Genomic DNA, 57,671 nt, shown 5'->3' with positions numbered 1-57,671 from the left:
AGTTTTGGCAAGAAGGAATGCATAAAGCGCATCAATAAAGATCTCAAGTAAGTAGTCAAATAAAAAAATTGCTCCAATAGCAGCACCAACTAATAGAACATACCCACAAACAACCAAAAATGTTTTTAACCTCGGATTCATAAACCACTTCTTAATAACCTATTAATATACTTCTCATTATATGCTTAAATTAAAAAAATGCAAATTTTTATACAAAAAAGATCAATTGAAATTTTCGAGCTTCAGCTATATTGTTAATATATTCAGATAAAAATTAAACATTGTCGTGTCAAATAAAATAGGCTTTTTGGCTATTTTCGCCTTGGTGATCAGTAGCCAAATCGGCTCTGGAATTTTTATGCTCCCAATTAGCCTTGCGCCATACGGCGCTTATAGCCTCATAAGCTGGATTATATCAGGATTTGGTGCTATATCTCTTGCTTTAGTTTTTGCTTCACTCTGCGCAAAATTTCCAGAAACGGGCGGTCCTCATATTTATGTGAAACATGCTTTTGGTTCTACAGCAGCTTTTTTTGTTGGTTGGACATATTGGGTAAGTTCGTGGGTTAGCTCAACTGCTGTAACGATTGCAAGTATCGGTTATTTAGCCCCGCTTTTTCATAATGATATACAAGATATACGTTTGCTTTTAGAAATAACATTAATTTTAGCTATTATGCTAATAAACTTAAGGGGAGTAACTACTGCTGGGCATGTTGAGCTTTTGCTGACCATTGTTAAAATTATTGCACTTCTCGCAATACCTATCGCAGGGTTGTTTTTCTTTGATAAAAATAATTTTATTGTAAGCGAGGAAGTATCAAACTTTACAATATCACAAACTCTTGCTCGTTCTACACTCCTTACTCTATGGTGTTTTATTGGACTTGAATCAGCAACGGCACCTGCAGGATATGTCAATAATCCAGCTAAGACAATACCAAGAGCTATAGTGCTTGGAACAGTCTGTGTTGCTGTGATATATTTCATCAATAGTCTTTCAATTATGGGATTGATAAGTGGTAATGAACTAGCTAGTTCAAAAGCACCATATGTTGATGCGATAAAAATTATGTTTCCAGGTAATTGGCATTTAATTATTTCTGTTGTTGCCTTTATCGTTTCTGTAAGTAATTTAAATGCTTGGTTTTTAGCTGATGGACAGGTCACCTTAGGCCTTGCAAAAGACAAGTTAATGCCGCAATTTTTTGGCAAAAAAAATAAGCATGATGCTCCATTATGGGGAATAATACTCAGTACTTTGGGGGTGTTAGGTTTACTTATCCTAACGTCAAACAAAAGTTTTGCTGAGCAAGTAACTTCAATAATTGATATCTCTGTGGTGTCATTTTTGTTTATCTACTTAGCATGTAGCCTTGCTTTTCTCAAAGTTAATATACAAGACAAAAGCTACTGCAAATTTTTAATTGGAGGTGTGGCTGTATCTTTTTGCTGTTGGGTAATATACGAGACTTCTATAAAAACATTGTTAATATCAAGTCTATTCCCTTTAAGCGGAACACTTATTTATCTACTTTGGTATCATAAACTAAAAACTTAACTTAAATTTTTTATTTGCTAAAATTCTTAAGCTATACTACTGGCTTACATTAATAGAATTAAGAGGTATTGTGTCAAATAAAATAGGTTTTTGGGCTGTTTTTGCTTTAGTCATTAGTAGTCAGATCGGCTCTGGGGTTTTTATGCTTCCAATTAGCCTTGCTCCATATGGCGCTTATAGCCTTATAAGTTGGATGATATCAGGAGCTGGTGCTGTGTCTCTTGCGCTAGTTTTTGCTACGCTATGTGCAAAGTTTCCAGAAACAGGAGGTCCTCACGTTTATGTGAAACATACTTTTGGTCCTGCTGCAGCGTTCTTTGTTGGTTGGACATATTGGGTAATCTCATGGGTTAGTACAACAGCTTTAATAGTTGTGGGTGTTGGCTATCTTACACCATTTTTCCATGAAGATATCAAAAGTATGCGTTTATTTTTAGAGCTGTTGTTATTTACAATCATTACATTAATAAATTTAAGGGGAATAGCTACTGCAGGGCACGTTGAGTTTCTGCTCACGGTTGTGAAGGTTGCTGTATTGCTTGCAATACCTGTAGCAGCGTTGTTTTTTTTCGATAGAAATAATTTTATCATAAGTGAAGAAATATTAAGTCTTACAACATCGCAAATTCTTGCCCGCTCTACACTCCTTACTTTATGGTGTTTTATTGGACTTGAATTGGCAACAGCACCTGCAGGGTCAGTTGATAATCCAGCTAAAACTATACCAAAAGCTGTGGTGCTTGGCACAGTTTGTGTTGCTGTTATATATTTTATCAACAATTTTGCAATTATGGGATTGATCAATGGCAACAATTTAGCAAGTTCAAGAGCACCATATGTTGATGCGATAAAAATTATGTTTTCTGGTAATTGGCATTTAATTGTTTCTATAGTTGCATTCATTTTTTGTGTTGGCAGTCTAAACGCTTGGGTTTTATCTAGTGGACAAGTTGCTTTTGGTCTTGCAGAAGATAGACTAATGCCAAAATTCTTTGCTAAAAGGAACAAGCATGGCTCTCCTTTTTGGGGAATAACAGTTAGTTCAATTGGAACTGCAATTTTACTAATTCTCACTTCAAACAACAATTTTGCCCAGCAGATTACGTCGATTATTGACTTTTCTGTAATTTCATTTTTGTTCGTTTATCTTGCGTGCTGTTTTGCCTTTCTAAAGGTTATTATACAGGAGAGGAGTTGTTATAAGCTTTTAATTGGTAGCATAGCAACAACCTTTTGTTGTTGGGTGATATTAGAAACCCCTGTAGGTACTCTGCTGATTTCGAGCCTGTTCACTGCAAGTGGCATACCCATTTATTTATTTTGGTACTGCAAAACTTCTGTGCAACAAATTCAGTAGTGAGAGATACACTTTAAATGGTTAATATTTATGGGCCAAGATTTTTTTTCTCTTTATCTACTTGTTCAATATTACCATTCTCAAGTTTGCTACCTACTTCTTCTGTGCGTTTATTATCTATGTAGATCTCATTTTTTGCTTTATTAGAAAGACCTATTTGCGATTGCAGTTTTTTATACTCTTCTTTTTCAGGCGTGAAAATTTTCACTAAAAATCTTCCTATTATTGGTATTGAACTTAAAAAATCTCTTAATCCAAAAGATTCTTGCTTCTTGTTTGAAAGATGCTGGTCTATCTTAGAAATTTTCACACCATACTTTTTATCATCAAAATTTATCGCTGGCTTGCTTTTTTTCGAGAGAACATTTTGAATCTCTAATCTATTGACTTTTTCAGGCTTTTGAAATTCAGATACTGCAGGTTTGACCTTAGTGTCATCATGTTTTTTACTCATTTCATTCTACCATGCAATATTACTAGTGTCTTATAATTATAACTAAATTATGGTTAATTGCAAGGTAAAAATATTAAAGTAATTGTAAATTTTATCAGTAAAAATATAATATAGCTTTAAAATCAGAGGTTTATTTATATGGGATGTAAGATTGCAGTTATTGGAGCAACAGGAAGAGTAGGGCGTGAGGTATTAAGCGCGCTTGCCGAGTTTCAAGACGAAGGAAAAATTTCAATAGATTCTGTTGTTGCTTTTGCATCAAAAAAATCAGAGGGAAAAAAGGTAAGTTTCGGCGATGAAGAATTAACTGTCTTAGACCTTGAGAACTACGATTTTGCTGGAATTAATATAGCAATTTTCTGTGCTGGGTCTCATGTTTCCGAGAGATACGTACCGATTGCAACTGAAGCTGGATGTATTGTCGTAGATAATACCTCTCATTTTAGGATGAAAGAAGGCGTGCCACTAGTTATTCCAGAGATCAACAAAGATAAAATTACGGAGTATAAAAACCATAACATAATATCTAATCCAAATTGTACTACAATACAAATGTTGCTGGCATTACATTTATTACACCAAAAAGCAAAAATAAAGAGAATCGTTGCTTCAACTTATCAATCAACTTCTGGTGTAGGTAAAGCAGCAATGGATGAGCTTTACAATCAGACAAAAAAAATCTTTATGAATGAAGCTAAAAAACCTGAAATATTTCCTAAGCAAATAGCATTTAATTGCATTCCTCATATAGGAGAGTTCATGGAAGATGGTTCTACAAAAGAGGAGTGGAAAATGCAAGAGGAGGCAAAAAAAATTTTAGAAGAGGATATAAAAGTAACTGCAACTTGTGTCCGAGTACCTGTTCTTGTTGGTCATGCTATAGCAGTAAATGTAGAATTTGATCAGCATATAACTGAAGAAGAAGCTCGTGAAATGCTCAGTGAAGACGATGGAGTTTTAGTGCAAGATAAGCGCGAAGATGGTGGATATATGACTCAGATTGATGTTGTGCAAGAGAATGCCGTATACATATCGCGTATTAGACAAGACGATACCGTTAAACACGGATTAAATATGTGGATAGTAGCTGATAATCTACGCAAAGGTGCAGCACTAAATATAGTGCAGATCTTGGAGATCTTGATCAAAGAGCATTTATAGCTCAATAGCTTAAATCTATATTGACATGTCCCATTTTACGCTTGTCCCTAACCTCTTTTTTCCCATATATGGTTAAACTAGCTTTTTCGTTGCTCAAATATTTGTGAGAATTATATATATCATTACCTATTATATTTTTTGTCATGCAAGGAAAGCGTAATACTACTTCCTGCATAGATAGCCCGCATATTATCCTAACTAGCTGCTCGAATTGACTAACGTTGCATGCATCCAAGCTCCAGTGGCAAGAATTGTGGGGTCTTGGGGCCAGTTCATTAACTAGTAATTCATGATTTTGAGTGATGAAAAATTCAATAGCTAGAATTCCTACTACATCAAGTGCAGTTGCTATTTTCTCTGCAGTTTTTTGTACCTCTTGGGCTAATTTATTATCTATTTTAGCTGGTGCTATTGAAGTATTAAGTATTCCGTCAACGTGGTGATTCTCTGCTATAGGAAAAAAAGCTACTTTACCGTTTTTATCTCTTGCAACGACTATTGAAACCTCTTTCAGTAAATCAACACTTGCTTCAAGAATGTACTCTTTATTCCAATCGAAGGAAGCAAATTGCTTCAGTTCAGAATCATTTTCAATCATATATTGTCCTTTTCCATCATAACCCATTTCTGTTGTTTTTAGCCTCACTGGATAGCTAAAAGTTTCACTACTTTCTAGTAGCTGATTATAATTTTGTATACTTTTGTAATCAGCAGTTTTTATGCTTAAATCTCTAATAAAATCTTTCTCTCTCAGCCTATTTTGCGAAATGTGTAACGCCTTTTTACCTGGATAAAAATCTGTATGCTGCGACACAATATCAATTGCACTACATGGAATATTTTCAGACTCAATAGTGACTAAATCCACACTCTGTGCAAAAGATTCAAGTGCCCTCTTATCACAGAAGTCTGCTATTGTTAAATCATCAGCAACAGAACAAGCTGGATCGTTTTTAGCACTGGCAAAAATATGCGTTTTGTGCCCAAGTTTTATTGCAGCGATAGCAGTCATTTTACCTAATTGCCCACTTCCTATTATTCCTATCACTTTTTTATCCAGTGGATCTGTTTTGTTCATCATGTAGATTAATATTTCCTAGTTAGAGTACGATAATATGCTTGGAAAATCTATGAAAAAAGTGTATAATTGAAGTGTGTTAAACTTTTATCATGAACACTTTACGATGACCATGAAATACACACTTATTACTAATTCTGTTGAAGTTACAGTTTTGCCAATTTACATTGAAGAGCAATCCATTCCTTATGAAAATTGTTACGTATGGATGTATAATGTTAAGATAAAAAACAAAAGCTCATCAACCATTCAATTATTAAGTCGCTATTGGCAAATAATAGATCATAAGGGGAAAATAAATGAAATTGCCGGAGTTGGTGTTATTGGAGAACAACCTGTAATAAAATCTGGAGAGGTATTCAAATATACAAGTGGAACATACTTAAATACACCATCAGGAATAATGCAGGGTAAATATGAATTTCTGAACGAAGAGAGCATAAAAACCTTTGATGTTATGGTACCACCCTTTTCCTTAGATAGTCCATACGTTAACACTAGACCTCATTGATCATCAAGATAGTGTATTTGTTTAAGTGCATCTGAAACCAGTGCTTCTTGTTTTGTCATTTGAGCTTCCATAATGTCATCCGAGTAGCTGATACTGAGATCCAACTAAGTTGATAAACACGAAAGCACTGACCATTTGCTTCTATAGTTGTCTTTTTTCGTCTATCTTATTTTGTTACTCTGCTGAACAGATGCAAAATAGTTTATTTTTGATTCTTATCATCAAGTGTGAATAAGATTATTGTAGAGGTTAAACCTATAATAACTATCATTAACGAAAATGGGGCAGCTTCTCTGTAACGCTCATCGCTGACAAGTTCATATACTCTAGTTGATATAGTTTCAAAATTAAATGGTCTGATAATTAGTGTTGCCGTGAGTTCTTTTACCGTATCCATAAACACGAGCAGAAATCCCGATAGTATACTTTTCTTGATAAGGGGAATATGAATATTCAGGCACGTGGAAATAGGCCCATGACCCATAGTATATGCAGTCCATTCAATTTCATTTGGTGTTTTTTTGAGTCCCGACTCTATCGCCTTGAAAGATATAGCAAAAAAACGAAATAAATATGAGTAAACTAATGCGCCAATAGTTCCTACCAAGCTAATTTCTACAATATATTGAGTAATGAAAGAAGATATTCTGCTTAAAAACATTATTATGCTAATTGCAATAATTGCATTTGGAATTGCATATCCAAGAGAAATTAGACGTGCTATATTGCTTATTAGCTTATTTTTACGTGCTGTATATCCAATAATTATTGCAATGCTGATCGAGATTAGCGCGGTAATAAATGATAAACTAATACTGTTTGTTATTATATTGTAAAATCTTGCTTCGTATATGAAAAAGCCTTTCTCTATGCTCCAATATATAAGTGGAATCATTGGTAAAATAAAGCCTATTAATATCGGCAATAAACACATAAGATAAGAAAAGATCAACGATATAGAACCGTTTATACTACGTTTATTGTGATAATCTGCATTAGTATTGATTGAAGAGTAAGATATTTCTCTTTTTTGTAGTTTTTTCTCGATAACTATTAGTGTTGCAACGAAAATCAGTTCTGCAACTGCCAAAACAGTAGTTGAATATTTGTCATGCAGTAAAAACCAAGTACGGTATATTCCCGTCGTGAAAGTATCGATAGCAAGAAACTGTGGTGTGCCGAAATCTGTAATTACTTCCATTAGTACCAAGGATAACCCAGCTATAATTGATGGACGTATGGAGGGTATGATGACAGAAAACAGACTCTGTAATGAGGAGAACCCAAGTGTTGATGCAATAGTGACTGAGTTACTAACGCTCTTTAGACTTGAGCGGACCAACATATAAACGTATGGATATAGACTAAATCCCATTACTAATATTCCACCACCTAGGGATTTGATCTCGGGAAACCAATAGTCACCTTTGCCCAATTGAAAAGTATCTCTTAACAAGCTCTGAATCGGACCTGAAAACTCTAGCGTATTTACATAAACAAACGATACTATATATCCAGGAATTGATATCGGAAAGAATAAGGCAATCTCAAAAATTCTACTTCCGGGAAACGAAAAAAATGTAGTAAGCCAAGCTGGAATTACTCCAAATATAAAGGATATTAACCCTACTCCTACCATCAAAATCAACGTATTGAGTATATATTCAGGAAAAAGTCTACTAATTACCCATCCAGAGTTTGCTGATTCTGTAAATAGAATCGATATTAACGATAGTATAGGGCAGACAAATAATACACTTACTAAAAACAAGAATATATTTTTAAATACTCTCAGAAACATTAACTTGAATCTATATTTGATATTAAAATGTTATATGCAAAAACTAAAGATATCCAGTAATTAACAGCCGTCCTATTGAATATCTTCATAATTTTATATATTATGTTTTAAATCGATAAACTAATTAATTATGAGTTTTGTCATTGCAACTTTCTATCATTTTGTAAAACTCTCTAATTATTATGACATGAAAGATGAAATAAAAGTTGCATGCGACAACGTTGAATTAAAAGGCACTATACTCCTTGCAGAAGAGGGTATTAATGCAACCGTATCTGGTGAAAGAAACGCGATTGATAAAATATTAGATTTTCTACGTTCTGATTATAGACTAAGGGACCTTACATGGAAAGAGAGTGCAGCAGAATATCAACCATTTAGTAAGATGAAAGTGAGATTAAAAAGAGAAATTGTGAATCTTGGTGTAAGTAATCTCGATACTTCCGTTAGAGGTCAGTACATTGATCCAGATTATTGGGATGATTTTATCTCTCAACCTGATGTTTTAGTGATAGACACACGAAATGATTACGAAGTAAAACTAGGCAAGTTTAAAAATGCAATCAATCCACATACTCAGCGTTTTCGAGATTTTCCTCAGTGGGCAGAGTCTTTCTCTGAGAGTAAAGATCTGAAAGTGGCTATGTACTGCACTGGTGGAATCAGATGCGAGAAATCTACAGCATATATGAAAAGCCTTGGATTTAACGATGTTTATCACCTTAAAGGCGGTATTCTTTCCTACCTTGAAAAAACTCACAACAAAAGTGGTAATTGGGAAGGCGAGTGTTTTGTTTTTGATGATAGAATTGCTGTTGATCACTCACTCGCCCCAAGTGATAAAATAAAATGCATATTCTGCTCAAGTAAAGTTTCAACTGATGAGCTGAAATCAGTTCCACGTGGCCAGGTAGTTTGCTCTGATTGTAAATCTTTAAGTATTGAAAGAAAGCTAGAATTCAATACGAACCTCTAAGAAAATCTGCTTATTGCACACTTACTAACCTCAATTTTATCAAGACATTTACCTACGACATAGCCCGCTCCAGCTCCAAGTAACGCACCAACTATAGCAAATGCAATCAACACTACACCAGAACCGCCAATAAGAGCTAAAGTTTCTTGCCATAAACAACATGCTGCAACTAGACCAGCAGCTAAACCAATTCCTGCACCTCTGCACCTAAGTTTCATGTTATTAACACTAGTATAATGACTTCCAAAACCAAATTCTTTGATATCTTTTCTTTTTTCTATAAAATTGATAAGCTCCTGTATTTCTTCGTTATTTGTGTTGCTACGCAAATCATATAAATTTATAACGCCATCCTTTACATATTTTTCAAAATTCATTTTATTTTTCCATACTATTAGAATATATTTTTATTACACTTAATGTCTTAATAGTTGGTAAATTCCCATATAAGAATAAGTAGATAATCTTACCACTATAGGTGGGACTAAAGCGCGATAAGATTAAATTCCTGAAAAATGTTGGTAAGAAGAGCTTTTCCAAAAACAATAAAGTTAAGAGTTGAAGAGATAGTAAAAGAGCGACTTACAGTTAATCCAATTGATTTTGGTGAATCGTTTTGTTACAAACTCAAAGGATACAGAAGACTGAGAACTGGCGATTATCGTATCATGTAAATGCTGCAAAGTATGAAGTGTTTCAATAAAACACAGAAAAGACATTTATGAATCCTAGATTAATATCCTTCCAGTATTAACTTACTGTAACCTTTCCGGTTGATCCACTGCGATTCTTTGCAACGTTTATCTCTAATCCGTTATTAGCATCGATTTTATAGTCTGTAGAATAGTAAAATTATAGGGGTATAGTCAAAAAATGAGTTATTTTTGAGCTGAGCAAAGCCACCTAAGGTGAAGAGGAAAGAGGTCTGTATAATGAAATATACAATGCTTATAGGAAGGTTCTAACTTTTATAGATGTATTCTCTATGCTCTATTGCAGTAATTATTACTGTACGTTCTAATTTACTTATCCTATAAACCAAACGATAATCACCAGATCGTATTCTACGATGTCCTTTGAACTCACCGAGCAAGGGATCTCCTGCCTTCTCAGGAGAAAGTGTAAGACGCTCTTTTACGATTTCTTTTACCCTTGACCATATTGTCTTTGGAAGATTTTGAATGTCTTTGTGAACTACATTTTCCTCATAGCAGATTAAATACTTATCACCAGTTGATGTCTTCATGCCTGATGAATTTTGCATTTCGAGTGTCACGTTGAATAGCAAGTTTGGCTATTGCCATATCTTCTTCATTTTCAATTGCTTCTTGTATAAACTGCTCTGCTAGCTCTTGAGCTGATTGATTCTTTACTTTAGCTAAACGAGTAAGGTTTTTTAAAACTTTTTCACTAATGTTAATACTTGAATCAGCCATAAGTTTTACCGAAATCTACTGCATAATTATACAACATTTTCCTAAAATTTTCAATAAAGAATTGTATTGACGGATTATGGTAGATTGAGTATATACTAGTATTAGATTTTAGGGAGAAATGACACAGACGTATTGCAAGACATCATTAGGAATAAGGAAGGTATGCTGGCTACTGGATGTATTTCTATGATAACAACTACTCTTCATCATCAAAAATCAAGAAGGCTCTGCAACTTGATAACTCTATTCTTTTATTGACGTAGATGACTCTGAAAAATTGCGGAGCTGAAGTGCTATGGTTATTACGGTTTAAGAACAAAACGGAAAATCCTATGTTACACTAGAAATAATGTGCGGAAAAGGGGGGATTCGAACCCCCGACATATTTTCATATGTGCACGCTTTCCAAGCGTGTGCTTTAGACCGCTCAGCCACCTTTCCATACTTATTCATAATATTAAAAATTATGCTGCTAAACAACTGGTATATATGGTTCGCCACGGAAATTCACAGTATTGTTAAACTTGTTTTTGCACGTTAAAAACGCTTTATCACAACCTGCAAGTATCGAATATTTATCTCCGGTAGAAATTTGATATGGAGGAGAAGCAAATAATGTAACTACTTTATTTTTGTATTCTTTAACTACAACTTCAAATGTTGCTGAACTAAACACTCCGTGCTTATAATATCCATCGCTTTCGATTAAATTAGTGTCTTCAAATCTTCTTTCATCTATCACTTTAGTAATTGTGCTCATTCTACTAAACTTTTTAGCATCAGCTTTACATCTATCATCGCAAAATTGTGCCCTGCATACAGGAGAATATAGCTCTGTTATGCTTCTCTCAAGCTTTGTCGCAAGACCTCTAATTTCAGCGATAAACCTCCCACTATTTAATGTTACTTTACCAAAAGTTCCTGCATGCAAATTCATAATTCCCTGACTCAAATCTTTATAATTCACAAGAAATATTTCAATATTTGCAAAGTCATACCTTCCTGATAAAACATCTTTTTCTTTAATATCAGCACTATTTAATATTCCTTCAATTTCTAAATTATCAGTTCTCAAATCGCTATTTAATATTATACTGCTGGCTATAAAACCGCTTGAAGATTTATAGAATACATTATTGAGATTTAAATCTTCATCATAGTCAGTAAATCCCATTACTTCTCCACTTACAAGTGTTAATTTCCAGCAAGTAGCGATGGTAAGTAATTCTCCAGTTAAATGGTTTTTTAGTTTGGTTTGCATACTGCTTAATTGATTGAATTTGAAAACGTTCGATAGGTAAGGGATTATATCCATTATCTGAGTAGCCATAGGATGTCATGCCAGCGCCCAGACTATTGGCATCCAGTTAAATTTACGAGTATAAAAGTAATGTTAAAATACAACGTTTCTGATGATGATGGAAAAATGGATCCCAGTGTCAAGCACTGGGATGACACCATTTACTATGCAAATTGCCACAATTTTCGTACAGCTGTGACTGGGATGACATTACTTATTGTGTGAATAAAATAAATACTCGTAGAGTTTATTACGCACTGGCTTATGTTTATTTGATCGATGAGTAAATGCTAACAGATAAGATACACACCACATTCAAGTTGTGGTGTGTATTACTAGAACAAATTAGAAAGAAAACTTCACACCAGTGAGGAGAAGAATTCCTTTGTTGGAAGGTACATCAGCATTATTTTTATCTTTCAGCGCACCTTTTTCATCAGTCATAAAATAATGTAAGGCTGCATAAGGAACAAATTTGCTCTTATTGCAAGAAGATAGATCATACTGAACACCAAGTGCAACATCATGAAGCATATCTTTATCACTCATTCTGCTACCAAAGTATGTCAAGCTTGTGTAGATATTATCATATTGATAACCAGCACCTGCAGTCCAATACATAGTGTTTTTACCGTCCCCATCAAACTGAGCTTTCAGCCCTTTTACTCTTTTGTCATCATCAGTAGTACCGTTACCATCAATTTCTGTATAGGTATCACCGACTAATTTTTTAATACCCTTCGGTTGACCAGATTTGCCTAAATATGCAAAAGAAGCAGCGAATTTTATATTTTGACCTTCATCAATCTTATAATCAGCGCTTGCACCCAAATTAACACCCATCAGGTCATTGTACTCTACAAATTCCTTATAAAGATGCTTATCTTTACTCGGTTGCTTTGAAACCCCATATTCACCAACTACGGAAGTTTTAACTTTTACATTATGTTTACTAAAGTCATATTCATATGACGCACCAGCACTTATTATATGCTGGTAATCTGGTCCAACATGTCTTAACGTTTCCTCATTCTTTACCCCTGTTACCTTATTACTTGAATCTTTGAGGAAATCTGGAGCTATTTCTTTTACAACGGATAAACCACTATCGTAGCGAGGTGAGTAGCTAAGACCAAATCTTGCACCCATATAATTTGGTGAGTAGTAAGCAGCTCTAAATGGCAATGTGGTCATAACCTCTTTGTTGTATTTTCCTGCCATACGGAAGGAGAGTTTTTCGCTCTCGCTCGAGAAGCTTTCAGTGTAAAGACGTGGTGTTACGTAAAATGGGAAGTTTGCAGCACTTCCTTCTAAGTTTACTTTTCTGAACCAGTCACTATCTGCAGCTCCATCAACAGTTGCAATTCTTGTTGCATCAAGTCTCATCAGAGACTCAGGACCAAACTGATAGCCAAGTTTCAGATCACCATATTTTGAATTCAAAAACACATGTGCACTTCTACCTCTTGCAGCATTCACGCCTTGTGAAGCTCCTTTACCTTCAGTAACTGGAACATGGAATTGTACATCGGCACCATAACGAAGACCAATATCCTCATTTTTATTTTCAGCTCTTAAGTGCAATATTGCATCTGAAATCATGCCCATGTTTTCACTGTAATCACCAATATTCCCTATCCCTTTAGGAAATATTGGATTTGCTCCTTTTATACTATCTGGAGTATTGTTAAAATAATCTGTAGATTTACCTGGCATAACATTATAATGGTTATAGCCACTTAGCCCATGGTTACCATAACCTTGAGAATCAACAACGCCACCGAAAGTTATTCTTAAACCATCCCCTTGATTGGTATTGATAATATCAATACCACCAACTGAAACAACAGGACTTGCCTTACCTTTTTCCTCTGTATTGCTGTTAACAACTTTTACATCCTTTTTTATATCTTTAGCTTCAATTTTAGCATTCTTAGTTTTAGAACCCTTAATTTTTGACTTTTCTACATTAGAATTTTTAGTGCTTAGAGCTTTCGCCTTTGAATCCTCTATAAGCTTTGCTTTTTTCTCTTTTGCTAGCCTAATTTCATCTTTTTTCTTTTGTTTTGCTACTAATTTTAACTCTTCTTTTTTCTTCTTTTGTTCAGCTGCTAATTTTAACTCCTCTTTTTTCTTCTGCTCAGCTGCTAATCTTAGTTCTTCTTTTTTCTTAAGCTCCTCGGCTTTTTTTCTTGGATCAGCATTACATATCCTGTCCATTTTTTCTTTTAGTTTCTTATTTGACGTCTTCATCACTTCCATCTTTCCAGAAGTTTTGATTGACTCGTTACTCTCTTGCTTTTTTACTTCCTTCATACTCTCGTCAGAAAAGTCAGCAGCAAAGCCACTGAAAGAACATAAAGTCAATAGAGAAGCTAGAGCAGTTCTAGTATAAATAGATTTTTTCATGAAGTGCCCCCAAAAAATTTTAAAATCATAACATAAATAGTATAAAGGTGTTGAAAATCCAACTTAAAGCAACCTTATAGTGAAAATAAAGGTAAAATGCAATACTTTAAAAGCAACTTTCTTAATACGCTCAACGTGTATATTAACCAAAATTTAGTACAGAGGTTTGCTTGTTAGTGTATTATAACTCTATACTTATTCTATGGAAGTAAAATTTACTCAAAGTAAAAGCATAAAAAGATTAAATTATTAATATAAATTGTTGACAATAATATTAATTTGTATTATAGTTGGTAGATTATTGTTTTATTTTTGATAGATTAGGGTACTTATGGATTTTAGTTTTTTACGCAATTGGTTTAGCACTACAGGTGCTGCTACAGGCTCAGAGCCAGGTAATACTGAACAGCCAGACTCTATTTCAGTAGATGATGGCAAATACGAGATGAAAGAATATGACGATGAATTTGAGATCATTGAAGATTATGAATTTATAAATCGTGCTGATCCAAATGAGCCATGTTCTTTACCTTCTGACTATAAAATAGATGAAAGTATTGTAAAAATTGCAGGATTTGATAGAGAGAAATTATTAGAAATGGGTAATTTCTGCAAGATAAGCTATGGCGATGATGATGGTAAATTAAGTAAAAAAAGATGTAACAACCTAGCTCAAAGAGTATACAAAACTGAATTTGAAATTGTAGAAGATTTTGAAATTGTTCCATCTACTGAAAAAATGTATAAAACTAGAGCTGAACTCATCAGCGAAGGTTATGAAATTATTCCATTTGGTAATAGCTTTGAAAAAGATGCTGGTCACGTTTTTATAAAAGGTAAAGAAATAACAATAGCCTACCATGGTACTCGTCTGAGCCAGAGTTTTAATGATGGAATTACTGATATAAATGTACTTTTTGCTACTTCGGAATTTTTACCTGAAGGTGGAAGAATTCATTGTGGTTTCTATAATTCATTTATGGATTCATGGCCTAATCTGTATGGCATTTTGAAATCTCATGCTGAAAAACAGGGATCAGAAATCAAGGATTTTAAAATTAATCTCACAGGTCACAGTATGGGAGGAGCTATTGCTAAGATAGCTGCTTTATGCCTCAATAAAACAGAAGGAGCTGAAGATGTTCATGTTGCAACTTTTGGTGATCCACGAGTTTTTGATCTTACTGCTAGTGAATTTTATAATGATGTTCTTCAAGAAAAAACCATTAGAGTAACTCAACATAGACAAGACCCAGTACCAGCGGTATCACCTGGTATTTGTGGTTATGCTCATGTAGGTGCACAATTGAGAATATCAGTACCTGAAGGATATTTTGTTCATCAAATAGATGGTTATCATGAAGCCATTAAAATAATGGATGAAAAAGATTTCCGATCGAACAATAACGTTTCTCTCTTTTATTACCCTTCGAGAATATTAAGTCGAATTAACTGTGCAGTTTTAGGTAATGCTCAATATTATGCTGCTAATTTAGGTAATTATATTCTTGGTGGACAAAATTTTTTCGAGAAAGTAAAAAAGGAATACCAAGATAAAAACTTAGAAAATTTTTCTAAGCTTGAACAAGCAGAAGTTAAGCAAAGGGCACATCAAAATGTCTTTTCTACTACAAGGAGTTTATAACTACTATACAGAGCAATCATTAGATTGCTCTGTAGCATCTATTCATTTAAATTCAATATAAAAATTTTCACCAGAAGTTATTTTCCATTCTTCTTTAAATTTCTTTAGGTGTTCTTTTTTTTCGCATTCTAAAAGCAGTTCTTCTATGCTCTTATTATAGCTTTCTGTAGTAATTCTTCCTTGATGATGCATAAACCTCAAATAAATCAAATAAGTGTTAATCACATCTGTTTCACAATAATCGCGAATCTCTTGTATTTTGCCACTATCATATAAGTCCATAACTTGTGAACCATCAACTCCAATCTTACCGGGAAGATTAAATGCTGCGCAAACTTCGTTCATCTTCATTCTTGCAGAAGCTCCAAAATCAGAGAGAGATTCAAGCAAATCACAATGCCAATCACTACTGTACCTCTGATTGTAACTATTCCACTTATCGCCAGCTTTGTGAAAATATTCTGCTTGAATGCCATGAACCATAGCACGGTACTTCAGTACCGGTATATCAAAAGTGCGTCCATTGAACGAAACTAGTCTTGGCTTTTTCTCTGATATGTAGTTAAAAAATCCCTTTACTAGCTCTTTTTCATTGGAGTTTACTGTGCCTCCAGATCTTATTTCTTGTAGTGTGAACATTTCATAACCGCTCTGGCGTGTTATATTACAAAGTAAAAAACTAATGACTACAACAAGGTGGAAGGGCTGACGCAGAAAAGAGTTTTGCCCGTTTGTTATTTCAAGATGATATTTTGTTAATGCGTTCCTCTTTTCTTCTACACTGCTATCATCACTAATATTTAGTAAATTCTTGCAGGAATTTACATCTGGTATAGTTTCAATATCAAATACCAACAAAGAATTAAGCATTACTTATATATTCCTCAGGGCGATCAGTCCAAGGTCGCACTTTTACGAACAAAAAGAGATGAACTTTACACTCAAATAACTTTTCCAATTCTGTACGTGCCTCGATATTAATTTTTTTTATGCTACTGCCGTCTTTTCCTAGCACTATTTTCTTATGATTATCTTTCAATACAAATATGATCTGTTTTATGACTAAACTCTTATCTTTTTTTTCCTCAAATTGTTCAGTTATAACAGCTGTAGAGTATGGCAATTCTTCACGTAGGTTCAAGAATAACTTTTCTCTCGTAATTTCCGCTGATAAAAAATCAGCTGAGGAATCAGTTATTTGATCTTTTTCATAAAACCAAGGGCCTATCGGTGCAATTTCAGACAAGTAACTAGTCAGATCAGAAAGTCCATCATTCTTCAGTGCCGAGATCGTAAAAATTTTTTCAAACTTATAAAGCAAATTTAGGTGCTCATGTGCCATCTTGAGCTCTGATTTCTTTACTAAATCAGTTTTATTGATAACCAAAATGCATCTGCCTTTTGTGCGCTCCAGTCGTGCAAATATCGTTTTTATTCTTTCTATATTTTTTAGGTAATTGTTTACATCAACAAGCAACAAAGTAATGTCACTATCCTTAACTGCTCCCCATGCAGATTTGACTAAAGCTTTTTCAAGATTTGTTTCTGCTGAAAACACTCCTGGAGAGTCAGTAAAAACAATTTGCGCATTGTTGCATATAGCAACACCCCTTACCTGCGTCCTTGTTGTCTGCACTTTAGGGGTGACAATTGCAATTTTCTTGCCTACGATGCTGTTAATTAGCGTCGACTTTCCAGCATTTGGCAAACCAGCTATCGTTACAAATAAGCATTTTTGTTCTTTCACAAAGGAAATTATAAAGAAAACTAAATGCTAACGTCAATTGATTATTATATAGCTTTCTCTTCCCCTTTTGAAGAAAAACGCTCAACTATAGGTGATATAATATAATCATTCACTTTTTCAGCTATTGGTTCAATAACACAAACTGTTACAAATACCCCTGCGATTACTGCTATGGGTGCTATCACCGCACCTGCTAAAGCTGCCGATCCCATTCCAAGCATTGCACCAGGGAAAACAGCAGTTGCAGCTGCAGCAAGACCAACTCCAGTTGCAAAGCTTGCAGCACATGAACAAGCACCAATAAAAAAACTTTCTTTGGAAAATTTTTCATTATAAATAAATTTACATGCAAGTAAGGCTGCCGAAACCGCAGCAATAATTCCACCCATTACTAAAGGTGATAAAGCTGTAAAACTGAGTCCCAAACCTGTAAGTGCTCCTATTGATGTAGCTATACCTAAGGCAAATAACATTGGTTTAGTCTTGTTGTCCATATAATCCTCCTAAATAATAATTTTCTAAAAAGCTTTTAGCTACTTTTAGTATAGCTGAACTAGTTGAATAGGGGAAGGAAATTTTTTATGTTAAAATTAAAGAGCGGGAGAAGGGGTTCGAACCCTCGACCTCAACCTTGGCAAGGTTGCGCTCTACCAACTGAGCTACTCCCGCAGTTAAATTCTGCTTAGATTCTACTTCTAATTATAGGTACATATTACAATTTGTAAACCCTACATGCATGAAAATCATGAGAGCCAATTTTCTATGATCTTTTCGTATACTTAAAACTCATTTTTGATTATTGTATGTGTCATAAAACATATTAAATTTATGAGAATATTTATATATAAGGACGACCTGCCAGCCAGTGCAATACCGAATGATATAAAATCTATAGCTGTTGATACAGAGGCAATGGGGCTACTGCATAGCAGAGATAGATTATGCCTTGTTCAGCTCTCTTTCAATGATGGCAACGCTCACTTAGTTCAATTCAAAAACGATTATACAGCTCCAAATTTGAGAAAAATATTAGAGGATAAAAATATAACCAAAATATTTCACTTTGCGCGATTTGATGTGAGTATAATACATTACTACCTTCAAACTTGGTCACTGCCTTGCTATTGCACGAAAATAGCCTCACGTTTAGTTCGCACCTACACAGATAATCATAGCTTAAAAGAGTTGTGCTTAGAACTACTTGATATAAAATTAAATAAGCAACAACAATCTTCTGATTGGGGAAATGAAAATTTAACAGACAAGCAAAAAAGTTATGCTGCATCTGATGTTTTATATCTCCATAAAATAAAGGAAAAGCTAGATTTAATGCTAGAACGTGAAAATAGAAAAGAATTAGCCGAAAAGTGCTTTGAATTTCTTCCTACTCGTATTGAGCTAGATTCAATGGGTTGGGGGAGTGTAGATATCTTTAATCATCATATGTAATCACTTCACTTGAATCCAGAAAAATTTAGTTGATCAGCTGTTAATTGATACGCTATATTTATAAAAATTTAGGTATTTTATGAGTGATGATATTAAAGCGGTAAATGATCAAAATTTCGAATCTGAAGTTGCTAACCACAAAGGATTTGTGCTGGTAGATTTTTGGGCAGAATGGTGTGGACCATGCAAAAGTCTGATGCCACGTATCGAGCAGTTAGCCAAGGATAGAAAAGACAAGATCAAAATCTGTAAGTTTGACATAGATGGAGAAACTGAGGTGCCAAGTAAGTATGGAGTTCAATCTATACCTACTTTAATCATATTTCAAGATGGTAAGGAAATTGCACGCAAAATTGGCGCAATAAATGATTTACACAGTTGGGTTGATAGTGAAATAAGCGAGTAGACAAATTTCCTTTTGTGTGTATTATAAGTGTTAGTAAAAGGGATTGTAGCTCAGTCGGTTAGAGCAGTTCGCTCATAACGAATTGGTCGTAGGTTCGAGTCCTACCAATCCCACCACTATTGATACAATTGCAAGGCCTACTCTCTTAGATAAGCTTTTTGCCTTATTAAAGTACTTGGTTGTTAGTGTTTGAAAACTCCATGATATTAGATTTCTTGCATAACTGGAATTCAAAAGTTCCAGCGCGGTTTTCTTATTGGATCTCAGCTGGGATGACGCCTGGTTATGAAAGAAATCTATTGTCAAAAAAAATTACTTCCGCGTATTTTGAATCTGATTATAATGACAATTAGAGATATTTTAAGAGCTCAAATTTGTCTGCAGACTTTCAATTAATCTTTCAATAAAAAGCGTGCTCTTCAGCTTATATCTGTCGTGTGTGCGCTGCATTTTTTTCTAATCTTTTTATACAGGAGGATTTTATGTCCAGAATTCCAGATATTTGACCTTTACCTTAGCTAATAACAGGCGCCTGTGGTTTTTATAAAGAAAGTGTAGGAAAGAACCAAAAACTTTTTCGAGGCATAAATTTGCCATGTATACCTAAAAAGTAATTATATTAGCATAATGTTCATACTTATATGCTAATATTAATATTATTAAAATTGAAGAATATTATGGAACAACAAGCATCAAACAAAGAGAAAGGGATTGAATTTAGATATAATCAATGTAATCAGAAATGCCATTCCTACAAAACAAAACGGACAGACCAAGAATGCCTAGATAAATGCTATGAGAAGTACGTTTCTAAACTTTATCCACAAATTAGTGAGAAATTATTAGCTAGTGAAAACAATCTCTATGATGAAAGCGAAAAATTATTGCTTATAGCAAATGAAATACACAATCAAGATGCAATGTTTTTTTAATCACAAAAGAAACACTTATTTCAATATTTGAAGAGATGTTAGCTTTTTAGATATATTCTGACTTATTGAATAATTCTTTAAATTGGTAAAATACTGTTTCTTTTCCTCTATTTCTTTTTCACTATTCTTTCCACATATCGCTTCTGTTTTTATCTCTGGTTGTTTCTCTTGATTGAGAGAGCCCTTCTTTTCAAAATAATTATCTGTGAATTCTAAAAAGAGTGAAATTAACTCAGGAAGAGTGTATTTATGTTCACTTGATGAGCACAATTCTGTAATCGGAGAAAAGTGAATATCATCTGCCTTAATAGGTAGTAACGATAGAAACTTATTCCAGCATTTTCTCATTACTCCAACTTCAGGTTCAAGGTTTTTTATTTTAGCTAAGTTGGCATGCTCCATAAAAAACTCTTTATATTGCTCAAAACCTTCAAAAGTTTCTTTTTTTTGGTAGTTTTTTTTCCTATGACTTTTTTCTATGTCAGAAATTTTAGTACCTATATTTCCCTGCTTACTAATAAACCCATCGTTCTCTAGATTAAAACAAATTGTGTATGGAGTAATATCGTTTACTATTGTATGTGGCTTAAAGTGCCAACCAAAGCATTTGAGTATGAATTTTATTATAGGAGGAAATAGCCATTTAGGTTTTGATATGTGTAGTAATTTCACTACAAGTTTTTTGAATGAGCTAAAGGATTTATTGATAACGCATCTTAAATGAACATTGTCATCTTTTTTAAACTTTTTATAAACCTCTGCAGCTATTGGTCCTCCAGCACAGCTTCCATACAGTACTATATTGTCTGGGTGAATGCCTTGCTTTAGAAGATCTGAAATGACTGCAATTCCTGCATTTACTCGATTTTGACCGTTTAAAGAATGACCTTTGCTTTTTCCAGAACCAGGAAAATTAATAAGGTGAACATCCATACCTGCTTCAGCTGCCCAATTCCATTCACTTTTGTCTTCATCTGGCTCTTTTTCAAAAGTATATGTAAGCCCTGGAAAGTAAACTATATGCTTTTTCTTTCTGCTATCTGCACTGCTCTTCGAGTTTGACATCACTATCTTTTGAATTCGCATTCCATTTTGAACTTCTACGAACTCTTCCCTAATTTTTATTGTATTTTCTTCTGTTACTTTCATTTTGCGTTTTTCACTATATTGATTTAATAATACATGAAATTTTAGAAAAAATCAATTTTTACTAAAAAATTAACTTATAGCGTATCTATCTTTATATTTATTGGAATTAAGGTAGTAATGGGAAATGTCTCTTGACATTTGATAAACCTAAACGTAGCCTAAAACAATTTAGTGTTTATTTATGACATTTGTTCAATCACTTAATAATCAATTAGATAGTTTACACTTATTAAAACACCCATTTTACGAGTCATGGAATGAAGGTAGCTTAAGCCTGCAGGCTCTTCAAACCTATGCTAAGGAATATTATCACCATGTTGCTGCTTTCCCTCGTTATATCAGCGGTATACATTCTTTATGCCCCAATCTAAAGATGCGGCAAGTTTTACTTGGTAATTTAATAGAGGAAGAACAAGGCGATGAGAATCACCCAGAATTATGGCAGCGTTTTGCTGAAGGGCTCGGAGTAGCAAGGGTTGATCTTCTTGAAGATGCACAGGTTAAGGAGACGCAAGAATTAGTTGACGGTTACTTTGACATTGTAAAATCAGATTTTGCAGCAGGTCTTGGAGCTCTGTACGCTTATGAACGTCAAACTCCAGAGGTTTCTAAATCTAAAATTGAAGGTCTAAAAAAACACTATTCAATAAATGATGAGCGTCCTCTCAAATTTTTTACTGTTCATATGGAAGCTGATGAGTGGCATTCTGAAGAATGTGCAAACCTTATTGCAGATTTAAACGAAGAAGAACAAGAGAAAGTTATGCAAGGCGCTGAAAAAGGAGCAAAACTCTTATGGGGTTTTCTTGATGGCATGATGAATGTTGATGTTTGTCATTAATTATAAGTAGATACTAAATTCAGTGGTAGCATGTAATCTTCTTATATCTGATTTACGGCTTTGGGTTCATTTGGGATGTAGTGCAGAAGAGAAGTTTTCTCCCCAATTGGTGAGTATTGACGTTGATTTCACTTTTAAATCTCCTCCTTCAGGGCTTACAACTGATCAACTTAAAGATACTATCTGCTATTTGGAAGTAGTGCAAAATATTCAATCTCTTGTTCAGGGCAAGCAATTTAATTTAATCGAGCATTTAACTCATGATATATACAGGATGATTAACGACCTTTTTATGCAAAAAGAGCATTCTGTCAGGGTGACTACTCACAAAATCGCACCACCAGTTCCTGGTGTGCATGGGGGCGTTTTTTTTACTTACTGTAATGAATTGCAAGAATGATCTATATTTCTATTGGATCAAATATAGGGAATCGCCTTTCCCATTTACAAAGAGCTACTGAGTTACTAAAGAAGCGCTATTTAAAAGACTTAAAGTCTTCGATCATTCTAGAAACTAAGGCTATTTTACCAAATGTGCTCCACCTGATTGGAACAAGCCATTTCTCAACATGATTGTCTATGGAAGTTGTTCTTCTTCTCCTGAGGAGCTACTAAAAGGCTTAAAACAAATCGAATGTGATATTGGTCGTCCACAAGTCTACGAAAAATGGGCACCTCGTGTTATTGATTTAGATATTTTGTTATGGGATGATCTAACGCTTGATACACCTGATCTTAAAATTCCTCACCCAGAATTGGTAAACAGGCCATTTTTGATCCACTTGATGGCAATGGTTAACAAAACATTTGCTTTCAATGTTCAAGACTGTTTTTCAAAGAGTTTTACGATTTCACCAAAGCTTATGGGTATTGTCAACATTACCCCTGATTCATTTTCAGATGGTGGTCTTTATTATGATGCGAATCGAGCAACCAAGCAGGCATTGCAGCTGGTATCAGATGGTGCAAGCATAGTTGATCTTGGAGCTCAATCAACAAGGCCTGGAGCTTCAATAAAGACGCCAGAGGAAGAGTATGAACGTCTAAAACCAGTACTTGATAATCTTAGCGACTATATGAAAAATGGTGATATTGAAGTCAGCATTGATAGTTTTTGGCCAGACGTTATTTTAAACGTTTTGAAGCACTACAATATTGCCTGGGTAAATGATCAGAAGGGAGATCTGAGTAGTAATACCTTAAAAGAAGTTGCTAGCAGTGGGTGTAGTGTCGTTATTATGCATTCACTTTCGATACCACCACATAAGGACAATATTATTCCACATGATATTGACCCAATTGATATCATAAATAATTGGGCAGAGGAGAGCATTAATAGGTTACTTGCCCTTGGTTTTGATGAAAGTTCAATAATTATTGATCCTGGTATTGGTTTTGGCAAATCTATGTATCAGAATATTCAGATTTTACGCAGTATAGAAACTTTACAAAATTTTGGCTGCAAGGTTTTAGTTGGCCATTCCAGAAAGTCATTTATTTCCTCTTTTTCCATAGAATCTCCCTCTAATAGAGATTTAGAAACAATTGCTATATCTGCTATACTGCAAAATAAGGTTGATTTCCTTAGAGTGCATAATGTACGCGACCACATGAGATTTTTTGTAGCCCAAGCTGTCTTAAAGGGATGAAGATTATTGGAATTATGGCTGTTGACCCTAATGGGGTAATTGGAATAAATAATGATTTGCCCTGGCGTTATCCAAGTGAGTTTAAACATTTTTGTCAAGTAACCGACAAGCAAGTTATTGTGATGGGAAGAAAGACATTTGAAACCGTGCCTCAGAGTATACTAAAGAATCGTACACCTATTGTTTTCTCCCGTAACAAGTGTTTTAATAGAGGCCCAAAATGTACTGTTGTCTCTTCCATGAAAGAATTTCTGTCAATTCAAAGTAGTTCTCAAGTCTTTGTGATTGGTGGGGCACAAATAGCACACCTTTTTTTAGAGCATAACCTAATCTCAGAATTTATTATGACTGAAATGCATAAAACTTATAAAGGTGATACGTATTTCAATTTAGCACTCCTTGATCAGTGGAATAAAACTATTCTCACTAAAACTAAAGACTATACTATATGCAATTGTGTCCGTTCAGCAGAGTAGTAAAATAAGGTAGGCGAGAAAAGACAACTATCAGTGCATGACACTGGCTCCTTTATGATGGTCAGTGCCCAGAAACTGGCATCCAGTTAAATTTATGGATCTCAGTGTTACCTACTTAAATAACAGGGGAGAGCTACTAAATGACATCTTCAATTTCTGTACAGCTACATCGCAAGAAAGGAAGCACTGGCTTTCACATTAGCAAATTCCCTGAATAGATGCATACAATTTAATGCATAATGAAGTGTGACCTTAGCCAAAAAAAAAGCAGCAAAAAAGTTAACGCGTTCTAGACGTAACTTTACTAAGTACCATTTCTCTTAATTCTTCAGTCAGTGTGCCACTATCCAAAACACTGTTATGAGGATCATCTCCATATATACACAGATCATCACGAATCTTGATCGGATTACCATTTAATAATCGATCATCTCTCATTGCATTTGCCAACTGTGCAGGAAGTGGTATTAATTTGTCTCTTGCGTGATTAATAATTACTATTGGCGTTTTTTCATTTTGTGACTTTTGTAAATTATCTACTATATCAAAGTCTAAATCGAAGGCTTTTAGTATTCTTTTTAGTAGGAATGAGGGCAGTATACTCAAAATTTTCGTCTGAGGTATTGGAAAATGCTCTATTGCTGTATGAAAAGAACTAAAAGTGCTAGTGAAGACAATTCCTCCAAGTTTAACATCTCTATTCGCAAAATGCCTTGATACTTCTGATGCAACTGCTCCTCCAAAAGAATGACCGAAAAGTATAATATTTTCGGGTTTTACACCTTGATTTATTAGTTGATTAATTTTCTCTATTGAAGACTTGAATAAGTTTTGATTCTTATTTAGAAACGGAATCATGAGTAGCAATATAGATAAAAAAACACAAGCTGAAGCTGATAAGACTGCCAATCCAGCTGTTCTAGCTGTTATTGGATTAGTGAGCAGTATGACAGTAGGTGGCAATATTGATGCTAGTAAGCATACGAAGCTGGTTAAGGCATAAGTTATATAATTTTGAAATGCAGCCGGGTATTTGTGTGCATGAGTGTGAAAATTAGGTATATCATGGTGGTGCATGAGCTCAGATTGCATATCTTTACAGAATGTAGTTGCATTTTTATAATTATCCCCTAACCCATGAAAGAATATAAGATGTATTTCTTTTTCTTTAGTGTTAGGCATTATTTTCACTATTAAATATTTTCAATTATATACTATTCTTATAATTTTGTTGAGCTTTTTCTATGTTAACTAGTGAACCGGCAATCTTAAAATGCTTGCAAGATCTACTTACATCAAGGTGCATGAGTTTTTTTTGTATCCGTTCATCAGAGTAGTAAAATAAGAAAAAGAGAAAAGACAACTAAATGAATTTCATCCGAGTAGCTGACACTGACATCTATATAAAGACAATCTAATGCACTCATTTAAAGTGAAGTTTTCTGGATCCCAGTGTCTAGGCACTGGGATGACAAGAAAAGAGTTGACTTGAATGACACCGAATAGGCACTGGGACAGAGGCTACTTGAATAATATTTCACCATGTCATTCCAGCACTTGATGCTGGAATCCAGAAGTTTTTTGAGCACAAAAGTCATGCTAAGTTTTTGTTGTTAAGAAAGGCTGGATAGCTACTTGAATGACACCATTTGTTACTGTGTTTTTGTCTATCTTATTTTGCTACCCTACTGAACGAATACACAAAATCTAACTTTTTTCTATACAACCAGCTAGGTCAAGAAAGGTGAATCTATCTCTTGTTGCAAATGTAAGATTGACTACCTTGCAATATTGCTCTTTGTTCCAATTAAGATGCTCCGGTAAGTACGGAATTGATAGATCTTCAAATACTTTCTGCAGGTGTTTTGCAGATAGTAAATTTTGCTTAATTAAACTAGAAATATTACTCCATTCTTTGTAAATAATCTCTTGAATTTTTTGCTGCATAATTTGCTTCTGCTTTAGAATTTTTATAAATTCGGTATTACCAAAGCACTGAGTTATATGTTTTACATCTAAAGTGATCGGTTTGGTAATCGGGTTTTGTATTGACAATATCTCCTCTTGCAAGTTAGCCATAGTAATCGTCGTAACAGCAATTTTTTCGCCATGTAACGAGGAGGAATAATCTTTTGTTACCGTCTCCATTGCATGAGCTATCATATGTTCTCCTTGGCTTGCAGAGTAGCTGCCTTTTGACATCACCATTCCAAGTCCTGAAATCAATAAGGCTTCCATAAGTAATAAAACTACTCTTTTATCTTTTTTAGCAAGTGCCAAGTGTTCTCTGAGCAAAATTTCCTCCAGATTGCGAACAAGTTTAAAGGGGAGTTCATTATATTCTGTGCCAAGTAATAGATGAGATAATAGCCAATCGGCTTGTACTGTTGAACGGCAGATGAAATCTGCAAATCCACTTAATGTGAGGCGTGGTGGTGCGTTGGCAATTATATCGTTATCAATGTATATTGCCTTTGGAAGATGTGCTCCGAACGATTTTTTATATCCATCAACTAATATTGAAGCGTTTGCAGAGCTATACCCATTCATGGAAGCGGCTGTTGGGAACGATATATAATCTTTTTTCTCGAGGTAGCTTGCATATTTGCAGATATCATTAACAGTGCCACTACCAAATGCAACCATTAAGTCACTATCTTTTGCTTTATTTCTAACTAGGTTTACAGTTTGGAGGGAAGCAGCGCTGTTCAGTCTATTTGGTGTCATCCAAGTAGCGTGACACTGCGATCCATCATAGTCACACGCTGGAATGACAGTTGTGGCTGGAATAATTAAATGAGAAACTTTATTAAGTATGTTTTTGTTTAAAAGTTTTGCTGTATTTTCATCTGCAATCAGAAAAATGTCATTTCCGTATTGTCTACATATTTCATAGATATTATCAGCAACTTCCCTAATAAGAACTTGTTCTGTGTGCTGTAATATTTGTTTTAAATATCGCATAGAATGTTTACAATACGGTAATGTTAGTATTTCAAGATTGATATGAAGATTGACCCTGTAGAACTAACTAAGAAATTAATTTCTTTTAAAAGTATAACACCAAAAGACGATGGGGCAATAGAGCATATAGCAGCCATTCTTAAGAAAAGTGGTTTTGAATGTGAGATTTTAGAGTTTGGTGATAAAGTTAAAAATCTTTATGCGAAATATATAAATGGAGTACCAAACTTGTGTTTTGCTGGACATGTTGATGTTGTACCACCAGGTGAGTTAAAAGATTGGATATCTGATCCATTTAAGCCAGAAGTTAGAAATGGAATGCTATACGGAAGAGGAGCAGCTGATATGAAAGGCGGAGTAGCTGCATTTATTGCTGCTATCGTAGATTCAGTTGCAGGTAAGTTTCGATTCAGTGGTTCAATCAGTGCATTGATTACCGGTGCTGAAGAAAGCACGGAAGAACATGGAACAAAGGCCGTTTTGGAATGGATGAAAAGTAAGCAAAAAAAGATAGATTTTTGTATAGTTGGAGAACCAACGAGTAGTGAGAAATTAGGTGATACCATAAAAATAGGTAGAAGAGGTTCTGCAACATTTAAATTGATTTGCCATGGTAAACAAGGGCACGTTGCCTACCCAGATCTAGCAGATAATCCAATATATAAAATGGTATCGATACTAAGTAAGATAAAAGATACCACTTTTGATACTGGTAATAAATACTTTCAGCCTTCACATTGCGAAATTACTACTATCGACGTTGGAAATAATACTAATAATCTAATACCTAGTTCAATAGCAGCAGGTTTTAATGTTCGATATAACAATACACAAACACCGGACGTTTTATATAAGATGATTGATGCAATATGCACCAATGTGACTAACGATTATAAACTGTCTATGCAGAGCAGCAGGGACGTTTTTCTCTCTACTCCTGATAGAAATACTGATATTATGCTTGATGCGATAAATAAAATTACCGGTATTGATGCTGTGCTGAGTACAAATGGTGGCACATCTGATGCTGCGTTTATTAAAGATATTTGTCCAGTAATTGAATTTGGTATGATCAACAAAACCGCACATCAGGTAAATGAATGCGTATCAATAGACGATATACATAAATTAACAGCTATATATAAGGAGTTTATAAAAAATTATTTTTACCCCACTAATAAAATATTAAACCAAATCAATGTAATTGGTAATACGCCTGATGGTCCATTATTAGCTTGAGGTGCAGTTGCATAGAGAAGAAACTTACTAGACACATTTTACCAACCCCTTATTATAATATTAAGGGTATTTTTGACTCAAAACTTGTCTTTGATCTGTGCGAGCTTAATAACAAAAATTCAGTAGAAAGCTTATTGGCGAAAATTATCTGTTCAGCAGAGTGACAAAATAAGATAGACAAAAAGGGTGTAAGAACAAATAGTGTCATGCAACACTGGCTTTTGTACACAAAACGTTGTAAAGCGCTTTTGTCAACCTGGATCCCAGCTGGCTTTGTTGCACCACTCAAGGAAAGAACAGGCAGTTACTGATGGAATTTGTTATAAAATAGATATTTAGCCGACAAAAGAAAAATATGCCAATAAGAATGAAAGTCAGTAACTGCAATGAATATAACAAATTTCTTCAAGAAAGGGGAAATGTTTTTCATTATATCAACGATGCCATTGAAAATTGGTACGAAAATAGTCCAAAAGTAGCAGGTGGCAACAATGTCTACAGCGACAAAGTAGTGATTCTAATTCACATAATAACCTATCTATTCAGGATTGGTCTTAGGCAAACAGTGGGATTTATAGAGAAATATCTTGAGCAAATAGGGAAAATTTTGCAAATTATCAGCTATTCGCAGGCTTCAAGAAGGTTTAAAAAGCTTAATATCAAAATCAACGACTGCAGAGTTGATAAGAACGATATGGAAGATATTGAAATTGCTATAGATAGTACAGGTATCAGCATCTACAATAATATTCCAGGCCATAGTAAGGCAAATGGTACAGATAGAAAGTATCGCCGCTATGAGCAAACAAGATGTAATGCTAGAGATAGGTAGTAAAAAAGTTATAGCTGCAAAATACAGTAGTGGAGTTTATTCCGACCACTATGGAGCCTGTGATCTTATTGAAAGAGTGGATACCAAGTATAACATAAGCACGATATATGCAGATAGATCGAAAGAAGTTATACAAACTGTGCGATGAGCTTGACATAAAGACAAGGATTCCTCCGCAAAATAATGCAGTAGAGCATCCAAAGTTGGATTATATGAATGAGAGAAATTCTACAATCAAGCTCATAAAGTCATATGATGAAGATGGTATGAAGAGGTGGAAAAAAGAGATAAATTATTGGAAGAGATCTTATATAGAAAGTTTTTTCTCGCGACTGAAGCAAATATTTGGATTTAGTTTTAGGAATAAATCTGAGATTAATCGTGAGAAGGAACTGCTACTCAAGTGTTATTTGCTTAACAAATTTACTGAAATAGGCATGGCTAAGTTTGATATAGCTTCATGAATTTATTATACATTACCCACTATCCGAAGAGCTGTGCAACAAAGCCCACTGGAATCCAGAAATTTTTTGAGAACAAAAGTTATGCTAAGTTTTTGTTGGTAAGAAAGGCTGGTGTCTAGGCACTGGGATGACAGTAGTGTGAGATGGGGCTACTTGGATCTAATTTGCTATTCACAATCCAATTATTACCTTGTTTAAAATAAATATTGAATTTTTATTTTAGTTATATAATAATTAAATATATCATTTAAGATTAAAGATGAGATTATGACAAGTGATCAATTACTAGCAGAAGTACTGAGTATAATTAACGATAAGACAGATTTAAATGAAGATAATATAATTCAGGAAATAGAAGAAGAACTAAAGAAACAGAATCAAGATCTACATGAAGAGTGGAAGAAAGTTGAATTTCATGTAAATCATTTATTTAGTCAAGAACTTACATTGTTGCACGTAGCTGCTAGAGGTGGCTTTGAAAACGTAGCAAAAGTCCTGGTAGCAGGAGGAGCTGATGTTAATAAGAAAGATAGTAAGCGCGAGAAGATTCCTTTACATTTAGCTGCTGAAAATGGTCATGTTGAAGTAGTAGAATTTTTCTTAAATAAAGGAATAAGTGTTAATGTAATGGATAAAGAGGGCAATACCCCTTTGCATTATGCTGCAGATAATGGAAGTAGAAAAACAATATCAATTCTAATAAGAAAAAATGCAGATCCTTGGTTAAAGAATTTTTATGGTAAAACTCCAGTGAATATTTATGCATTCAAGCATCCTAATGGCTCTGGATACTTAATGCAGCTGAAAAAAGCGAAAATTCAAGGTTATATCGTTTTTGGCTCAATGTTGTTGTTAGGTGCTGCTATGGCAACATCAATTGTTGCGGTTAATTTAATTGTACCTGATGTGCCTGTATTAAAGGTGTTATTGTGTGTAAGTATTTTGTATGCATTTGCATCTATAGCTAAATATATTACGTACAAAGCGGCTGAATTGGATGCTGAAAATGAGATTAAAAACGAGCAAGATTCAAACATAATAAATATTGAAGAAGTGAGTGATGAAAAAAAATCGGTTAATAAAGCAACGCACTCAAAAGAATTAAATGATCTTGTTTGTGCAATAAAAGGCTCTTCTAGAATAGAGAGAGTTGATCCAGACAAGCAGAAAAAAGTAACACTTGATGGTGTTATTGTTTCAGATGAAGTAAGAAAAGAGTTAAAAATGATTTGTGGTCATATATCAGAGAAGAAGAAGAAAGCTCTTGAAATGCTAAGTTGCAAAATGCCAACAGGCTATATTTTATATGGTCGACCTGGAAATGGTAAAACTCTTATTGCTCGTGCAATTGCATGTGAAGCTAATGCTAAATTTATTAGCGTTTCTGGATCTGAATGTATGCAAAAATATGCTGGACAAAGCGCACATTACATAAAAGATCTTTTTGCAAAAGCGAGAGAAAATGCTCCTTGCATAGTCTTTATAGATGAAATAGATGCTGTTTGTACAAAACGTAGTAATAATAATGCATACAATGACGAAGAACGCAACCGAATTGTAAATCAGTTTTTACATGAACTTGATGGTTTTAATCCTATAGAAGGCGTGACAGTCATTGCTGCAACTAATCGTCTAGAAAGTTTAGATGAAGCAGTAATTAGATCAGGTCGCCTCTCTAAACATATTGAAATTATTTTACCAGATAAAAGCCTACGTGAAAAAATATTGGGTCTTTATACGGAGAAAGTGCCAATGGAACCAGATGTAAATCTAGCAAAACTTGCAGAAGAAACTAATGGTTTTTCAGGAGCTGATCTAGAAAATTTGGTAAATGAAGCAAAACTTCATGCTGTAGATCAGATTTGCGAAGAAGAGTCAGAAGATGAAGAGCTAAAAGTGACAGTGAACATGGATGATTTCAATAATGTACTTAAAGATCTTAAATCTAAAAAGGTTGAGAATGAGCAAGTGGATAGTAAGATGGAGTTGTTGAACAATATTGTGAATTTTGCAAATTTGAGCAAAATGCTTAATAAAAGTGCATAGAAAACATATGGAGCTGCTTTATTGTAAAGCAGGAAAGTGATTCAGCGAATGTAAATGCAAAAGTAGAGATAGAGTACAGAGAAAGCGGGTAAAATAGTGATTTTAATTGTGTTAGATAGATTTTGACTTTCTGTTCTTTTTCTTACTATTTATCACAAATCTCCCTAACGTTTATATCTCTCTTACAGATTCATTCAAACTTAATTAAGTGGGAGTATTGTTAATGCGAAAAGGGTTTAATTAAAATGGTATGGCGTGTGAGGAAGACATACATCAATTGGTAGAAAGTGGATTTGATATTAACTCAAAAGATGTAAGCGGAGTCACTCTCTTACATAAGTTTACAAAAGAAGGCGATTTAGTTGGAGTAAAATCATTATTAGAACACGAAGCTGACTTTAATGTTGTGGACAACGAAAATAGAAATCCACTGCATTATGCTATTATGCATGGACACAAAAAAATTGCTAAACTTCTTGTTAATCAACTGACAATTAATTCTAGAGATAAAAATGGATTTACTCCACTTCACCTTGCTACACTACAAGATGATACAGAATTAATGGATTTTTTAATAACAAAAGGCGCAAAAGTTAATGAAAAAGATGCTGAGGAAGGCTATACTCCTCTTCACATAGCTTCATTATACGGTTCTAAAAAGAGCGTCCAGATTTTAATTGATAGCGGAGCAAATCTTGAATGTGAAGATAACAACTTTCGTACTCCTTTATTTTTGACCATTTATCAATGTACTACACATTATGAAAGTAGAGCAGAGATTATAGAATATCTGATAAAGAAAGGTGCAAACATAGAAGCAAAAGATGCAGAAAATAATACTACGCTTTTTCTAGCAGCATATAACAACAAAATGCAACTGGTAAAGCTTATTGTAAAGCAAGCAAAAGCTAGGTTAAAAGAGTTTATTTGCATAAAAAACAAACATGGCTTTGATGCACTGGATTGCGCTATTGAGCATAATAATAGGCAAATGGTAACATTTCTTGTTTCAAAGGGAATAGAAGCAGATGACCAAGATTGTAGCGGTAACACCAGATTACATAAAGCTAGCTATAATGGTGATACTAAAGCAGTTAAGTTCTTATTGGAGCTTAAGGTAAACGTTAATGCCGTAACTAGATGCAACAGAACTCCTCTGCTACTTGCAGCTAAAAAAGGTCATATAGAAATTGTAAGAATGTTGTTAGCAGTAAAAGCCAATATGAATATTTGTGATCAACAAGGTTTTACACCTCTGCATCTTACTATTCAAAAGGATTATTTTGATATAGCTCAGCTATTAATAGAAAAAGGGGCAATTAATTGTAGTAATGATTATACTGCAATAGATATGTTTATTGACAAGGCTCATAGCAAAAAAAATATTGAAGAAAATTACAAAAAATTTTGTAGGTTTTTGATGCTTTACTTGAAAGAGCTACATAGTAAACACAAAGCCTTTTGTGTACTTTCAATCCTAGCTCTAAGCTTAACAATTATAGGTTTACCATTTATTTTCAAGCCTATTATTAAATATAGAGAAAGAAGTAAAATATATAAAAAAATTAGGGCTATGCTGATTTATATTTAAGTATAACAGGAGAACTAAGCTAATATATGACAATTATCTGCTCGATAAAAATGGAATTAAATGTATCCGTTTAGCAGAGTGGCAAAATAAAATAGACAAAACCATAAAAATAAATGGTGTCATGCAATTTGAGCTTCGGCATAGATCCCACATAAATTTTTTGGTACATATTTTTTCAACATTAATTTCGTATTCCATTCAAAGAATATTAATATTGGCATATAAGTATGAATATTATGCTAATATAATTACTTTTTAGGTATACATGGCAAATTTATGCCTGGAAACAGTTTTTCCTACACTTTCTTTATAAAAATCACAGGCGCCTGTTATTAGCTAAAGTAAAGGTCAAGTATCTGGAATTCTGGACATAAAATCCTCCTGTATAAAAAGATTAGAAAAAAATGCAGCGCACATATGACAGACCGCTGAAAAAGATACGCTACGTTTTTTATTGAAAAGTTAACTGAAAGTCTGCAGACAAAGATAGATTTTGAGCTCTTAAAATATCTCTAATTGTCATTATAATCAGATTCAAAATATGCGGAAGTAATTTTTTTTGACAATAGATTTCTTGCATAACCAACCAGCTGGGATCCAACTAAACACTTTACAACGTTTTTTGCGCGAAAAGGCTGGATGCCAGTGTCAGCTACTTGCATGACATCGTCTTGGATGAAAATCAGTACGTGATGCACCAAAAATTGTGCATCAAAAGGGTGTCATTTGAGTAACTTTTTTGTTGTCGTGCCAGTGTCAGCTACTTTCATGACACCTATTTGTTCCTATGATAGTCTTATCTGTCTATCTTATTTTGCTACTCTGCTGAACAGATACGTTTTTTTTACCTTTTTTATTCTGTAAATTTTTTAGTATTTGTATGTTTAACATAAGAACTACACAAGACTACAAATGGTGAATCAGCATTACCTTAAAGAGAGTACCCATATTTTCAGTTAACCTTAAAAATTCACTGAAGATCTTATTCTTCTGTTCATTACTTGCATTTTCCATTAAAGCTTGCGCTCTTTCCTTTATACCAAACAAATATAAAAATTCTCTTTGAGTTAAAATCTCACAATTTAAGTATTTTAATGAATCTTTTAACGCTTGAAAGTTTACAAGTGCAGTAATATCACTGTTACCAATATTTTCAAGAAAATTAGCATACTGATGCTGCCTTATCGATTGCAAAGTGCTCTTATATTCAGGATATACATAACCATAATCTATAATCAGGGCAGCTCCTCCGTTATTGACTATCTTATTCTCAAGTTTCTTTAATATTTCGATTCCGGCTAGGCATACTTCCACTACTGCACCATTGAACCCCCCTGTCATTCCAGTCTGGAATCCAGTTTTTGGTCTGGTTAAGCACTGGAGTGACAGTGAAAGACTGCCATCATCTTGTTTTATTACTCTATTTTCATACCACTGCCCATCACGATAAATAAATTGGTCAATTGGAAGGGCGTCAAATAACTCATTTGCAAAAAAAATAGTTGGCTGATTTGGTAAGTTGTCGACATCTGTGTGCCAATTAATATCTAATCCCTTTAATTTTTCCTTTTGTATTTTCTGTAAAATAGGGCTTATCTCAACTAGATGAATGTCCATTGAGCTAAAAAAACAGCTATATTTTTTGGTGACTCTTATTACATCATGAATGAGTGTTCCTTTACCTGGTCCAAGTTCAACTAGAGAAAATTTTGATGGCTTTCCTAATTTTTCCCATGTATTCATTATCCACACTGCAATTGTTTCACCAAATAGCTGACTAATTTCAGGTGCAGTAATGAAGTCACCATCTTTGCCAAGTGGTAATTTATTCATGTAATAGCCGTACTCTTTATGATATAGAGCAGCGTTCATAAAATCACTGATAGATATTGATCCTTGGCTTTTATCAATTAATTCGTGTATATAAGTGAGCATATTATTAATAAACATTTAACTATAGCGTGCCATACTATAAAATAGTGGAGTATTTATATATATAATATAAGTTTAAAAACATATGAGTAGTATTCCTTTGGTTATGGACAATCAAGATACGGATTATGTTACCCTTATACCTCAAGATGATGGTATTGAATATAAATTTAAAGAAGCTATCAATTTTGTAGAAAATAAGGTTGTAAGTGCTGATGGATTAACTTTAGCGGAGGTATTTCAAGCATTGGTTCAAATGTTGAATGGTGATCTAGAGTTAGTAAAAAAAGTGTTAGCATATACTAATATTATGGTAAAGCATGGAATGAGGGTAGCAAAAGAGTCACAGCTAAGCAGAGCCGATGTTCGTCGAGCTTTAGAAGGCAAAGAAAGTGTGTTTAATAGGCAAGATTTTATCAAAAAACCACCTCTTGTATCTTCTATAAAATCGGTTAAAAAGAAAAGTAGAGGTCTTTAAATGGCTGAGTCTATAAAAAAATTTACTGTACAGTGTGATTTCAAAGGACAGAATGCACCTTTTGCAGTATATATAGGAAATCCAAAGGGTGATACTCATCCAATTCACCATCAAGATTCATGGCTTGCAAAGGAGCGTGGAGGAAACATTCCTAATAAAGTTAAAGAAAGTTTGCAAAAATTATACAAGCTGTCTCAAGAAAACGGGATCTCTTTTCCAGAATTATGCGCATATGCCATTACTATAGTTAGTAATAATGATAAAAAAAGTGACGGTAAGTAGTTAGATTCTCAATATTTCATTTATAGAAGTTTTTGATCTCGTCTTCTCGTCCACTTTTTTTACTATAACTGCACAATAGGTTGAGACATTATTTCTAGATCGAGTAGATCCTGGCACGACTACAGAATAAGGTGGCACTTCACCGTAAAATACTTTGTTCGTTTCCCTATCAATGATTTTTGTTGATGCTCCAATAAACACCCCCATACTAAGGACTGATCCTTCTCTTATTATAACACCTTCGGCTACCTCACTGCGCGCTCCAATAAAGCAATTATCCTCTATAATGACTGGAGAAGCTTGAATAGGCTCGAGAACTCCGCCTATTCCCACTCCACCGGAAATATGACAGTTTTTTCCTATTTGTGCACAACTACCAACTGTTGACCAAGTGTCTATCATTGTGCCAGAATCAATGTATGCACCAACGTTGATAAAGCTTGGCATTAGAACAACATTTTTACCTATGTAAGCAGATTGGCGGACAAAACATCCAGGAACTGCTCTAATTTTTGAATGGTAAAATTTTTCTTCATTCCATTCACTAAACTTACTACCGATTTTGTCAAACCAGCAATTGGTGTTGTCTATTATTTTGCTTTCCTCAGTGAGGAAATGTAATAATATTGACTGCTTTATCCACTTATGTACTATCCATTCTCCACTTGATAGCTTTTCTGCTACTCTAATTTTACCACTGTCAAGTAACTCAATTACCTCTTTGATTATTAATCTTGCTTCGTGTTTTAGATTATAGTCGTTAAGTTTTTCTTTATCTTTCCAAATATTTTCTATCTCATCTTGTAATTTTTTAGTTGCAAATTTTTCATTTATTATATACATATTGATATCAAATTTATATTATTTTATACGTAAGCACTATGAAAATACAATGTCATAATTGTACTAAAACTTACTTAGTATCTCGTGGGCAAATAGGTGAATCTGGAAGAAAAGTGAAATGTACAAACTGCAATCACATGTGGCATGAGTATCTAAAAGAAATGTCAAGTGAATTGTGCCCTGCTGGTATACAAGAAAAAAAAGCTAACTGGAGGCAAAGTTTAACTCTAGCTTTTGCAACAGTTGCAGGGTTATGCGTTATAATTGTTGGTGGTATCTTTCCAGGAGAGGTAAGTAAGATATATAAAGCAGTTAGTACATATAAAGATTCAATAAGCCATAAATTAGGATACAAAAAAGTGCAAACGGAAAATTCAAGTGCGAGAGAACTTGTTGTAAATGAGTTTTATCAAGATTACCTTTTTCTATCTAATTTTAGATCTAATTAAATAGGCATAAGTCATCAATGTTATGCAAATAACTACACTTATTCCTTTATGATAGTGTCATTCCAATTTCAGCTACCTTCATGACGCCCTATGATTGTTATTACATCGTTTACTATAGATTTGTTTCAGAAGCTTACATCCAGAAAACTTGTATAGATTTTTTCTACTTCTGTGATATTATAAGCCTGTGATGATAAAATAAGTGGATATGGATAAGTCAGCGTATGAAATCATAGAGCATGAGTATGATGTGGTGATAGTGGGTGCAGGTGGAGCAGGGCTTAGAGCAACACTTGGAATGGCTGCAACTAATTTTTCAGTTGCCTGTATTTCTAAGATTTTCCCTACACGGAGTCATACAGTTGCAGCACAAGGCGGAATTAGTGCAGCCTTGAGCAACATTGCTGAAGATGATTGGCGCTGGCATGCGTATGACACAATAAAAGGTTCAGACTGGCTTGGCGATCAAGATGCAATAGAGTATATGTGTAAAAATGCTGCCAAAGCTGTGATTGAACTTGAAAATTTTGGTGTACCCTTTTCTCGTACGGAAGATGGAAAAATATATCAGCGTGCCTTTGGTGGAATGACAACTCACTTTGGTAAAGGAAAATCGGCTCAGCGTACTTGTGCAGCAGCAGATAAAACTGGGCATGCAATTCTTCATACTCTATATCAGCAATGTCTTAAATTTAACGCTGAATTTTTTGTTGAATATTTTGTAATCGATTTGATTATGGACAAAGGGACATGCTGTGGGGTGATAGCTTGGTCGCTGTGTGATGGTACGTTGCATAGATTTCGTGCACATTCTGTGGTAATAGCAACAGGTGGTTATGGACGTGTTTATTTCTCTGCAACAAGTGCACACACCTGCACAGGTGATGGTAATGGCATGGTGGTGAGAGCTGGGTTGCCACTTGAAGATATGGAATTTGTGCAATTTCATCCAACAGGAATATATGGCTCAGGGTGCTTGATGACGGAAGGATGCCGCGGTGAAGGTGGGTACCTCGTTAATTCTCAGGGTGAGAAGTTTATGGAACGTTATGCGCCAAAGGCAAAAGATTTGGCTTCTCGTGATGTAGTAAGTCGAGCAATGACAATTGAAATTAGAGAGGGAAGGGGAGTTGGGCCAAAGAAAGATCACATGTACTTGAATATATCGCATCTTGATCCGGAAGTAATAAAGCTCAGATTGCCAGGTATTAGTGAAACAGCAAAAACTTTTGCAGGAGTTGATGTTACTAAAGATCCTATACCTGTTATTCCAACTGTTCACTATAACATGGGAGGTATTCCAACCAACTATCATGGAGAAGTGATCACGTTGCAAAAAGGTAAAGAAGAAGTGGTAGAAGGATTATTTGCAATAGGAGAGGCAGCATGTGTTTCTGTACATGGTGCAAATCGACTAGGTTCCAACTCGCTTCTTGATCTTGTGGTTTTTGGTAGAGCTGCCGCGCTTAGGGCAAAAGAAAAATTGAAACCTGATACACCACATAAAAAATTGCATTCAGACTGCACAGATTTGATAGTAGATAGATTTAATAAAATGAGATTTGCTTCCGGAGAGTTCAAAGTAGCAAAAATACGAAGTGAAATGCAGCACACTATGCAGAAATATGCATCAGTATTCCGTGTTGCTGAAGTTTTAGAGGAAGGTAAAAAAGCTATAAAAGAAGTAGCAAAAATGATGCCTAACATTGCAGTTGAAGATCGCAGTATGATATGGAATAGTGATTTGGTTGAAGCGCTGGAGCTTGCCAATATGATTCCACAAGCAGTTATTACCATGGAATGTGCAGCTAATCGCGAGGAAAGCAGGGGTGCTCATGCTCGTGAAGATTTCCCTAAACGTGATGATAAAAACTGGATGAAGCATACTATAGCATGGCTTAAAGAAGAGAAAAGCCAAGTTAGTGTAGAAATTGACTATAAAAAAGTTGCTGAAAAAACTCTGAGCGATGAGATTGATTTCATCGCCCCGGAAAAGAGAATTTATTAGTTAACCCATCTGGTTTATTTATAAATTGACGTAGTATTGATACATAGCTCATTTGAGTAGCTGGGCTTTCTTTATGCTCCGATTGATTTGACGATCTTTGTACTTCTTGCTCTGCTGAGTTGTTAGCTAAATTTTGTTGTTCAGTAATATTTTCAGGTTGTTTTGCAGCTAGGTGATCATCTTTACGGCTTTGCTTATTGTTGGTTAATTCCTTAACAGACTTCCTAATGTCGCTAAGTCCCAAAGTGAATATCAGACAGACCACTCCTGTTATAGCTATGATGGGTAACGCTGCTCCAATTGCAATTTGTCCTTGGAAGCAAGAAAGTGTTACCATTGTAATAATAGTAGTTGCTACTGTGATTGCTAACAATACACTAGCTCTCCTGCCCGGATCAATGCATTTCCATGCAGCTTTTAGGCCATCTCCTGTTTTGTGTAGAATATGCTGACATTTTTTTGAAAAAGTTCTAACGTTATATTTTTTTTCAAGTTTTTTCCTTAGTTCTTTAGCTTTTACCTTTCCTTCTTGTGGAGTTTTTGAGTAATTTTCTAAATTACGTAAAGTGCAATAATATTTTTCAGTATGAAATTCTCGATCTTTTAGTTTCAGAGAACGGGAATCAGCACCTATTTCTAGCATCTTTGCACAAAACTTTGTTGTATTGTCGTACTTTTTCCCTAGATCAAAAATTGTTTTCATTTGCGAAAGGTGGTTGCCTTTTTCTGCTTTTTTTGTTAATGATACTTGTAGCGGTGTTCTTCCTTCTTCGTTAATGGCCTTTATGGCCTTACCTAACTGATCTTCAGATATTTCTTTTTCTTTTACTAAACTGGAAATCAACTCCAAGCATGCAACCTTTTGTTCTCCTTTTAGCGAAGCAATATAGTGCAAAGCATTATTACCCTCTTTGTCTTGAGCAGTAATGTCTGCACTATTTTGGAGAAATAACTCTAAGGCTTTATATCTATTTGTTTTTTCAAATTTTTTATCTGTACATGATCGATCTTCATTTTTTTCTTTTATATGCTGGAATAAATAATAAAGAGGTGTTTGTTTTGCTGTATTTTCAGCATTTATAGCTTTTTTAAACTGTGCTTTAAGATACTCTTTTTCTTCCTCCTTACTTACATTTAATATTATATTTGAAAATTCAAACTTTCGTTTTTGCTTTAATTCTAAAACTATTAGATGTAAAGCATTATTACCATCTGTATCTTTCAGGCTAATATCTGCTCCTTTTTGCAATAACTCCTTAAAGGATTTCTCATCTTTATTTTTAATTGCTAAATGTAATTGATAATTATCATTACTATCTGGAGTATTTATGGTATGTGGTATAATTTCTTTAATTTTTGTTCTTATTTTTGATTTTAACTCAGGTTTCTTTACTGACTTTGCTAATTTTTCTAGGAAATCACAATAGTATGTCTTTTGTTCTTCTTTTAAGTATTGTAATTCTTTTGTAGATAATCCTAAATTGTCAGAGCTGGCTCCATACTCTAGTAATTTTATAAGAAACTTAAGTGTGTTATCGTTATCTTGGATTGTGTGAGAATCATGTTTCCCTTTTATTATCTTGTTAATTAGTGCTACCTGAAAAGGAGTCTTTCCTTCTTGATTTTCACTATCAACAAGTTGTGCTAAATTTTTCTCGTTAGCTATTTTTATCAAGGTATCTAGAAACTTAAGCTTTTGTTTCTTTTTGAGCGATGCAATAAGGTGTAAAATATTATTTCCTTTTTCATCTGTTATGCCACTGACATTTGTGCAATCTTTTAGGTATTTTCTAAATTTCCTGTTGTTTCCATTTTGGATTGCATTTAGTAATTGAACGTCATTATCAGAATCCGATATTCCGTTTATTCCATCTTCAAAATCGCTATCAGAATCTGATATTCCGCTCATTTCATCTTCACAATCGCTACCGTAGCCACTGTCTTGTTCATTGTACCTACTCAAACAACTTTTAGTGATTTCAGAAATTACTTGGTTTTTTGTTTCATTTGATATTCTTTTCGATCGTTCTATTACTTCACCTAGCACTGGAAGGAAACATTGGACATAATATCTGTGATATTTTTCCTGTTCTCTAAGCGATTCTTCTAATTTAGTTAATACTTCAGGACTAGCGCCTTCCTTAAATAACCTTTTACATTCCTTGAGTGTTCCATCTCGACTTCTTGGTTTTTCATGCTTATGTTTTTCTTTTTTTACCTTTCTCTCTATAATATTATACAATTGCTTGTCTTTTTTATCTTGTTTTTTATTTTTGTTTATACATTTGTCTAGTTTATTTGCATTACTAACTAATACACTTGAATCTATAACCATATAAAAACCTCAATATTAAAGCTATTTGGCGTTAGCGCTTCAACTAACAACCTATTGAATTGGACTTTTAAATTGAGCTAGATGTTATCGAAATATAGGTGGAAAGCTAGTTTCTATTAGAAAATCTGTTGTCATAATTAAATCCCCACTTTAGCACTTGTCTACTATTTTAACTATTTTATCTTAAAAAATAATAAATGTGGCTAAACTGTGAAGCGTGAATGCTGCTAAAAGAGATAAACAAATATTTTTATAGATCTTTCGGGCTTTGTTTTTCTTCTAATTTTTTAATCCTTTCTTTATTTAGTATTGATTTTATCTCTTCTACGCTTTTATCAAGATTATCATTAATTATTACGTAATCATATTTATTACTTTTACTTATCTCTTTTTGCGCTTCGGCTAATCTACGCTCTATTTCAATTTCATCATCACTATTACGCCTTTGTAGACGCAGTCTAAGCTCTTCCATTGAGGGAGGTAGTATAAAAACACTTACAACTTTTTCTCTTAAGATTTCAAACAAATGAAATGCTCCTTGCCAATCTATATTCAGTAAAACACTTATTCCACTGCTCAGGTTTTGTTCTATAAAATCTTTTGGTATACCGTAAAAATTCTCAAAAACTTTGGCGTATTCAAGCATTTGACCAGCCTTACATAGTTCGTGAAACTTTTCTTCAGTAACGAAAAAATAGTCTTTTCCATTTACTTCACCGGGACGAGGTTTGCGTGTAGTCATAGAAACAGACATAACTAAATCAGTTGATTGCTCAAGTAATTTTTCTGATATAGTAGTTTTTCCAGCTCCAGAAGGAGAGGATAGAATCAGTAGTATGCCCTCATTTTTTACGGTCATTTTTCTTTATTTAACAAGTACATTATAGAGCTTTTTTAAGACTTTGTATTTTTTGAATCAAAGTTTAAAAGACTAGAGCCCTCTAAATTAGAATTTGATAAATTGGCATCAATAAGAGAGGAATTATCAAAGACAGTATAACGTAAATCGGCTTTTTCAAGATTTGCCTTATTCAAATTAACGTTTACAAACTTTGCTCTGCTTAATATTGAATTAGAAAAAATAGCATTTTCTAAATTCATATCTTTAAACTCAAAGTAAGAATAATTTACATCAAATTTTTCACCCTGCGATATTTTCTCTTGCAGATCTTTAATTGAAGTTATAGCACTCTCTAGACCTGTAATTTTGCTCTGTCCCTGATTGTCAATCATAATTGAATTATCAAATTTGCAATCTGTTAAATGAATATCAGCAATTGAACTTTTATATATGCTTGAAGAGAGGAAAGAGACATCACTCACTGTTGAATTATTCAAATTGCTAAGAAAAAAACTAGTCTTTCTAAAGGCATTATCATAAAACACGGAGGATTTGAAATCACTTTCAATAAAGTTTGAATTAGTGACTTTTGACTTAGACCAGCTCGAATTATCAGCTAATAATTTGAAGAATATTGAATTTTCTATCTCACTCGAATCCATATTATGGTGGGAAAGAGTACTATTATAAATTTGAGAGTCTTTAATTTTTGTCTTATAAATTGAAGTTCTAGAAAGATCTGAATCTTCTATTTTTGCAGAGGTAAACAATGAATGATCAAAGAACGAACCACTCATGTCAGAATTCACAACTTTAGTATTATGAAACTTTCCATGACAAATGTTAGCGTTATAGGTATTAACTTTATACAATTCACTAAAACTAAAATCAATATTAGATAAATCAGCATCCTGAAGGTCTGCTTCGAAAACATATGCATGTTTTATCTTGGAACCATTTAGTATAGATTTAATGAAGTTTGAATTATCCCCTTTCACATAGGAAATTTGTGAATTGCTTAAATTGGCTTTTTCGAAATTACTGTTGACTATAATGGAAGAATTAAAATAGGCGTTTGAAAGATTGCTACCTGTAAAATCCGATTTTTTTATTTCTGAACCATATATGTTAGCATTTTTTAATGAAGAAAATTGTACCTTGAGCTTATGTGCATCCACTCCAAAGAAACTTGCGTTGTCGAAATTATTTTTCTGCATAACAGTGTCGTTTATTTCACTATCACTAAAATTGATGTAGCTTGCACTTGAGTTTGATAAATTGGAGAAATTCATTTTTACATTCAAAAACTTGGTATGCAAACCAATTATATTACGCATACTTACTTTGTTGAGATTAGAATTGATAAAATCAGCATAACTGATATTAGACTGATCAAATATGATATCTGTTAAATTTGTAGAAGCAAATTTTGAAAAACTTAAATTTGTGCCTTTTATTTTAACGCCATGTAAATTAGCATTGGAAAAATTGGCACCACGCAAATCAACATCGATAAAAGACACATCTGATAAATCGGTGTTAGAAAAATCGGCACCAATTAAACTTACTCCATCAAAAATAGATTTGCTTAAATACAATTGACTAAAATTAGCACCATTTAAATTAGGACCAAAACCTTTCTTAAAATCTTGTGGTATGCTGGCTTTATTACACTGTACTAAAAATTTAGCAAAATCTTTTGTATTGTAAGATATGTATTTTACATCGTGCAGAGCACTTAAAAAATCATTGATTGCATCATCTCCATAGCATAAATGACCAACTAAAATTAATATCAAAAGTCTAATTATCTTTTTCATCGCAGGTACTTTCTTTTGTTTTTATAGCAAAGTTATACATCTCTGAGTCTTCTTCATTGTTTATTTCTTTATCCTCTAAAAGGTATGGCATCATTTCAGCAATTGCATTTATTATATCGATCTTCTTTTTCTCAATTGCTATGTCGATAGGGGACTTAAAATTATTATCAACTACTCTAGGATCAGCACCTTGTAATAAGAGAAAGCGAACTGTGTCTATTTGACCTTGTTTCACTGCATAAATTAGAGGAGTATCACCCAATTTATTTCTAAATCTTAGTATTTCTTGAATTGTTAATCCAATTTTTTCTAGCTTATTTATTACTCCTCTTAGACAAATTAAGTTGCCCTTCTTGATGCAGTAAAAAAATTGCTTACTGTAATCATCAGTAAATATAGTTTTAGGAAGGTGCTCATTTAGGCTATCATATTGTCTTTTATATATAGACTTGCTTTTATGTTTTTTTATTTCTTTGTTTAGCTTTGTCCATTTTTCGCTTTTTTCATTTTTTTTGTTCACAGGTGTTATATTGTCAGGCTGTTCTTCTTTCTTTTTCTCTGTTAATTGGCTTGTTGAAAGTTCGGTGTCTTTTTTGCTAATCTCCTCTTCAGGCTGTAGGTTTGTTTGATTATTGTGACTGATTTTCTTCTCTTCAGGTTCTTCTTTTTTTTCTTCTGATAAAGGACTTGTTAGAGCTTTGGTATCTTTTATATTAGTCTCCTCTTCAGACTGTAGGTTTGTTTGATTACTTGAAGGTACTTCTTCATTGATTACATTTGTTGGGTCTGTGATTTCTTTGAGTTCGCTCAGAAGCGGCGAAGTTTTTTCAGCATCAGTGTTGCTTTTCGATACGTCTTCTTGATTTATACTGCTTTCATTTTTATTTTCTTCAGGCTGTTCTGCAGCAAGCAGGTTAGATATAACAATTAATAGTATGAAGAATGCTTTATATTTCATAAACATTGCAAATATAGGCTTAATTAAAATGATACTATAATCAAATGATTAATCTACAGTAAAAAATGCCTTAGGGTTTTATTTATATTTGCTAATAGAAAATAAAATGCTAAAATTAGATAGGCTATTTCGAGTGAAATTAATACTTTTTCTTACTCAAGCTTTTTAAAATTATATAATTTTTTTAGGGGTATATGTTACCACAAAATAAACAATTACTAGATGCTGCTGAAAGCGGTCAGCTAAATCTTGTTAAGCAGGCTATACAGGGCGGAGCAGATATTAATGCTGCAGATGAACATGGAAGTACTGCATTAATGTTAGCTGCTATATTTGGTTATCCAGATGTAGTGAAGTTTCTGATAGGAGTAAAAGCAGATGTTAATATGAAAGATAAAGAGGGAAACACTGCTCTAATTTGGGCTGCTAAATCGGGTAATTTAGGTATAGTAAAGTATCTGATAGGAATAAAAGCAGATGTTAATATGAAAGATAAAGAGGGAAACACTGCTCTAATGTGGGCTATTAGATTAGGTGAGGTGAATATAGCAAAGTGGCTGATACACGCAGGAAAAGCAAGGATTGATGAAAAAGATACCTGTGAATACACTGCATTAATGTTTGCTGCTGGATTCGGTCATTTAGGTATAGTAAAGTATCTGATAGGAGCAAAAGCAGATGTTAATGTTATAAGTCGAAATAAAGGAAGAACAGCACTAATGCTTGCTGCTGTAGGAGGTCATTTAGATATAGTAGAGTGCCTAGTAGAAGCAAAAGCAGATGTTAATATGAAAGATAAAGAGGGAAACACTGCTCTAATATGTGCTACTAAAGAGGGTCATTTAGAGGTAGTGAAGTACCTGGTAGAAACGGCAAAAGCAGATATTAATACAAAAGACAATAATGGAAACACAGCACTAATTTGGGCTGCTAAAAATGGAAAACCAGATATAGAAGAATATCTTAAAAATTATATACAAAAAAAAAGTTACATACAAAAAAAAGAACTTTTGCAGGAATATATCTATGTTGGTGTTGGTAGTGCAATAGGCTTAGCTTTAGGTATGGCAATAGCATATTATGCAGGAGCAGCTATTGGAGTTTGTATAGCATCAGCTGTCGTTGGTCTAGCGCTAGGTGGAGTAGCTGGTTACGTAATTGCAGAAGTGAAAAAAGAAAAGGATAGAGATCCAAATATAGACGTAGCTACCGCACTTAAAAATGTTTTCACTACTCAACCTTTAAGTGAAAATGTGATAGCTTTAAAGTGGAAGTAGTAAACTAAAGCTGGCTTTGTGTTTATAGTACTTTTTGCAAATAAATGCTCAGTGGTAATTTGCGTACTAAACGGTGTCATCTAAGTAGCTGACACTGGTTTCTATCATTATCAGAAACGTTATATTTTAGCATAACTTTTAACTCACAAATTTAACTGGATGCCAGTGCTGGCTACTTTTATGACATCTATCATTTTATGTTTATAGTATTTTTTGCAAATAAACGTTCGTAGTTGTAAATTAAATGCAAAAAAATACTTGACACATTTGGTAAGTTGATTATTATCAGTAAAAATGAGGGTATTTTAGAGCTCGAAATCCACCTTATTCAAGTCTGCAGACTTTTCAATTAATTTTTCAATAAAAAATATAGCACAGTCTACTTCAGTGCGTACACGTACGCTTAATTTCTGTCATAAGGTGTGTTATATTTTTCTAAATCTTTTCTTTATAGGAGGGTCATTATGTCTAAAATTCCTTAAACATTAATTTTTAACTTAAACATTTATTAAATAGTGCAGTACTGCCTTACGCGTTGCTAATCCAAACTTTACTTGCTGTAAAATAACACAATCTGCTATATCATTGCTAATTTCGATACCTCTATTTATTGGTCCTGGGTGCATAACAATTGCATCTGGTTTTGCGTGCGATAGTTTTTGTGCATCAAGTCCATACAAATGAAAATATTCTTTTTCTGAAGAATTATTATTCATGCGCTCTTTCTGCAACCTCAAGAGCATAATTACATCAGCATCCTTTATACCTTCAGTTAATGAATAATGAAGTGAATCTACTTCAGGAAGATGCTTACAAATCAAAGCTGGTGGTGCAACTAAGCTTATTTTTGCTCCAAACATTTTTAGCAATCTTATATTTGATCTTGCAACTCTACTGTGCAAAATATCTCCACATATCACAATTTTGAGGTTTTTTATTTGCTTTTTATGACTGATAATTACGAGATAATCTGCAAGAGCTTGAGTTGGGTGTTCACTGCTTCCATCGCCTGCGTTGATTAGCGAGCAGTTGACATGCTTTGCCAATGTATTAATAATACCACTACTTTTATGCCTGATTATCATATAGTCAGGATTCATTGCATTTAGTGTTTTTATCATATCTTTTAGATCTTCCCCTTTGTTAATAGAAGAAGATTTTATTGGTAAAGTTATAACATTTGCTCCAAGGCTCTTTGCTGCTATTTCAAAAGATGCGAGCGTACGTGTTGAATCTTCAAAGAATAGGTTTATGACTATTTTATTTTTCAGAACATGACTATTTTCAACTTTTTCTTCAAGGTATTGATTGGCTAATTTAGTTATATTTTCTACATCACCGATTGTGAGGTCTGAGATATTTAATAAATTCCTTCTCTTGTCCATAGCTCCTTTTTTGAGCTTATTCTACTTTCTTAATTTCAATTACACAACTGTAAAGTAAAGTAGAAGGAAGCTATAAAATTTTATTTCCACTTACATTCATCTGCTATCATAACAGCCTCAAAGAGATGCTTCTCAAGCTCACTTATAGGCAGAGTACTTTGTAGGTAATTTCCCCAAGATTTTAACACATCAGAAGTTTCAATACCTTCAACAATAGGATATTCTTGATTTTTTTTAGCATATAGCTCTTGAGCCTGTTTGCTTACAAAAAACTCCAATAAAGCTATGGCATTTTCTCTGTGTTTTGCGTTTTTTGTTACTGCTGCACCACTAATATTCACCATTACACCATCACTCGGAAAGAAAGCTCCTAACTTTTCTGTGATATTCTTTTTATTTTCTGATGAAAGGATTCTTGCAAAGTAGTAGCTATTTACTATTGCAACATTGCCTTCACCAGCGGCTACAGCATAAATTTGATCTGTGTCACCACCGCTTGGTTTTCTTGCCATGTTGCTTACAATTCCACTCACCCATTCTTTTGTTTTTTCAAAACCATTTTTTGCAATCATAAAAGCGATCAATGATCGGTTATATGGACTTGTGGAAGAGCGTACTAATATTTTCCCTTTCCATTTTTCATTCGCTAAATCTTCATAGGTACTTAATTCCTTAGGATCTACTGATTCTTTATTGTAAACCAATATTCTAGCTCTTTTTGTGAGACCAAACCAATAATCTTCATTATCTCTAAATTTTGCAGGTATGGCATTTTTTAGAGTCTCTGAATCCACTTGAGATAAGAGCCCTCTTTTTTTGGCTAAAATCAAATTCACTGCATCTGCAGTTAAAAACAAATCAGCTTCACCGCCATTTTCCATACGTGAAAGCAATTGGGAATAATCGTCAATGATATAACGTACCTTGATGCCAGTGGTTTTTGTAAAATCATCAAACAAACTATGTACTAATTCTTCTTTACGAGATGAATAAACGTTTACTACTTGTGAATCATCAATTCCGCTATTTTTATATAAAAAATTAACGACTATCAATACAGCCGCTACTAAAGATATAAATATTAAACCTTTTTTCATAAACAAACCCCTTCCTTGTCATCATCTCAAGCTATCAAAATAGCAAGGTCTTAGCAAGTGTAAATCTTCAAAACGTTGCAGTTACAGTACTGGAATAGCGATAAAAAGAAGTACGAGCCAGATTTAATTAATAATATAAGTAATATCTGGATGGCCACATCGTTCAGCAACTACTTGTAACAATTTTGAACTAATCTTTTCTTGACTGCTTTTTACAGTTTTAATAGCTGTTTCATTAGGATTTTCACTATTAGCATCTTTTGTATCTAATAACAAGTAATCTTTAAAATCAGTTTTGCTCCAATGATGAATTGTGCAAGCTAAAGTGAAAAGCAGTAGAGTGCCTGAAATTGCAACGATTGGCCAGTAAATAGTAGGATTTGTGTATGAACTTACTATGTTGCTCAAACCACCTGTTGAATAAAGTGCTAAAGGGAAGGTTATGTTTCCAGTAATAAGAACTGTTCCTAAGATAGGAAGCCATATTCTATCATTGATTAATGAATTTACTTTACTCTTGTAATAGATTGGCTGGCCTGTAAGTTCTACGATCTTCGGATCACTTTTTGCTTCTTCTGGAAGAGAGTGAAACGTAAAGTAAACACGATTACCGTTGCTATATTTTAATACCAAAGATTTGATGCATTTCTTGTCTTTTGAAAGTGTATTTGATATCTCATCTAAAACTTCTTGAGTATCTCTTTTTGTGATCTTGTGCTCCTTAGTACGTACTGCTTGCATAAATTCCCACATAATTCCCAAGGCTAAACAAGACGCTAATACTCCGACAAATATAGTAACAGGATTTATGCTGCCGATGAATCCAATGAATTCTCTTTGCTTCACAGCTAAAACGATTGACGTAATACAACATGCCGTAATAAGACCTACAAAAGGCATTGTAACTTTCTTCTTTTGCATCGTATATTTTACTTTCTGTAAAAATCTGTTTGTCTTTTTATTATCTCCAAGCAAAGATTTTTCAGAGCCATCTGTTTGATATGATGGTGGAGGAGTTGGATTTGCCTTCACTCTTTCTTTTAAATTTTCTAATGTTTTTTGACTATTCCAAGGTTCGCTGTATACTGTTTCTTGAGAAGGTGATCTGCTAACTGATACACTATCTGAACTCTTTTTTGGAGATTCTGTATTTTGCTCTATGGATGCATAAATAGGTTCTGAACTGTTCACATTCGATTCTTTTTGCCTTTCTTCATCAGAACTTGATTCGCTAGCCGAATTTGTTTGTAACGCTGTGTTTCTAGGTGCTGGTGTTGGTTGAGTTGCTGCACTATTTTCACTCACCGTTGTATGAGAAACCAGTGTGATGTTATCTTTATTTCCTGATTCAGGCATATTCGCTCCAAAATTAATTACAATGTTATGTTGATTACGCTATAGTTATTAAGATATAGTGAATACTAATTTAAGAATAAATATTAGTATAAGAACTGCTGATCAAAGATCCTTTCATTCAAAGGGCAATCTTTGTCAAAAAGTAGAGTGACTGTATTTTCGTGATCTTTCTGTATTTTTACCTGCGATATGTCGTGAAATTCCTTGTAATCTGATACTACAAGTGCTGGACGATTTTCCACGTCGTTGATATCAATTTGCACTATTGTATCATTTGAGATTAACGCTCCATTCCAACGCCTTGGGTAGTAGCTATTGATGGAAGTCAGTGCAAGTAAATTTGAATTAAGTGGTAAGATTGGCCCACCGGCAGAGAAGTTATATGCAGTGCTACCTGTTGGGGTAGACAATATAATTCCATCTCCTCTGAATTTTTCTACTTTTAGCTTATCATTAATGGTAATATTCATCTCCACTATTTGATTTGCATTTCTAAAGACATACACTTCATTTACTGCGATGTAATGGTGTTTTTTGCCACTTATGTCTGTGGCTTCCATTTTTAGTAAAGTTAGCTGAGTAGGAACTGCATGTTCTATATGATCAATTAGATCTTCAAAGCATTTATTCATCAAAAATCCGACGTTACCGGTATTTATTCCATACACATGTATATCTTTATTTCCTATGACGTAGTTGTGTAGGGTGCGTAGCATAAAACCATCGCCACCAACAACTATCAGCAGATCAACTTCATGCTTACCTGCTTCTGCTATATTGATAAAATTGAGTTTCTGTAGTAGTTTAGATACTTCCTGAGACTTGGGTAGCGAAGAAGCAATATAGCCTACATTTTTATATTTATACATGTTAAATAAAGAGGGGAGGAACTAAAAAAGACTCCCGTATTTATCATTAAACTTAGCTATTTTACTATCCTTCTCCCCTGAACCGCTTGTCAAACTTCCAGTCCATGCAGGATGAGTAAGAGGATCTCTATCAAGCTTTATTCTTTGACCTTCTTTTCCATAAGTGGAATAAGTTTCAAACTCTTGACCATCTGTCATAACTATAGTAACTTTGTGATAATCGATTTCTGCCATTGTTCTTACAAATTTCTTACCAGCTAAGATTTTAGTGAATCTGGTTCATTTGGTCAATCATTATTGTGAAATATTGACAAAAAATAAATAAAGTAGTATTCTCAATGAAGAATGAAAAATTTTTTATGATTTTTGCTTTTCCTGGTCAGGGCTCCCAATTTGTAGGAATGGGAAAGAGCTTATATGATGAATTTTCAGTTGCAAGGAACGTATTTGATGAAGTAGATGACATATTGGGTAGAAAGCTGTCTCATTTGATTTTCAATGGCCCTATTGAGAAATTAACCATCACGGAAAACGCTCAGCCAGCTATAATGGCAGTGTCAATTGCAACGCTACGTGTTATGAAGCACGTATTTGGTGAATCTCTTTACAGCGTTCAGTATGTTTGTGGGCATTCAGTTGGCGAGTATACAGCGCTGTGTGCTGCAGGGGCATTGACGCTTGAGTCTGCAGTCAAGTTGCTAAAAGTTCGTAGCGAAGCAATGCATGAAGCTTCACTAAAATGCAAAGGTGGAATGTTTGCTCTACTTGGAGCAGAAATAAGTGAAGTAGAAGGTATATTAAAATCAGCTCAAATTGATTGTGAAATTGCAAACGATAATGGTGGTGGGCAGGTAGTGGTGAGTGGTACTGCAGAGGCTCTTGAGGTCTTACCTGATTTATTCAAAAACTCAAGTGTCAAGAAAATGATAAAATTACAAGTTAGTGGGCCTTTTCATTCATCTTTTATGAAACCTGCTGATGAAAAACTTCTGGAATTTTTAAAAAGCATCAACATAACTCGCCCTTCGATTCCTTTTGTATCAAACGTTACAGCTAAGGAAGAAAGTGATCCAGAGATCATAAGAGCTTTGCTCGCTAAGCAAGTTGTAAGTAGAGTAAGATGGAGAGAGATGGTTTTATATATGACAAGCCATGGCACTAATAAGTTTGTTGAAGTTGGCCCTAACAAAGTTTTATCTAATCTAGTTAAAAGAATTGATCAGTCTATCAGTGTGAAAAATATAGATAGTATTGGTGATATTAATAGCTTTTTTGATGAATCATTAGTACTAACAGCGAAAAATTTAAAAGTTGGGTTAAGTTAAAGCATATCTATGTAATATCATTCAAGTAGCTAACACTAGTTCCTTTATGATGGTGTCATCCCAGTGCTTGGCACTGGGATGACACCGAATAGGCTACTTGAATAATACCGAAAGAGCTACTGGAACGACAAGGGGCTGTTTGAATAGCACCCTTCCGGTGTCTCAAACTACAACAGTTGTGAATAGAGAGTAATACGAAAAATTATACAATCAACGAACTACCTGTCATCTCGTTTGGCTTTTTGAGTCCAAGTAGCTGTAAAATAGTAGGAGCAATATCAGATAATTTTCCATCTCTCAGTTTTAAATTTTCACAAGATATAATAAATGGAACTTTATTTAGAGTGTGCGCTGTGTGAGGTGTGTTATTTTCTTCATCGAACATACATTCCACATTACCATGGTCTGCTGTAACAATGAGTGCAGTATTACCCACTTCTTTGACAACGCTGAGTACTTTTGCAAGGCAATCATCTACAGCGAGCACAGCTTGCTCGGCCGCTTTTATATTACCTGTGTGTCCCACCATATCAGGGTTAGCGTAGTTTACAACTATCAGCGCAAATTCTTGATAATAAATTTTTTTTACAAGCTCTTCTGTGAGCTCAAAGGCTGACATTTCAGGCTGCAGGTCATAAGTTTTAACTTTTGGTGAAGGAATTAGTATTCTTTCTTCACCAGAAAAAGGTTCTTCTCTTCCACAATTAAAAAAGAAAGTCACATGCGCATATTTCTCAGTTTCTGCAATGCGCAATTGCCGTAATTTATTGTCTTCTATTATCTCTCCCAAAGTGTTGGCAAAAGATTCAGGAGGAAAGAGATAAGGTATTTTTAAGTCCGCTTTATATTGCATCATACTTAAAATTGAAGAGAATTTTGCCACTTCAGTATAGCCTGCTTTACCAAGACAAATACTTGCCAATTGTATCATTCGATCAGCACGAAAGTTAGCCAATAGCAATCCATCTTCTGGTTTTATACCTTGATAATCGCCTATTATTGCGGGCCTGATAAATTCATCGGTTATATTATTTTGATAATTTTCATCAATAAGCGATACTGCATCATCATAACGAGGCGCCTTTGCAAATGCGATGGCTTCATAAGCTTCAATTGTTCTTTCCCACCTATTATCACGGTCCATAGCATAATAACGCCCAGAGACAGTGGCGATTCTTATATCATTTTCCTTTATGCTTTCTGTAAATTCTTGAATGCATCTTTTCCCTGAATTTGGCAATGTATCTCTGCCATCTAAAAATGCGTGTATTACAACTTTAATTCCGCGCTGTGATATCTTGTTTGCTAAAGCTGAAATGTGCTTTTGATGCGAATGAACACCACCATCTGATATCAATCCCATTATATGGCATATGCCATTCTTACTTTTTAGATCATTAATAAAATTCTGTAGATTTGCATTATTTTCTATCGTTTCGATTTCTTGATTAATACGCTGAAGGCTTTGCATTACCACTCTACCACTGCCAATATTCATATGGCCAACTTCTGAATTGCCTATTTGGCCTTCTGGTAATCCAACATCAGTTCCACAGGCAGATAAACTGCACTTTGGATAATTAGAGCGGATATATTGCCAATAGGGTGGGTTTGCATTGCTAATAGCGTTGTATTTACTATTTTCTATTCCATTGCCCCAGCCATCTAGTATACATAAAACGACTGATTTAAAGTTCATATAAAAGTTAACATCGAAACCCTCAATGGTACCAAAAACAAACTCTTCTCACAACTTTTGTGTTAAAATAAGAGATAGAAAAAGCTGCTTGGAGGCAATGGTATATGAAGTTTTTCATAAAATATTTTATTAAAGTGATTGACAGTTGCTGAAGTGTTTACTAAAACACTTGCATAGCTTTAATAGTGAGGTTAAATGAGCTCTAGCCAATATATAAAAGGTAATACTTTAGCAACATCAGGCGCTATAGTTAATACAAACAAGTTCGTAAGTTTTTTAAAAAATAATACACACATTACAAAGCTTATTTTACGATGTTCAAAAATTAATTATGAGGTTATAAAAGAATTAGCTCAGCTTTCTCATCTTACTTCACTTGATCTAAGTTGCTGTTGTATTGGTACAGAAGGTGCGAAGATTTTAGCAAGCGGAAATCTTATAAATCTTACTTCGCTTGATTTAGGAGGAAACGAAATTGGTGATGAAGGTGTAGAGGCTTTAGCCAGTGGAAATCTTACAAGTCTTACTGAGCTTAAATTATATGATAATAAAATTGGCGATAGGGGGGCAAAAGCTTTAGCGAGTGGAAATCTTACAAATCTTACTTTACTTAGTTTAGGATTTAATGAAATCAGTGACAAAGGTGCGGAAGCTTTAGCGAGTGGAAATCTTACAAATCTTATTACACTTAAAGTATATGATAACAGCATTAATTACAGAGATGTACAGACTTTGGCGAGTGGAAATTTGGTGCGTCTTACTTCGCTCATTTACAATTATTGCAGTATTGATGAAACATTGCCAAAAAATGTCCTTCCTCAATTAAAAAGGAAATGTAATAAAAGAAAAATAGGAGAGGAGCCAGATAGCAAGCTAAGTGAAGCGCAGACATCTTTGCATTTTGACAGTAAAGGCTTTAAACCTATATAACTTCACACGTTTTGTCTGTTTAATAGACAAAAAAAAAGTAGTGAATTTTGGGCTAAAAGTGAAATGTACAGATTGTATAAAATAGTGCTCCCCGGGCCGGATTCGAACCAGCGACCAATTGGTTAACAGCCAACTGCTCTACCACTGAGCTACCGAGGAATAAACTGCTTTCAACTTATCACATTGAACGCCGATTGTAAACGATTTTTATGTAGACTTTAGACCTAGATATCATTCCAGTGCATGGAGCTGTAATCTAGTTCTTATTACCTGATATGCTCATTTGACAGTTAAGTCTTCTCTACCCCTATTTGCATAATACCTTCGTTTACGGTTAAAAGATATCGAGGTAGTAGGGTGTATTAGTTTTTGCAAGCTGTTATTTTGCTATGGATTGCTGTAATGGCATCATCTATTTTATTGTTATCACAGCCTGTTTGGGCAAGTTCGGCATTTCCACCGCAATCCCTTCTGGTTAAAGTAGATACTAGCTCTTTTGCATTGATCTTATTAGTTAAATCTTTACTTACTTTAACAATCAAAACTGTTTTATCCTTTTCTATTACCATGAAGGCTATTACAGTTTTCGGTTTTTGTTGCTGTAGAGCAAATTCCCTTATTATACTTCCTGGAACGTTATTGAAAGTGTGGCTTACGAAATTTATTCCATTTATTTCGGTACTTTTTACAGTTTCTACACTGATAAGCTTTTTATAAAGATTTTTTATTTTGACTTCAAATTCTTTGCGCTCCTGGCTTAAAATACTGAGTCGACTTATTATTTCATTTACTGGTGCTTTTACGCATTCTGCAACTTTTTTTAAGCTAATTTCGTTATTGCGTACATAATTAATTGCTTCTTGACCGGTTAAAGCTTCAATTCTTCTTACTCGAGATGCAACGGAACATTCTGCTGCTATCTTAAACAAACCAATTTCTCCGGTACGCTCCACGTGTGTACCACCACATAATTCTTTTGAATCTCCAATTTTTACAACCCTAACATTATCACCATATTTTTCACCAAATAAGGCCATCGCTCCTTCGTCTATTGCCTCATCCATACCTTGAACTTTTGTGGACGTAGAAAGATTTTCTCTGATTAGAGAGTTTACTATATCTTCTACTGAAGACAGCTGATCCTGAGTGACTGGCTTATTGTGACTAAAGTCAAATCTTAGTCTATTTGGTGCGACTAGAGAACCTTTTTGAGTAACGTGATCACCTAAGATTTTTCTGAGTGCAAAGTGTAGAAGATGTGTAGCTGAATGATTTCTTCTTAAGTCTTGTCTTCTTTTTTTATTAATACTAGCTGTAACTGTGTCACCTTTACGAACTGAACCAGATTCAACTATACATCTGTGTAAATATAGGTCGTTAATCTTGTTGGTATTTTCCACTGTTAACGTACTTCCATCAGACTTTATAAAATTTCCAGTATCTCCCACCTGTCCACCTGACTCTCCATAAAAAGGTGTTTTATCAAGTATAATAGTTATCTTTTCTCCTTCTTTTGCAGAATCAATTACTTCATTTTTAGAGGAAATTATTGCGAGTACTGTTGCATCCTTTACTTCATCACGTTCATAACCAACAAATTCCGTTTTGCCAAACTGATCGATTAAATTAAACCATACTTGTTCAACAGATTTTTCACCAGATCCAGTCCAATTAGCACGTGCTCTTTCTTTTTGCTCTTTCATTGCATTATCAAAACCTTTTTGGTCAAAATTTATTTTCCTTTCTTTCAAAATATCAAGTGTGATATCCAAAGGAAATCCATAAGTGTCATATAGTTTGAATGCTGATTCTCCAGATAGAGTGTCACCTGATTTTAAATCTGCAGTGAATTTGTCCAAGAGATTAATGCCTTTCATTAAAGTGTCTTTAAAGTTTTCTTCCTCTGATTTTAACGTTGTTTCTATTAAGCTTTTAGCTCTGATTAGCTCTGGATAAGCATCTCCCATATAAGCCAAACTTGTGCCATCTATGAGTGCAGGAAAAACAAGGTTCAATAGAGAATCATTATATCCAAGTAGGTGGATATAACGTGCTGCTCTCCTGATCAATCTGCGTAGTACATAATTTCTTCCTTCATTTCCAGGAAGCACTCCTTCTGCGATGAGAAATGCAGCTGCACGAAGGTGATCTGCGATAATCTTATGAGCTACTTTATTTTCCGTATTTCCACAGTACTCTTGCGATTTACTTACCAGAGCAGAAAATAGGTCAATATCATAGTTATCATGAACGTTCTGCATAACAGCTGCTATTCTTTCAAGGCCCATTCCGGTATCGATGCATTTTTTTGGT

52 protein-coding genes, 4 tRNA genes and 2 pseudogenes (2 of these 58 only partly in view) are annotated in these 57,671 nt (G+C 34.1%); 27 read left to right on the top strand and 31 right to left on the bottom strand.

Annotation, left to right across the window (positions count from 1 at the left end; genetic code table 11):
- Positions 1-141: the start of a hypothetical protein gene (locus CAI20_RS01040; protein WP_149168686.1), read on the bottom strand. 1,299 nt of this gene lie to the left of the window's left edge; the window shows 141 of its 1,440 coding nt (coding positions 1-141); its start codon is at positions 139-141; its stop codon lies off the left edge, out of view.
- A gap of 145 nt (positions 142-286) precedes the next feature.
- Between CAI20_RS01040 and CAI20_RS01035 the strand changes: the two genes are divergently transcribed.
- Both CAI20_RS01035 and CAI20_RS01030 read left to right on the top strand, forming a co-directional pair.
- Positions 287-1,561: an APC family permease gene (locus CAI20_RS01035; RefSeq protein ID WP_149168685.1), complete on the top strand. Its 1,275-nt coding sequence runs from the start codon at positions 287-289 to the stop codon at positions 1,559-1,561.
- Between the two features lie 70 nt (positions 1,562-1,631).
- Positions 1,632-2,918 carry an APC family permease gene (locus CAI20_RS01030; RefSeq protein WP_149168684.1) on the top strand — a complete coding sequence of 429 codons (1,287 nt, stop codon included), beginning with the start codon at positions 1,632-1,634 and terminating at the stop codon, positions 2,916-2,918.
- 28 nt (positions 2,919-2,946) lie between these two features.
- On the opposite strand, the gene CAI20_RS01025 is transcribed toward CAI20_RS01030, so the two are convergent.
- Positions 2,947-3,372, bottom strand: coding sequence for a hypothetical protein (locus CAI20_RS01025; RefSeq protein ID WP_015587974.1), 426 nt, complete (start codon positions 3,370-3,372; stop codon positions 2,947-2,949).
- Between the two features lie 138 nt (positions 3,373-3,510).
- Here CAI20_RS01025 and CAI20_RS01020 point away from each other — a divergent pair, with 138 nt between their 5' ends.
- Positions 3,511-4,533 carry an aspartate-semialdehyde dehydrogenase gene (locus CAI20_RS01020; RefSeq protein WP_149168683.1) on the top strand — a complete coding sequence of 341 codons (1,023 nt, stop codon included), beginning with the start codon at positions 3,511-3,513 and terminating at the stop codon, positions 4,531-4,533.
- A 1-nt stretch (position 4,534) separates the two neighbouring features.
- Here CAI20_RS01020 and CAI20_RS01015 read toward each other — a convergent pair whose 3' ends face one another.
- The gene (locus CAI20_RS01015; protein ID WP_029237555.1) at positions 4,535-5,611 is read right to left on the bottom strand and encodes a 5-(carboxyamino)imidazole ribonucleotide synthase; all 1,077 of its coding nucleotides are present in this window, start codon (positions 5,609-5,611) and stop codon (positions 4,535-4,537) included.
- A gap of 106 nt (positions 5,612-5,717) precedes the next feature.
- Here CAI20_RS01015 and apaG point away from each other — a divergent pair, with 106 nt between their 5' ends.
- Positions 5,718-6,122 (top strand): Co2+/Mg2+ efflux protein ApaG, encoded by a 405-nt coding sequence (gene apaG / locus CAI20_RS01010; protein WP_012481895.1) that lies wholly within the window; start codon positions 5,718-5,720, stop codon positions 6,120-6,122.
- Positions 6,123-6,324: 202 nt separating this feature from the next.
- Here apaG and CAI20_RS01005 read toward each other — a convergent pair whose 3' ends face one another.
- Positions 6,325-7,923, bottom strand: coding sequence for an ABC transporter permease (locus tag CAI20_RS01005; protein WP_019078664.1), 1,599 nt, complete (start codon positions 7,921-7,923; stop codon positions 6,325-6,327).
- Positions 7,924-8,053: 130 nt separating this feature from the next.
- On the opposite strand from CAI20_RS01005, the gene trhO reads away from it, so the two are divergent.
- On the top strand, positions 8,054-8,899 hold the full coding sequence (gene trhO, locus CAI20_RS01000; RefSeq protein WP_026097239.1) for an oxygen-dependent tRNA uridine(34) hydroxylase TrhO: 846 nt from the start codon (positions 8,054-8,056) through the stop codon (positions 8,897-8,899).
- Here trhO and CAI20_RS00995 read toward each other — a convergent pair.
- Positions 8,896-9,276 (bottom strand): hypothetical protein, encoded by a 381-nt coding sequence (locus CAI20_RS00995; RefSeq protein WP_019236728.1) that lies wholly within the window; start codon positions 9,274-9,276, stop codon positions 8,896-8,898. The genes trhO and CAI20_RS00995 overlap by 4 nt on opposite strands.
- Positions 9,277-9,414: 138 nt before the next feature.
- Here CAI20_RS00995 and CAI20_RS06525 point away from each other — a divergent pair, with 138 nt between their 5' ends.
- Entirely contained in the window at positions 9,415-9,573 is a 159-nt protein-coding gene (locus CAI20_RS06525) for a type II toxin-antitoxin system RelE family toxin (RefSeq protein WP_019236727.1), read from the top strand.
- Positions 9,574-9,860: 287 nt separating this feature from the next.
- Here the strand turns inward: CAI20_RS06525 and CAI20_RS00990 are convergent, their stop codons facing one another.
- The 4 genes from CAI20_RS00990 to CAI20_RS00975 form a co-directional block, all read right to left on the bottom strand.
- Positions 9,861-10,163, bottom strand: a complete 303-nt coding sequence (locus CAI20_RS00990; protein ID WP_230440381.1) for a type II toxin-antitoxin system RelE family toxin — start codon at positions 10,161-10,163, stop codon at positions 9,861-9,863.
- Positions 10,126-10,335: a DUF6290 family protein gene (locus tag CAI20_RS00985; protein ID WP_007302130.1), complete on the bottom strand. Its 210-nt coding sequence runs from the start codon at positions 10,333-10,335 to the stop codon at positions 10,126-10,128. The genes CAI20_RS00990 and CAI20_RS00985 overlap by 38 nt, the downstream gene beginning before the upstream one ends.
- Before the next feature lie 354 nt (positions 10,336-10,689).
- Positions 10,690-10,776 (bottom strand) — tRNA-Ser (locus tag CAI20_RS00980).
- A gap of 31 nt (positions 10,777-10,807) precedes the next feature.
- Complete coding sequence (locus CAI20_RS00975; RefSeq protein WP_007302129.1) at positions 10,808-11,596, bottom strand: DUF2163 domain-containing protein; 789 nt, start codon at positions 11,594-11,596, stop codon at positions 10,808-10,810.
- A 129-nt stretch (positions 11,597-11,725) separates the two neighbouring features.
- Between CAI20_RS00975 and CAI20_RS06770 the strand changes: the two genes are divergently transcribed.
- A complete protein-coding gene (locus CAI20_RS06770; protein ID WP_007302128.1) occupies positions 11,726-11,860 on the top strand; it encodes a hypothetical protein in 135 nt (44 codons plus the stop codon).
- 120 nt (positions 11,861-11,980) lie between these two features.
- Here the strand turns inward: CAI20_RS06770 and CAI20_RS00970 are convergent, their stop codons facing one another.
- The gene (locus tag CAI20_RS00970) at positions 11,981-14,044 is read right to left on the bottom strand and encodes a WD0745 family porin (protein ID WP_012481890.1); all 2,064 of its coding nucleotides are present in this window, start codon (positions 14,042-14,044) and stop codon (positions 11,981-11,983) included.
- 331 nt (positions 14,045-14,375) lie between these two features.
- Between CAI20_RS00970 and CAI20_RS00965 the strand changes: the two genes are divergently transcribed.
- Positions 14,376-15,689, top strand: a complete 1,314-nt coding sequence (locus tag CAI20_RS00965) for a lipase family protein (protein ID WP_007302125.1) — start codon at positions 14,376-14,378, stop codon at positions 15,687-15,689.
- Between the two features lie 42 nt (positions 15,690-15,731).
- Here CAI20_RS00965 and CAI20_RS00960 read toward each other — a convergent pair whose 3' ends face one another.
- The 4 genes from CAI20_RS00960 to CAI20_RS00945 all read right to left on the bottom strand — a co-directional run bounded on the left by CAI20_RS00960 (position 15,732) and on the right by CAI20_RS00945 (position 18,105).
- Complete coding sequence (locus tag CAI20_RS00960; RefSeq protein ID WP_019236725.1) at positions 15,732-16,559, bottom strand: 3'-5' exonuclease; 828 nt, start codon at positions 16,557-16,559, stop codon at positions 15,732-15,734.
- Entirely contained in the window at positions 16,552-17,436 is an 885-nt protein-coding gene (gene era, locus CAI20_RS00955) for a GTPase Era (RefSeq protein ID WP_052264868.1), read from the bottom strand. The genes CAI20_RS00960 and era overlap by 8 nt, the downstream gene beginning before the upstream one ends.
- A 44-nt stretch (positions 17,437-17,480) precedes the next feature.
- Positions 17,481-17,930: a hypothetical protein gene (locus CAI20_RS00950; protein ID WP_149168682.1), complete on the bottom strand. Its 450-nt coding sequence runs from the start codon at positions 17,928-17,930 to the stop codon at positions 17,481-17,483.
- Positions 17,931-18,032: 102 nt separating this feature from the next.
- Positions 18,033-18,105 (bottom strand) — tRNA-Gly (locus tag CAI20_RS00945).
- 159 nt (positions 18,106-18,264) lie between these two features.
- Between CAI20_RS00945 and CAI20_RS00940 the strand changes: the two genes are divergently transcribed.
- The 4 genes from CAI20_RS00940 to CAI20_RS00925 all read left to right on the top strand — a co-directional run bounded on the left by CAI20_RS00940 (position 18,265) and on the right by CAI20_RS00925 (position 20,223).
- Positions 18,265-18,885: a ribonuclease D gene (locus CAI20_RS00940; protein WP_149168681.1), complete on the top strand. Its 621-nt coding sequence runs from the start codon at positions 18,265-18,267 to the stop codon at positions 18,883-18,885.
- Positions 18,886-18,964: 79 nt separating this feature from the next.
- Complete coding sequence (gene trxA / locus CAI20_RS00935) at positions 18,965-19,291, top strand: thioredoxin (protein WP_064085368.1); 327 nt, start codon at positions 18,965-18,967, stop codon at positions 19,289-19,291.
- A 39-nt stretch (positions 19,292-19,330) separates the two neighbouring features.
- Positions 19,331-19,407, top strand: a tRNA-Ile gene (locus CAI20_RS00930).
- A 525-nt stretch (positions 19,408-19,932) separates the two neighbouring features.
- Complete coding sequence (locus tag CAI20_RS00925) at positions 19,933-20,223, top strand: hypothetical protein (protein WP_012481886.1); 291 nt, start codon at positions 19,933-19,935, stop codon at positions 20,221-20,223.
- A 15-nt stretch (positions 20,224-20,238) separates the two neighbouring features.
- Here CAI20_RS00925 and CAI20_RS00920 read toward each other — a convergent pair whose 3' ends face one another.
- On the bottom strand, positions 20,239-21,372 hold the full coding sequence (locus CAI20_RS00920) for an alpha/beta hydrolase family protein (protein ID WP_149168680.1): 1,134 nt from the start codon (positions 21,370-21,372) through the stop codon (positions 20,239-20,241).
- 181 nt (positions 21,373-21,553) lie between these two features.
- Between CAI20_RS00920 and CAI20_RS00915 the strand changes: the two genes are divergently transcribed.
- The 4 genes and pseudogenes from CAI20_RS00915 (at position 21,554) to CAI20_RS00900 (ending at position 24,338) form a co-directional block, all read left to right on the top strand.
- Complete coding sequence (locus CAI20_RS00915; protein WP_149168679.1) at positions 21,554-22,213, top strand: CADD family putative folate metabolism protein; 660 nt, start codon at positions 21,554-21,556, stop codon at positions 22,211-22,213.
- A gap of 22 nt (positions 22,214-22,235) precedes the next feature.
- Positions 22,236-22,613, top strand: coding sequence for a dihydroneopterin aldolase (locus tag CAI20_RS00910; RefSeq protein ID WP_007302114.1), 378 nt, complete (start codon positions 22,236-22,238; stop codon positions 22,611-22,613).
- A pseudogene (gene folP, locus CAI20_RS00905) lies at positions 22,610-23,862 on the top strand (dihydropteroate synthase). The gene CAI20_RS00910 and the pseudogene folP overlap by 4 nt, the downstream one beginning before the upstream one ends.
- Entirely contained in the window at positions 23,859-24,338 is a 480-nt protein-coding gene (locus CAI20_RS00900) for a dihydrofolate reductase (protein ID WP_019236719.1), read from the top strand. Before folP ends, CAI20_RS00900 begins: the two are co-directional and overlap by 4 nt.
- A 279-nt stretch (positions 24,339-24,617) precedes the next feature.
- Here CAI20_RS00900 and CAI20_RS06610 read toward each other — a convergent pair whose 3' ends face one another.
- The gene (locus CAI20_RS06610) at positions 24,618-25,520 is read right to left on the bottom strand and encodes a PGAP1-like alpha/beta domain-containing protein (protein ID WP_230608984.1); all 903 of its coding nucleotides are present in this window, start codon (positions 25,518-25,520) and stop codon (positions 24,618-24,620) included.
- 525 nt (positions 25,521-26,045) lie between these two features.
- Positions 26,046-27,302, bottom strand: a complete 1,257-nt coding sequence (locus CAI20_RS00885; RefSeq protein ID WP_149168678.1) for an iron-containing alcohol dehydrogenase — start codon at positions 27,300-27,302, stop codon at positions 26,046-26,048.
- Positions 27,303-27,344: 42 nt separating this feature from the next.
- Here CAI20_RS00885 and dapE point away from each other — a divergent pair, with 42 nt between their 5' ends.
- From dapE to CAI20_RS00855, 4 genes and pseudogenes are all read left to right on the top strand, one after another.
- Positions 27,345-28,541, top strand: a complete 1,197-nt coding sequence (gene dapE / locus CAI20_RS00880; protein ID WP_019236715.1) for a succinyl-diaminopimelate desuccinylase — start codon at positions 27,345-27,347, stop codon at positions 28,539-28,541.
- A gap of 355 nt (positions 28,542-28,896) precedes the next feature.
- A pseudogene (locus CAI20_RS06880) lies at positions 28,897-29,837 on the top strand (IS5 family transposase).
- Positions 29,838-30,104: 267 nt separating this feature from the next.
- A complete protein-coding gene (locus tag CAI20_RS00860; RefSeq protein ID WP_149168677.1) occupies positions 30,105-31,883 on the top strand; it encodes an ankyrin repeat domain-containing protein in 1,779 nt (592 codons plus the stop codon).
- A 250-nt stretch (positions 31,884-32,133) separates the two neighbouring features.
- Positions 32,134-33,474: an ankyrin repeat domain-containing protein gene (locus CAI20_RS00855; protein WP_012481883.1), complete on the top strand. Its 1,341-nt coding sequence runs from the start codon at positions 32,134-32,136 to the stop codon at positions 33,472-33,474.
- A gap of 906 nt (positions 33,475-34,380) precedes the next feature.
- Here the strand turns inward: CAI20_RS00855 and CAI20_RS00845 are convergent.
- Positions 34,381-35,409, bottom strand: a complete 1,029-nt coding sequence (locus CAI20_RS00845; protein WP_026097238.1) for a class I SAM-dependent methyltransferase — start codon at positions 35,407-35,409, stop codon at positions 34,381-34,383.
- Between the two features lie 82 nt (positions 35,410-35,491).
- Between CAI20_RS00845 and CAI20_RS00840 the strand changes: the two genes are divergently transcribed.
- Together CAI20_RS00840 and CAI20_RS00835 are read left to right on the top strand one after the other, a co-directional pair.
- Positions 35,492-35,884, top strand: a complete 393-nt coding sequence (locus tag CAI20_RS00840; RefSeq protein ID WP_007302103.1) for a hypothetical protein — start codon at positions 35,492-35,494, stop codon at positions 35,882-35,884.
- Positions 35,885-36,166, top strand: coding sequence for a DUF2610 domain-containing protein (locus tag CAI20_RS00835; RefSeq protein ID WP_007302102.1), 282 nt, complete (start codon positions 35,885-35,887; stop codon positions 36,164-36,166).
- Here CAI20_RS00835 and dapD read toward each other — a convergent pair whose 3' ends face one another.
- Entirely contained in the window at positions 36,167-37,009 is an 843-nt protein-coding gene (gene dapD, locus CAI20_RS00830; RefSeq protein ID WP_007302101.1) for a 2,3,4,5-tetrahydropyridine-2,6-dicarboxylate N-succinyltransferase, read from the bottom strand.
- Between the two features lie 38 nt (positions 37,010-37,047).
- Between dapD and CAI20_RS00825 the strand changes: the two genes are divergently transcribed.
- Both CAI20_RS00825 and sdhA read left to right on the top strand, forming a co-directional pair.
- Positions 37,048-37,458, top strand: coding sequence for a zinc-ribbon domain-containing protein (locus CAI20_RS00825; RefSeq protein WP_149168676.1), 411 nt, complete (start codon positions 37,048-37,050; stop codon positions 37,456-37,458).
- Between the two features lie 208 nt (positions 37,459-37,666).
- On the top strand, positions 37,667-39,466 hold the full coding sequence (gene sdhA, locus CAI20_RS00820) for a succinate dehydrogenase flavoprotein subunit (protein WP_149168675.1): 1,800 nt from the start codon (positions 37,667-37,669) through the stop codon (positions 39,464-39,466).
- Here the strand turns inward: sdhA and CAI20_RS00815 are convergent.
- The 4 genes from CAI20_RS00815 to CAI20_RS00800 form a co-directional block, all read right to left on the bottom strand.
- On the bottom strand, positions 39,438-41,801 hold the full coding sequence (locus CAI20_RS00815) for an ankyrin repeat domain-containing protein (protein WP_149168674.1): 2,364 nt from the start codon (positions 41,799-41,801) through the stop codon (positions 39,438-39,440). The two genes, sdhA and CAI20_RS00815, sit on opposite strands and share 29 nt — an antisense overlap.
- 250 nt (positions 41,802-42,051) lie before the next feature.
- The gene (gmk, locus tag CAI20_RS00810; RefSeq protein ID WP_017531841.1) at positions 42,052-42,660 is read right to left on the bottom strand and encodes a guanylate kinase; all 609 of its coding nucleotides are present in this window, start codon (positions 42,658-42,660) and stop codon (positions 42,052-42,054) included.
- A gap of 35 nt (positions 42,661-42,695) precedes the next feature.
- Positions 42,696-44,462: a pentapeptide repeat-containing protein gene (locus CAI20_RS00805; protein WP_149168673.1), complete on the bottom strand. Its 1,767-nt coding sequence runs from the start codon at positions 44,460-44,462 to the stop codon at positions 42,696-42,698.
- Entirely contained in the window at positions 44,446-45,420 is a 975-nt protein-coding gene (locus CAI20_RS00800; RefSeq protein ID WP_149168672.1) for an ankyrin repeat domain-containing protein, read from the bottom strand. Before CAI20_RS00800 ends, CAI20_RS00805 begins: the two co-directional genes overlap by 17 nt.
- 194 nt (positions 45,421-45,614) lie before the next feature.
- On the opposite strand from CAI20_RS00800, the gene CAI20_RS00795 reads away from it, so the two are divergent.
- On the top strand, positions 45,615-46,697 hold the full coding sequence (locus tag CAI20_RS00795) for an ankyrin repeat domain-containing protein (protein WP_149168671.1): 1,083 nt from the start codon (positions 45,615-45,617) through the stop codon (positions 46,695-46,697).
- A gap of 497 nt (positions 46,698-47,194) precedes the next feature.
- Here CAI20_RS00795 and CAI20_RS00785 read toward each other — a convergent pair whose 3' ends face one another.
- The 5 genes from CAI20_RS00785 to rpmE form a co-directional block, all read right to left on the bottom strand.
- Entirely contained in the window at positions 47,195-48,082 is an 888-nt protein-coding gene (locus CAI20_RS00785; protein WP_149168670.1) for an aspartate carbamoyltransferase catalytic subunit, read from the bottom strand.
- A gap of 80 nt (positions 48,083-48,162) precedes the next feature.
- Positions 48,163-49,179, bottom strand: a complete 1,017-nt coding sequence (locus CAI20_RS00780; protein WP_149168669.1) for an extracellular solute-binding protein — start codon at positions 49,177-49,179, stop codon at positions 48,163-48,165.
- Between the two features lie 123 nt (positions 49,180-49,302).
- A complete protein-coding gene (locus tag CAI20_RS00775) occupies positions 49,303-50,535 on the bottom strand; it encodes a hypothetical protein (RefSeq protein ID WP_149168668.1) in 1,233 nt (410 codons plus the stop codon).
- Between the two features lie 83 nt (positions 50,536-50,618).
- Positions 50,619-51,404, bottom strand: a complete 786-nt coding sequence (locus CAI20_RS00770; RefSeq protein ID WP_149168667.1) for an NAD kinase — start codon at positions 51,402-51,404, stop codon at positions 50,619-50,621.
- A 21-nt stretch (positions 51,405-51,425) separates the two neighbouring features.
- Positions 51,426-51,638 (bottom strand): 50S ribosomal protein L31, encoded by a 213-nt coding sequence (gene rpmE / locus CAI20_RS00765; protein WP_006013575.1) that lies wholly within the window; start codon positions 51,636-51,638, stop codon positions 51,426-51,428.
- A gap of 125 nt (positions 51,639-51,763) precedes the next feature.
- On the opposite strand from rpmE, the gene fabD reads away from it, so the two are divergent.
- A complete protein-coding gene (gene fabD, locus CAI20_RS00760) occupies positions 51,764-52,729 on the top strand; it encodes an ACP S-malonyltransferase (RefSeq protein WP_179951429.1) in 966 nt (321 codons plus the stop codon).
- A 202-nt stretch (positions 52,730-52,931) separates the two neighbouring features.
- Here the strand turns inward: fabD and gpmI are convergent, their stop codons facing one another.
- A complete protein-coding gene (gene gpmI, locus CAI20_RS00755; RefSeq protein WP_019236704.1) occupies positions 52,932-54,428 on the bottom strand; it encodes a 2,3-bisphosphoglycerate-independent phosphoglycerate mutase in 1,497 nt (498 codons plus the stop codon).
- A gap of 195 nt (positions 54,429-54,623) precedes the next feature.
- On the opposite strand from gpmI, the gene CAI20_RS00750 reads away from it, so the two are divergent.
- The gene (locus tag CAI20_RS00750) at positions 54,624-55,358 is read left to right on the top strand and encodes a leucine-rich repeat domain-containing protein (RefSeq protein ID WP_149168665.1); all 735 of its coding nucleotides are present in this window, start codon (positions 54,624-54,626) and stop codon (positions 55,356-55,358) included.
- Between the two features lie 87 nt (positions 55,359-55,445).
- On the opposite strand, the gene CAI20_RS00745 is transcribed toward CAI20_RS00750, so the two are convergent.
- Positions 55,446-55,517 (bottom strand) — tRNA-Asn (locus tag CAI20_RS00745).
- A gap of 203 nt (positions 55,518-55,720) precedes the next feature.
- Positions 55,721-57,671, bottom strand: partial view of an alanine--tRNA ligase gene (alaS, locus tag CAI20_RS00740; protein ID WP_007302085.1) — the 3' portion only. The gene runs 632 nt beyond the window's last position; the window shows 1,951 of its 2,583 coding nt (coding positions 633-2,583); its start codon lies beyond the right edge, outside the window; its stop codon occupies positions 55,721-55,723.

This window comes from Wolbachia endosymbiont of Chrysomya megacephala, assembly GCF_008245065.1.
GTDB lineage: Bacteria > Pseudomonadota > Alphaproteobacteria > Rickettsiales > Anaplasmataceae > Wolbachia.
The sequence above is the reverse complement of the archived record's forward strand: the minus strand, read 5'-3'. Positions and strand labels throughout refer to the sequence as shown.

Excerpts from the sequence above, each read along its gene's own strand:
- CAI20_RS01025 (WP_015587974.1), bottom strand. The coding sequence starts at position 3,372 with ATGAGTAAAAAACATGATGACACTAAGGTCAAACCTGCAGTATCTGAA.
- CAI20_RS01020 (WP_149168683.1), top strand. The coding sequence starts at position 3,511 with ATGGGATGTAAGATTGCAGTTATTGGAGCAACAGGAAGAGTAGGGCGT.
- CAI20_RS01015 (WP_029237555.1), bottom strand. The coding sequence starts at position 5,611 with ATGAACAAAACAGATCCACTGGATAAAAAAGTGATAGGAATAATAGGA.
- apaG (WP_012481895.1), top strand. The coding sequence starts at position 5,718 with ATGACCATGAAATACACACTTATTACTAATTCTGTTGAAGTTACAGTT.
- CAI20_RS01005 (WP_019078664.1), bottom strand. The coding sequence starts at position 7,923 with ATGTTTCTGAGAGTATTTAAAAATATATTCTTGTTTTTAGTAAGTGTA.
- trhO (WP_026097239.1), top strand. The coding sequence starts at position 8,054 with ATGAGTTTTGTCATTGCAACTTTCTATCATTTTGTAAAACTCTCTAAT.
- CAI20_RS00995 (WP_019236728.1), bottom strand. The coding sequence starts at position 9,276 with ATGAATTTTGAAAAATATGTAAAGGATGGCGTTATAAATTTATATGAT.
- CAI20_RS06525 (WP_019236727.1), top strand. The coding sequence starts at position 9,415 with ATGTTGGTAAGAAGAGCTTTTCCAAAAACAATAAAGTTAAGAGTTGAA.
- CAI20_RS00990 (WP_230440381.1), bottom strand. The coding sequence starts at position 10,163 with ATGCAAAATTCATCAGGCATGAAGACATCAACTGGTGATAAGTATTTA.
- CAI20_RS00985 (WP_007302130.1), bottom strand. The coding sequence starts at position 10,335 with ATGGCTGATTCAAGTATTAACATTAGTGAAAAAGTTTTAAAAAACCTT.
- CAI20_RS00975 (WP_007302129.1), bottom strand. The coding sequence starts at position 11,596 with ATGCAAACCAAACTAAAAAACCATTTAACTGGAGAATTACTTACCATC.
- CAI20_RS06770 (WP_007302128.1), top strand. The coding sequence starts at position 11,726 with ATGTTAAAATACAACGTTTCTGATGATGATGGAAAAATGGATCCCAGT.
- CAI20_RS00970 (WP_012481890.1), bottom strand. The coding sequence starts at position 14,044 with ATGAAAAAATCTATTTATACTAGAACTGCTCTAGCTTCTCTATTGACT.
- CAI20_RS00965 (WP_007302125.1), top strand. The coding sequence starts at position 14,376 with ATGGATTTTAGTTTTTTACGCAATTGGTTTAGCACTACAGGTGCTGCT.
- CAI20_RS00960 (WP_019236725.1), bottom strand. The coding sequence starts at position 16,559 with ATGCTTAATTCTTTGTTGGTATTTGATATTGAAACTATACCAGATGTA.
- CAI20_RS00950 (WP_149168682.1), bottom strand. The coding sequence starts at position 17,930 with ATGGACAACAAGACTAAACCAATGTTATTTGCCTTAGGTATAGCTACA.
- CAI20_RS00940 (WP_149168681.1), top strand. The coding sequence starts at position 18,265 with ATGAGAATATTTATATATAAGGACGACCTGCCAGCCAGTGCAATACCG.
- trxA (WP_064085368.1), top strand. The coding sequence starts at position 18,965 with ATGAGTGATGATATTAAAGCGGTAAATGATCAAAATTTCGAATCTGAA.
- CAI20_RS00925 (WP_012481886.1), top strand. The coding sequence starts at position 19,933 with ATGCTAATATTAATATTATTAAAATTGAAGAATATTATGGAACAACAA.
- CAI20_RS00920 (WP_149168680.1), bottom strand. The coding sequence starts at position 21,372 with ATGAAAGTAACAGAAGAAAATACAATAAAAATTAGGGAAGAGTTCGTA.
- CAI20_RS00915 (WP_149168679.1), top strand. The coding sequence starts at position 21,554 with ATGACATTTGTTCAATCACTTAATAATCAATTAGATAGTTTACACTTA.
- CAI20_RS00900 (WP_019236719.1), top strand. The coding sequence starts at position 23,859 with ATGAAGATTATTGGAATTATGGCTGTTGACCCTAATGGGGTAATTGGA.
- CAI20_RS06610 (WP_230608984.1), bottom strand. The coding sequence starts at position 25,520 with ATGCCTAACACTAAAGAAAAAGAAATACATCTTATATTCTTTCATGGG.
- CAI20_RS00885 (WP_149168678.1), bottom strand. The coding sequence starts at position 27,302 with ATGCGATATTTAAAACAAATATTACAGCACACAGAACAAGTTCTTATT.
- dapE (WP_019236715.1), top strand. The coding sequence starts at position 27,345 with ATGAAGATTGACCCTGTAGAACTAACTAAGAAATTAATTTCTTTTAAA.
- CAI20_RS00860 (WP_149168677.1), top strand. The coding sequence starts at position 30,105 with ATGACAAGTGATCAATTACTAGCAGAAGTACTGAGTATAATTAACGAT.
- CAI20_RS00855 (WP_012481883.1), top strand. The coding sequence starts at position 32,134 with ATGGCGTGTGAGGAAGACATACATCAATTGGTAGAAAGTGGATTTGAT.
- CAI20_RS00845 (WP_026097238.1), bottom strand. The coding sequence starts at position 35,409 with ATGCTCACTTATATACACGAATTAATTGATAAAAGCCAAGGATCAATA.
- CAI20_RS00840 (WP_007302103.1), top strand. The coding sequence starts at position 35,492 with ATGAGTAGTATTCCTTTGGTTATGGACAATCAAGATACGGATTATGTT.
- CAI20_RS00835 (WP_007302102.1), top strand. The coding sequence starts at position 35,885 with ATGGCTGAGTCTATAAAAAAATTTACTGTACAGTGTGATTTCAAAGGA.
- dapD (WP_007302101.1), bottom strand. The coding sequence starts at position 37,009 with ATGTATATAATAAATGAAAAATTTGCAACTAAAAAATTACAAGATGAG.
- CAI20_RS00825 (WP_149168676.1), top strand. The coding sequence starts at position 37,048 with ATGAAAATACAATGTCATAATTGTACTAAAACTTACTTAGTATCTCGT.
- sdhA (WP_149168675.1), top strand. The coding sequence starts at position 37,667 with ATGGATAAGTCAGCGTATGAAATCATAGAGCATGAGTATGATGTGGTG.
- CAI20_RS00815 (WP_149168674.1), bottom strand. The coding sequence starts at position 41,801 with ATGGTTATAGATTCAAGTGTATTAGTTAGTAATGCAAATAAACTAGAC.
- gmk (WP_017531841.1), bottom strand. The coding sequence starts at position 42,660 with ATGACCGTAAAAAATGAGGGCATACTACTGATTCTATCCTCTCCTTCT.
- CAI20_RS00805 (WP_149168673.1), bottom strand. The coding sequence starts at position 44,462 with ATGAAAAAGATAATTAGACTTTTGATATTAATTTTAGTTGGTCATTTA.
- CAI20_RS00800 (WP_149168672.1), bottom strand. The coding sequence starts at position 45,420 with ATGAAATATAAAGCATTCTTCATACTATTAATTGTTATATCTAACCTG.
- CAI20_RS00795 (WP_149168671.1), top strand. The coding sequence starts at position 45,615 with ATGTTACCACAAAATAAACAATTACTAGATGCTGCTGAAAGCGGTCAG.
- CAI20_RS00785 (WP_149168670.1), bottom strand. The coding sequence starts at position 48,082 with ATGGACAAGAGAAGGAATTTATTAAATATCTCAGACCTCACAATCGGT.
- CAI20_RS00780 (WP_149168669.1), bottom strand. The coding sequence starts at position 49,179 with ATGAAAAAAGGTTTAATATTTATATCTTTAGTAGCGGCTGTATTGATA.
- CAI20_RS00775 (WP_149168668.1), bottom strand. The coding sequence starts at position 50,535 with ATGCCTGAATCAGGAAATAAAGATAACATCACACTGGTTTCTCATACA.
- CAI20_RS00770 (WP_149168667.1), bottom strand. The coding sequence starts at position 51,404 with ATGTATAAATATAAAAATGTAGGCTATATTGCTTCTTCGCTACCCAAG.
- rpmE (WP_006013575.1), bottom strand. The coding sequence starts at position 51,638 with ATGGCAGAAATCGATTATCACAAAGTTACTATAGTTATGACAGATGGT.
- fabD (WP_179951429.1), top strand. The coding sequence starts at position 51,764 with ATGATTTTTGCTTTTCCTGGTCAGGGCTCCCAATTTGTAGGAATGGGA.
- gpmI (WP_019236704.1), bottom strand. The coding sequence starts at position 54,428 with ATGAACTTTAAATCAGTCGTTTTATGTATACTAGATGGCTGGGGCAAT.
- CAI20_RS00750 (WP_149168665.1), top strand. The coding sequence starts at position 54,624 with ATGAGCTCTAGCCAATATATAAAAGGTAATACTTTAGCAACATCAGGC.